At 64.0% G+C, this 56,559-nt stretch carries 61 protein-coding genes, 1 tRNA gene and 2 pseudogenes (2 of these 64 only partly in view); 26 read left to right on the top strand and 38 right to left on the bottom strand.

Annotated elements, in window-relative coordinates; genetic code table 11:
* The 9 genes from G6N42_RS16360 to G6N42_RS16320 all read right to left on the bottom strand — a co-directional run.
* Positions 1–778: the 5' end (the start) of a DUF4118 domain-containing protein gene (locus G6N42_RS16360; protein WP_434059588.1), read on the bottom strand. The gene continues 1,745 nt to the left of window position 1, outside the view; 778 of the gene's 2,523 nt are visible here — the first part of the coding sequence; it begins with the start codon at positions 776–778; its stop codon lies off the left edge, out of view.
* Positions 779–801: 23 nt separating this feature from the next.
* Entirely contained in the window at positions 802–1,701 is a 900-nt protein-coding gene (locus tag G6N42_RS16355) for a potassium-transporting ATPase subunit C (RefSeq protein WP_163730528.1), read from the bottom strand.
* A 1-nt stretch (position 1,702) separates the two neighbouring features.
* Positions 1,703–3,844 carry a potassium-transporting ATPase subunit KdpB gene (gene kdpB, locus G6N42_RS16350; RefSeq protein ID WP_163730527.1) on the bottom strand — a complete coding sequence of 714 codons (2,142 nt, stop codon included), beginning with the start codon at positions 3,842–3,844 and terminating at the stop codon, positions 1,703–1,705.
* Between the two features lies 1 nt (position 3,845).
* Positions 3,846–5,516, bottom strand: a complete 1,671-nt coding sequence (kdpA, locus tag G6N42_RS16345) for a potassium-transporting ATPase subunit KdpA (RefSeq protein WP_163730526.1) — start codon at positions 5,514–5,516, stop codon at positions 3,846–3,848.
* Positions 5,517–5,618 (bottom strand): K(+)-transporting ATPase subunit F, encoded by a 102-nt coding sequence (kdpF, locus tag G6N42_RS31235; protein ID WP_232076172.1) that lies wholly within the window; start codon positions 5,616–5,618, stop codon positions 5,517–5,519.
* 202 nt (positions 5,619–5,820) lie between these two features.
* Positions 5,821–6,450 carry a hypothetical protein gene (locus G6N42_RS16335; protein WP_232076171.1) on the bottom strand — a complete coding sequence of 210 codons (630 nt, stop codon included), beginning with the start codon at positions 6,448–6,450 and terminating at the stop codon, positions 5,821–5,823.
* A 192-nt stretch (positions 6,451–6,642) separates the two neighbouring features.
* Positions 6,643–6,882 (bottom strand): hypothetical protein, encoded by a 240-nt coding sequence (locus G6N42_RS16330; protein ID WP_163730524.1) that lies wholly within the window; start codon positions 6,880–6,882, stop codon positions 6,643–6,645.
* 215 nt (positions 6,883–7,097) lie between these two features.
* A tRNA-Leu gene (locus G6N42_RS16325) sits at positions 7,098–7,173 on the bottom strand.
* A 1-nt stretch (position 7,174) separates the two neighbouring features.
* Positions 7,175–7,753 (bottom strand): HNH endonuclease signature motif containing protein, encoded by a 579-nt coding sequence (locus G6N42_RS16320; RefSeq protein ID WP_163730523.1) that lies wholly within the window; start codon positions 7,751–7,753, stop codon positions 7,175–7,177.
* Between the two features lie 688 nt (positions 7,754–8,441).
* Here G6N42_RS16320 and G6N42_RS16315 point away from each other — a divergent pair.
* Entirely contained in the window at positions 8,442–8,798 is a 357-nt protein-coding gene (locus G6N42_RS16315; RefSeq protein ID WP_163730522.1) for a hypothetical protein, read from the top strand.
* Between the two features lie 121 nt (positions 8,799–8,919).
* Positions 8,920–9,284 (top strand): annotated as a pseudogene (locus G6N42_RS31230) (TetR family transcriptional regulator); the annotation flags it as partial.
* A 57-nt stretch (positions 9,285–9,341) separates the two neighbouring features.
* Here G6N42_RS31230 and G6N42_RS16310 read toward each other — a convergent pair.
* Both G6N42_RS16310 and G6N42_RS16305 read right to left on the bottom strand, forming a co-directional pair.
* Positions 9,342–10,199, bottom strand: coding sequence for a mycofactocin-coupled SDR family oxidoreductase (locus tag G6N42_RS16310; protein WP_163730521.1), 858 nt, complete (start codon positions 10,197–10,199; stop codon positions 9,342–9,344).
* 64 nt (positions 10,200–10,263) lie between these two features.
* The gene (locus G6N42_RS16305) at positions 10,264–11,067 is read right to left on the bottom strand and encodes an SDR family NAD(P)-dependent oxidoreductase (protein ID WP_163730520.1); all 804 of its coding nucleotides are present in this window, start codon (positions 11,065–11,067) and stop codon (positions 10,264–10,266) included.
* Positions 11,068–11,158: 91 nt separating this feature from the next.
* On the opposite strand from G6N42_RS16305, the gene G6N42_RS16300 reads away from it, so the two are divergent.
* Positions 11,159–11,965, top strand: coding sequence for an SDR family NAD(P)-dependent oxidoreductase (locus G6N42_RS16300; RefSeq protein ID WP_163730519.1), 807 nt, complete (start codon positions 11,159–11,161; stop codon positions 11,963–11,965).
* 16 nt (positions 11,966–11,981) lie between these two features.
* On the opposite strand, the gene G6N42_RS16295 is transcribed toward G6N42_RS16300, so the two are convergent.
* From G6N42_RS16295 to G6N42_RS16265, 7 genes are all read right to left on the bottom strand, one after another.
* A complete protein-coding gene (locus G6N42_RS16295; RefSeq protein ID WP_163730518.1) occupies positions 11,982–12,431 on the bottom strand; it encodes a nuclear transport factor 2 family protein in 450 nt (149 codons plus the stop codon).
* Positions 12,432–12,447: 16 nt separating this feature from the next.
* A complete protein-coding gene (locus G6N42_RS16290) occupies positions 12,448–13,737 on the bottom strand; it encodes a DUF427 domain-containing protein (protein WP_163730517.1) in 1,290 nt (429 codons plus the stop codon).
* Positions 13,738–13,821: 84 nt separating this feature from the next.
* Positions 13,822–14,124 (bottom strand): hypothetical protein, encoded by a 303-nt coding sequence (locus G6N42_RS16285; protein ID WP_163730516.1) that lies wholly within the window; start codon positions 14,122–14,124, stop codon positions 13,822–13,824.
* A complete protein-coding gene (locus G6N42_RS16280; RefSeq protein WP_163730515.1) occupies positions 14,121–15,647 on the bottom strand; it encodes a class I adenylate-forming enzyme family protein in 1,527 nt (508 codons plus the stop codon). Before G6N42_RS16280 ends, G6N42_RS16285 begins: the two co-directional genes overlap by 4 nt.
* Positions 15,644–16,402 (bottom strand): SDR family oxidoreductase, encoded by a 759-nt coding sequence (locus tag G6N42_RS16275; protein WP_163730514.1) that lies wholly within the window; start codon positions 16,400–16,402, stop codon positions 15,644–15,646. Before G6N42_RS16275 ends, G6N42_RS16280 begins: the two co-directional genes overlap by 4 nt.
* The gene (locus G6N42_RS16270; protein ID WP_163737664.1) at positions 16,399–17,868 is read right to left on the bottom strand and encodes an aldehyde dehydrogenase; all 1,470 of its coding nucleotides are present in this window, start codon (positions 17,866–17,868) and stop codon (positions 16,399–16,401) included. Before G6N42_RS16270 ends, G6N42_RS16275 begins: the two co-directional genes overlap by 4 nt.
* A gap of 105 nt (positions 17,869–17,973) precedes the next feature.
* Positions 17,974–18,585 carry a TetR/AcrR family transcriptional regulator gene (locus tag G6N42_RS16265; protein WP_163730513.1) on the bottom strand — a complete coding sequence of 204 codons (612 nt, stop codon included), beginning with the start codon at positions 18,583–18,585 and terminating at the stop codon, positions 17,974–17,976.
* Between the two features lie 212 nt (positions 18,586–18,797).
* Here G6N42_RS16265 and G6N42_RS16260 point away from each other — a divergent pair, with 212 nt between their 5' ends.
* On the top strand, positions 18,798–19,607 hold the full coding sequence (locus G6N42_RS16260; RefSeq protein WP_163730512.1) for an SDR family NAD(P)-dependent oxidoreductase: 810 nt from the start codon (positions 18,798–18,800) through the stop codon (positions 19,605–19,607).
* 2 nt (positions 19,608–19,609) lie between these two features.
* Here the strand turns inward: G6N42_RS16260 and G6N42_RS16255 are convergent, their stop codons facing one another.
* The 6 genes from G6N42_RS16255 to G6N42_RS16230 all read right to left on the bottom strand — a co-directional run bounded on the left by G6N42_RS16255 (position 19,610) and on the right by G6N42_RS16230 (position 25,294).
* Positions 19,610–20,743: an acyl-CoA dehydrogenase family protein gene (locus G6N42_RS16255; protein WP_163730511.1), complete on the bottom strand. Its 1,134-nt coding sequence runs from the start codon at positions 20,741–20,743 to the stop codon at positions 19,610–19,612.
* 1 nt (position 20,744) lies between these two features.
* Entirely contained in the window at positions 20,745–21,419 is a 675-nt protein-coding gene (locus G6N42_RS16250) for a nuclear transport factor 2 family protein (RefSeq protein ID WP_163730510.1), read from the bottom strand.
* The gene (locus tag G6N42_RS16245) at positions 21,416–23,041 is read right to left on the bottom strand and encodes a class I adenylate-forming enzyme family protein (RefSeq protein WP_232076170.1); all 1,626 of its coding nucleotides are present in this window, start codon (positions 23,039–23,041) and stop codon (positions 21,416–21,418) included. Before G6N42_RS16245 ends, G6N42_RS16250 begins: the two co-directional genes overlap by 4 nt.
* Positions 23,042–23,104: 63 nt before the next feature.
* Positions 23,105–23,851: an SDR family NAD(P)-dependent oxidoreductase gene (locus G6N42_RS16240; RefSeq protein WP_163730509.1), complete on the bottom strand. Its 747-nt coding sequence runs from the start codon at positions 23,849–23,851 to the stop codon at positions 23,105–23,107.
* Positions 23,841–24,464, bottom strand: coding sequence for a TetR/AcrR family transcriptional regulator (locus G6N42_RS16235; RefSeq protein WP_163730508.1), 624 nt, complete (start codon positions 24,462–24,464; stop codon positions 23,841–23,843). The genes G6N42_RS16240 and G6N42_RS16235 overlap by 11 nt, the downstream gene beginning before the upstream one ends.
* A gap of 5 nt (positions 24,465–24,469) precedes the next feature.
* Entirely contained in the window at positions 24,470–25,294 is an 825-nt protein-coding gene (locus G6N42_RS16230) for a MaoC/PaaZ C-terminal domain-containing protein (RefSeq protein WP_163730507.1), read from the bottom strand.
* Between the two features lie 99 nt (positions 25,295–25,393).
* Here G6N42_RS16230 and G6N42_RS16225 point away from each other — a divergent pair, with 99 nt between their 5' ends.
* From G6N42_RS16225 to G6N42_RS16180, 11 genes and pseudogenes are all read left to right on the top strand, one after another.
* Positions 25,394–26,467 (top strand): LLM class flavin-dependent oxidoreductase, encoded by a 1,074-nt coding sequence (locus G6N42_RS16225; RefSeq protein WP_163730506.1) that lies wholly within the window; start codon positions 25,394–25,396, stop codon positions 26,465–26,467.
* Between the two features lie 4 nt (positions 26,468–26,471).
* Positions 26,472–27,638 carry an acetyl-CoA acetyltransferase gene (locus tag G6N42_RS16220; RefSeq protein WP_163730505.1) on the top strand — a complete coding sequence of 389 codons (1,167 nt, stop codon included), beginning with the start codon at positions 26,472–26,474 and terminating at the stop codon, positions 27,636–27,638.
* Entirely contained in the window at positions 27,635–28,039 is a 405-nt protein-coding gene (locus tag G6N42_RS16215) for a Zn-ribbon domain-containing OB-fold protein (protein ID WP_232076169.1), read from the top strand. Before G6N42_RS16220 ends, G6N42_RS16215 begins: the two co-directional genes overlap by 4 nt.
* Positions 28,040–28,042: 3 nt before the next feature.
* Complete coding sequence (locus G6N42_RS16210; RefSeq protein ID WP_163730503.1) at positions 28,043–28,438, top strand: nuclear transport factor 2 family protein; 396 nt, start codon at positions 28,043–28,045, stop codon at positions 28,436–28,438.
* A 61-nt stretch (positions 28,439–28,499) separates the two neighbouring features.
* Positions 28,500–29,438 (top strand): annotated as a pseudogene (locus G6N42_RS31735) (thiamine pyrophosphate-dependent dehydrogenase E1 component subunit alpha); the annotation flags it as partial.
* A 114-nt stretch (positions 29,439–29,552) separates the two neighbouring features.
* Complete coding sequence (locus G6N42_RS31730) at positions 29,553–30,521, top strand: alpha-ketoacid dehydrogenase subunit beta (protein ID WP_434059619.1); 969 nt, start codon at positions 29,553–29,555, stop codon at positions 30,519–30,521.
* Entirely contained in the window at positions 30,518–30,745 is a 228-nt protein-coding gene (locus G6N42_RS16200; protein ID WP_163730501.1) for a biotin/lipoyl-containing protein, read from the top strand. Before G6N42_RS31730 ends, G6N42_RS16200 begins: the two co-directional genes overlap by 4 nt.
* Positions 30,742–31,605, top strand: coding sequence for an enoyl-CoA hydratase/isomerase family protein (locus G6N42_RS16195; RefSeq protein WP_163730500.1), 864 nt, complete (start codon positions 30,742–30,744; stop codon positions 31,603–31,605). The genes G6N42_RS16200 and G6N42_RS16195 overlap by 4 nt, the downstream gene beginning before the upstream one ends.
* On the top strand, positions 31,602–32,573 hold the full coding sequence (locus tag G6N42_RS16190; RefSeq protein ID WP_163730499.1) for an NAD(P)H-dependent flavin oxidoreductase: 972 nt from the start codon (positions 31,602–31,604) through the stop codon (positions 32,571–32,573). Before G6N42_RS16195 ends, G6N42_RS16190 begins: the two co-directional genes overlap by 4 nt.
* Positions 32,570–33,370 carry an enoyl-CoA hydratase/isomerase family protein gene (locus G6N42_RS16185; RefSeq protein WP_163730498.1) on the top strand — a complete coding sequence of 267 codons (801 nt, stop codon included), beginning with the start codon at positions 32,570–32,572 and terminating at the stop codon, positions 33,368–33,370. The genes G6N42_RS16190 and G6N42_RS16185 overlap by 4 nt, the downstream gene beginning before the upstream one ends.
* Positions 33,367–34,137 (top strand): enoyl-CoA hydratase/isomerase family protein, encoded by a 771-nt coding sequence (locus G6N42_RS16180; RefSeq protein ID WP_163730497.1) that lies wholly within the window; start codon positions 33,367–33,369, stop codon positions 34,135–34,137. Before G6N42_RS16185 ends, G6N42_RS16180 begins: the two co-directional genes overlap by 4 nt.
* On the opposite strand, the gene G6N42_RS16175 is transcribed toward G6N42_RS16180, so the two are convergent.
* Both G6N42_RS16175 and G6N42_RS16170 read right to left on the bottom strand, forming a co-directional pair.
* Positions 34,103–35,305, bottom strand: coding sequence for an acyl-CoA dehydrogenase family protein (locus G6N42_RS16175; RefSeq protein ID WP_163730496.1), 1,203 nt, complete (start codon positions 35,303–35,305; stop codon positions 34,103–34,105). The two genes, G6N42_RS16180 and G6N42_RS16175, sit on opposite strands and share 35 nt — an antisense overlap.
* A gap of 2 nt (positions 35,306–35,307) precedes the next feature.
* Positions 35,308–36,144, bottom strand: coding sequence for an enoyl-CoA hydratase/isomerase family protein (locus tag G6N42_RS16170; protein WP_434059587.1), 837 nt, complete (start codon positions 36,142–36,144; stop codon positions 35,308–35,310).
* Between the two features lie 72 nt (positions 36,145–36,216).
* Between G6N42_RS16170 and G6N42_RS16165 the strand changes: the two genes are divergently transcribed.
* The 7 genes from G6N42_RS16165 to G6N42_RS16135 all read left to right on the top strand — a co-directional run bounded on the left by G6N42_RS16165 (position 36,217) and on the right by G6N42_RS16135 (position 42,802).
* Positions 36,217–37,413 (top strand): cytochrome P450, encoded by a 1,197-nt coding sequence (locus G6N42_RS16165; protein ID WP_163730494.1) that lies wholly within the window; start codon positions 36,217–36,219, stop codon positions 37,411–37,413.
* Positions 37,410–38,210: an enoyl-CoA hydratase/isomerase family protein gene (locus G6N42_RS16160; protein WP_163730493.1), complete on the top strand. Its 801-nt coding sequence runs from the start codon at positions 37,410–37,412 to the stop codon at positions 38,208–38,210. The genes G6N42_RS16165 and G6N42_RS16160 overlap by 4 nt, the downstream gene beginning before the upstream one ends.
* Before the next feature lie 27 nt (positions 38,211–38,237).
* Positions 38,238–39,176: an LLM class F420-dependent oxidoreductase gene (locus tag G6N42_RS16155; protein ID WP_163730492.1), complete on the top strand. Its 939-nt coding sequence runs from the start codon at positions 38,238–38,240 to the stop codon at positions 39,174–39,176.
* Entirely contained in the window at positions 39,173–39,994 is an 822-nt protein-coding gene (locus G6N42_RS16150; RefSeq protein WP_163730491.1) for an SDR family oxidoreductase, read from the top strand. Before G6N42_RS16155 ends, G6N42_RS16150 begins: the two co-directional genes overlap by 4 nt.
* A gap of 2 nt (positions 39,995–39,996) precedes the next feature.
* Positions 39,997–40,773, top strand: a complete 777-nt coding sequence (locus tag G6N42_RS16145; RefSeq protein WP_232076168.1) for an SDR family NAD(P)-dependent oxidoreductase — start codon at positions 39,997–39,999, stop codon at positions 40,771–40,773.
* A 1-nt stretch (position 40,774) separates the two neighbouring features.
* A complete protein-coding gene (locus G6N42_RS16140) occupies positions 40,775–41,311 on the top strand; it encodes a nuclear transport factor 2 family protein (RefSeq protein WP_232076167.1) in 537 nt (178 codons plus the stop codon).
* A gap of 111 nt (positions 41,312–41,422) precedes the next feature.
* Entirely contained in the window at positions 41,423–42,802 is a 1,380-nt protein-coding gene (locus G6N42_RS16135; protein ID WP_163730490.1) for an adenylate/guanylate cyclase domain-containing protein, read from the top strand.
* Here the strand turns inward: G6N42_RS16135 and G6N42_RS16130 are convergent.
* Entirely contained in the window at positions 42,792–44,096 is a 1,305-nt protein-coding gene (locus G6N42_RS16130; RefSeq protein ID WP_163730489.1) for an amidohydrolase family protein, read from the bottom strand. The two genes, G6N42_RS16135 and G6N42_RS16130, sit on opposite strands and share 11 nt — an antisense overlap.
* A gap of 96 nt (positions 44,097–44,192) precedes the next feature.
* Between G6N42_RS16130 and G6N42_RS16125 the strand changes: the two genes are divergently transcribed.
* A complete protein-coding gene (locus G6N42_RS16125) occupies positions 44,193–44,387 on the top strand; it encodes a hypothetical protein (protein ID WP_163730488.1) in 195 nt (64 codons plus the stop codon).
* On the opposite strand, the gene G6N42_RS16120 is transcribed toward G6N42_RS16125, so the two are convergent.
* Genes G6N42_RS16120 through G6N42_RS16105 form a run of 4 tightly spaced genes read right to left on the bottom strand, consistent with a single transcriptional unit; the run spans position 44,372 to position 48,176 of the window.
* Entirely contained in the window at positions 44,372–45,742 is a 1,371-nt protein-coding gene (locus G6N42_RS16120) for a phosphotransferase (RefSeq protein WP_163730487.1), read from the bottom strand. The two genes, G6N42_RS16125 and G6N42_RS16120, sit on opposite strands and share 16 nt — an antisense overlap.
* A gap of 17 nt (positions 45,743–45,759) precedes the next feature.
* Positions 45,760–46,899, bottom strand: a complete 1,140-nt coding sequence (locus G6N42_RS16115; protein ID WP_163730486.1) for an acyl-CoA dehydrogenase family protein — start codon at positions 46,897–46,899, stop codon at positions 45,760–45,762.
* A 22-nt stretch (positions 46,900–46,921) separates the two neighbouring features.
* Positions 46,922–47,968 (bottom strand): acyl-CoA dehydrogenase family protein, encoded by a 1,047-nt coding sequence (locus G6N42_RS16110; RefSeq protein ID WP_163730485.1) that lies wholly within the window; start codon positions 47,966–47,968, stop codon positions 46,922–46,924.
* A gap of 10 nt (positions 47,969–47,978) precedes the next feature.
* Positions 47,979–48,176 carry a ferredoxin gene (locus G6N42_RS16105; RefSeq protein ID WP_163730484.1) on the bottom strand — a complete coding sequence of 66 codons (198 nt, stop codon included), beginning with the start codon at positions 48,174–48,176 and terminating at the stop codon, positions 47,979–47,981.
* 96 nt (positions 48,177–48,272) lie between these two features.
* On the opposite strand from G6N42_RS16105, the gene G6N42_RS16100 reads away from it, so the two are divergent.
* Positions 48,273–49,067 carry an SDR family NAD(P)-dependent oxidoreductase gene (locus G6N42_RS16100; RefSeq protein WP_163730483.1) on the top strand — a complete coding sequence of 265 codons (795 nt, stop codon included), beginning with the start codon at positions 48,273–48,275 and terminating at the stop codon, positions 49,065–49,067.
* Here the strand turns inward: G6N42_RS16100 and G6N42_RS16095 are convergent.
* The 5 genes from G6N42_RS16095 to G6N42_RS16075 are packed head-to-tail and all read right to left on the bottom strand — an operon-like array spanning position 49,060 to position 53,789.
* Complete coding sequence (locus G6N42_RS16095) at positions 49,060–49,494, bottom strand: MaoC/PaaZ C-terminal domain-containing protein (protein WP_163730482.1); 435 nt, start codon at positions 49,492–49,494, stop codon at positions 49,060–49,062. The two genes, G6N42_RS16100 and G6N42_RS16095, sit on opposite strands and share 8 nt — an antisense overlap.
* Positions 49,491–50,918, bottom strand: a complete 1,428-nt coding sequence (locus G6N42_RS16090; protein ID WP_163730481.1) for an NAD-dependent succinate-semialdehyde dehydrogenase — start codon at positions 50,916–50,918, stop codon at positions 49,491–49,493. The genes G6N42_RS16095 and G6N42_RS16090 overlap by 4 nt, the downstream gene beginning before the upstream one ends.
* 11 nt (positions 50,919–50,929) lie before the next feature.
* Positions 50,930–51,415, bottom strand: a complete 486-nt coding sequence (locus G6N42_RS16085; protein WP_163730480.1) for an FAS1-like dehydratase domain-containing protein — start codon at positions 51,413–51,415, stop codon at positions 50,930–50,932.
* Positions 51,412–52,647, bottom strand: coding sequence for an acyl-CoA dehydrogenase family protein (locus tag G6N42_RS16080; RefSeq protein WP_163730479.1), 1,236 nt, complete (start codon positions 52,645–52,647; stop codon positions 51,412–51,414). The genes G6N42_RS16085 and G6N42_RS16080 overlap by 4 nt, the downstream gene beginning before the upstream one ends.
* The gene (locus G6N42_RS16075) at positions 52,644–53,789 is read right to left on the bottom strand and encodes an acyl-CoA dehydrogenase family protein (RefSeq protein ID WP_163730478.1); all 1,146 of its coding nucleotides are present in this window, start codon (positions 53,787–53,789) and stop codon (positions 52,644–52,646) included. The genes G6N42_RS16080 and G6N42_RS16075 overlap by 4 nt, the downstream gene beginning before the upstream one ends.
* Before the next feature lie 70 nt (positions 53,790–53,859).
* Here G6N42_RS16075 and G6N42_RS16070 point away from each other — a divergent pair, with 70 nt between their 5' ends.
* Positions 53,860–54,801, top strand: coding sequence for a VOC family protein (locus G6N42_RS16070; RefSeq protein ID WP_232076166.1), 942 nt, complete (start codon positions 53,860–53,862; stop codon positions 54,799–54,801).
* Between the two features lie 5 nt (positions 54,802–54,806).
* Complete coding sequence (locus G6N42_RS16065) at positions 54,807–55,235, top strand: DUF3237 domain-containing protein (protein ID WP_163730477.1); 429 nt, start codon at positions 54,807–54,809, stop codon at positions 55,233–55,235.
* Between the two features lie 40 nt (positions 55,236–55,275).
* Here the strand turns inward: G6N42_RS16065 and G6N42_RS16060 are convergent, their stop codons facing one another.
* A complete protein-coding gene (locus G6N42_RS16060) occupies positions 55,276–56,211 on the bottom strand; it encodes an SMP-30/gluconolactonase/LRE family protein (RefSeq protein ID WP_163730476.1) in 936 nt (311 codons plus the stop codon).
* Positions 56,208–56,559, bottom strand: partial view of a class I adenylate-forming enzyme family protein gene (locus tag G6N42_RS16055; protein WP_232076165.1) — the 3' end only. Its footprint extends 1,220 nt past the window's final position; the window shows 352 of its 1,572 coding nt (coding positions 1,221–1,572); its start codon lies off the right edge, out of view — the gene reads right to left on this strand; it ends in the stop codon at positions 56,208–56,210. Before G6N42_RS16055 ends, G6N42_RS16060 begins: the two co-directional genes overlap by 4 nt.

The raw sequence follows: 56,559 nt of genomic DNA, 5'->3' as shown, positions 1-56,559 counted from the left end.
ATGCCCTGCGCACCAGCGTTTCCGACTCCGCACCCCCGGTGACTGCGACGACGACGCGTTCGCGGGCCTCCCAGGTCGCGGTGATCTGGTTCTCTTGCCGATACTTCTCCAGCGCGGCGTCGACCTGGTCGGCCAGCCAGAGCAGGGCGAGTTCGCGCAGCGCTGTCAGGTTGCCTCTTCGGAAATAGTTGGACAGCGCCGCGTCCACCCGTTCGGGTGCGTACACGTTGCCGTGAGCGAGCCTGCGCCGCAGGGCTTCCGGTGTGATGTCGACGAGCTCGATCTGGTCGGCGGCGCGCACGATCTCGTCGGGCACCTTCTCCTGTTGCTCGATACCGGTGATCTGGGTGACGACGTCGTTGAGGCTCTCGAGGTGCTGAACGTTGACCGTGGAGATGACGGTGATGCCGGCCTTGAGCAGCTCCTCGACGTCCTGCCACCGCTTGGCGTTCTTACTGCCCGGGGTGTTGGTGTGCGCCAGCTCGTCGACGAGGACGACCTGCGGTGCGCGCCGCAGCACCGCCTCGACGTCGAGTTCGGCGAACTGCCTGCCGCGATAGTCGATGAGCTTCGGCGCGACGGTCTCGATGCCCTCGATCAGGTCGGCGGTCTTCTTGCGGCCATGCGTCTCCACCACCGCGGCGACCACATCGGTGCCGCGCTCCAGCCGTCGGTGCGCCTCACCGAGCATGGCGTACGTCTTCCCGACACCGGGCGCGGCCCCCAGATAAATGCGCAGCTCGCCGCGCTTTTTCTGGGAGCCCGGCCGGTCGGTCACCACCCCATCATCCACCGGTCACGTCAGCTTTTTGCCGGATACTTCTGGTCGAGGTCCAGGTTGAGCTGCAGCACATTGACCGTCGGCTCGCCGACGAACCCGAGGAACCTGCCGTCCGTGTGCGCGGCCAGCACCTCGCGAACCTGCTCTGGACTGACACCGCGCGCCGTGGCGACCCGGCTGACCTGAAGGTCGGCGTACGGGATCGAGATGTGCGGGTCGAGACCGCTTCCGCTTGCGGTGACCGCGTCGGCGGGCACCACGGGATCGGCGGGCGCGCGACCGCGGATCGGAACGAGCTGGCCGATGCTGTAATCCTCGTCCGTCGCGCACTCGACGCGCACACCTTCGTAGGTGTCGAGGAACGGCGTCTGTGTGGTGGCGCACGGCTCGTTGACGCTGACGACCCGAGTCGGCTTCACGACATTGCCCTGCGCATCGCGCGGGCCGATCACCGACAGCACGGCCCCGGCCCCGCCGCCCGTGCAGAACGGCCTTGTGCCGTCCACACCTTCGGTCTTACCGACGGTGGCGCTGCGTTCGCAGACCAAGGTGAGCAGGCTCGGCTTGGCTTCGGTTGGATTGTCGGCACCGCCGACGGGTGTATCGACAATGCTTTCCGGCCCGAGGTTGCTCGCGCTGGTGGCCATCGGGTCGTAGCCGTCACCGGCCGCGGACGCTCGGCTCTGGAAGTACTGCGGCAATGCAGTGCCGTCGGCGTCGGTGAAGGACTGTCCGATCAGGCTGCTGCCCAACAGTTTCCCGTCGACCTCGACGAGCGATCCGTTCGCTTTGTCGTTCAGGCCCGGGAGCTGCGCCACGAGCCAGATGAACACCGGGTAGGCGATGCCGAGGATGGCGGTGAGCGCCAGCAGCGCGCGCAATGCCGCCCAGTGCTGGCGAACAAGATTGGAAAGGTTCATGTCACATTCCTGGGAAGAGTTGGACGACGAGGTCGATAATCTTGATGCCGATGAACGGGGCGATGATGCCGCCCAGCCCGTAGATGTAGAGGTTGCGGCTCAACAGCTTTGACGCGCTGGCCGGTGTGTACCGAACCCCGCGCAGCGACAACGGAATCAGCGCGATGATGACGAGGGCGTTGAAGATCACCGCCGACAGAATCGCCGACTGCGGGCTGTGCAGCCGCATGATGTTCAACAGGTCCAGGCCCGGGAACAGCGCCACGAACAGTGCCGGGATGATCGCGAAGTACTTGGCGATGTCGTTGGAGATCGAGAACGTCGTCAGCGCACCGCGGGTGATGAGCAACTGCTTTCCGATCTCGACGATCTCGATGAGCTTGGTCGGATCGGAGTCCAGGTCGACCATGTTGCCGGCCTCCTTGGCCGCCGATGTGCCGGTGTTCATCGCGACGCCGACGTCGGCCTGCGCAAGTGCGGGTGCGTCGTTGGTGCCGTCACCGGTCATCGCAACGAGCTTGCCGCCGGCCTGCTCCTTCTTGATCAGCGCCATCTTGTCTTCCGGCGTGGCCTCGGCGAGGAAGTCGTCGACGCCGGCCTCGTCGGCAATCGCCCTGGCGGTCAACGGGTTGTCGCCGGTGATCATCACGGTGCGGATGCCCATGCGGCGCATCTCGTCGAAGCGTTCCCGCATGCCCTGCTTGACGACGTCCTTGAGGTGGATGACACCGAGTACCTCGGCCCCACCATCCTGCACTTGTCCGACGACCAAGGGCGTGCCGCCGGCGGCGGAGATTCCGTCGACGATGTCGCCGAGCTGGGTCGGCACGATGCCGCCTTCGGAGCGCACCCACTCGGCCACAGTGCTCGCCGCGCCCTTGCGCAGCTTGTGGCCGTCCAGGTCGACGCCGGACATCCGTGTGGTGGCGCTGAATTCGATCCAATGCGCGGTGTCGAGTTCCCCGGCGGTGCGGGCCCGCAGACCGTACTCCCGTTTGGCAAACACGACGATCGAGCGGCCCTCCGGCGTCTCGTCGGCCAGGCTGGACAGTTGTGCAGCGTCAGCCAACACTTCGGGTGTCACCCCCGCGAGCGGCACGAAGGCCGCGGCCTGTCGGTTGCCCAGCGTGATGGTTCCGGTCTTGTCGAGCAGCAGGGTGTTGACGTCGCCGGCGGCCTCCACCGCGCGGCCCGACATGGCGAGCACGTTGCGTTGCACCAGGCGGTCCATTCCCGCGATGCCGATCGCCGACAACAAAGCGCCGATCGTGGTCGGGATGAGACATACCAGCAGAGCCACCATCACGATGCCACTGACACCGTTGCCGTTGAGCGCCAACGAGTCCGCGACTCCCGGATTGTTGGCCTTCGAGTAGATCGCCAGCGGTTGCAGCGTCGCGACAGCGAACACGAAGATGATCGTCAGCGAGGCCAGCAGGATGTTGAGCGCGATCTCGTTGGGCGTCTTCTGCCGGTTGGCGCCCTCGACGAGCGCGATCATGCGGTCGATGAAGCTCTCGCCCTGCTTCTGGGTGATCTTCACGACGATGCAGTCCGACAGCACGGTGGTGCCGCCCGTGACGGCCGAGCGGTCACCGCCCGATTCGCGAATGACGGGTGCGGATTCACCCGTGATCGCCGATTCATCCACCGAGGCAATGCCTTCCACGACATCGCCGTCGCCCGGGATCGGCTGGCCCGCCTCGACCACCACGATGTCGCCCTGCTGCAACAGCGGCGCGGCGACCGCTTCTTCAAGGCCGGGTGTTCCCGGTGCCCAGCCGACGAGGCGCCGAGCCATCGTCGCCGTCTTGGTCTTACGCAGTGACTCGGCCTGCGCCTTACCGCGTCCTTCGGCGACGGCTTCGGCGAGGTTGGCGAAGATCACGGTGAGCCAGAGCCAGACCACGATCAGCCACGCGAACCAGGACGGTTCCATGACGGCGAGCACTGTGCTCCAGACGGCGCCGATCTCGACGATGAACATGACGGGATTGCGCCACAGGGTGCGGGGGTCGAGCTTGCGCAGCGCCTCGGGCATCGACCTCCACAGCATCTTCGGGTCGAGCAGCCCGCCCTGAACACGCTTGGTTGCGTGCTGTTTCGGCTGTGCGGACACAGTGTCGATGGTGGGTGCAGACATGTCAGTGGATTCCTTCGGCGAGGGGTCCCAGCGCGAGCATGGGAAGGAAGGTCAGGGCGACCAGGATCACCGTGACGCCGGCGACCATGCCGACGAACTGCGGCCGGTAGGTCGGCAGCGTGCCGACGGACTCGGGTGTCTTGCCCTGTTTTACCAGTGAACCGGCGAGCGCCAGCACGAAGATGATCGGCAGGAACCGGCCGAACAGCATGGCCAGCCCGAGTGCGGTGTTGTACCACTCGGTGTTGACCGAGATCCCGGCGAACGCCGACCCGTTGTTGTTGGCGGCGGAGGTGAAGGCGTACAGCACTTCCGAGAGGCCGTGCGGTCCGGTGTTGAGCATGCCTGCCCTTTGACCGGGCATCGCCATCGCCACCGCCGTGCCGGTCAGCACGATCAGCGGTGTGATGAGGAAATACGTTGCTGCGAGCTTGATCTCACGCGGTGTGATCTTCTTGCCGAGGTATTCCGGCGTGCGGCCGACCATCAGGCCCGCGACGAACACCGTGATGATCGCCAGCACGAGCATGCCGTACAGGCCCGAGCCCACGCCGCCGGGTGCGACCTCGCCGAGCTGCATGTTGAACAGCGCCATCATGCCGCCGAGGCTGGTGTAGGAGTCGTGGAACGAGTCGACGGCGCCGGTGGACGTCAACGTCGTCATGCTGGCGAACACCGCCGAATCGGGGACTCCAAACCGTTGTTCGACACCTTCCATCGCCGAGCCCACGGCGGTCGGGACAGTGCCGTGCGCTTGCACCTGGAAGGTCATCATCAGCGTCACGCTGATCAGTGCGATGACCGACATGGTGGCCACGATCGCGTAGCCCTGTTTACGGCTGTCGACCATGCGTCCAAAGGTCCGCGGCAGTGAGAACGCGATGCAGGACAGCAGGAAGATCTCTATCCAGTTCGTCCATGCGGTGGGGTTTTCGTACGGATGCGCGGAGTTGACGTTGAAGAACCCGCCCCCGTTGGTGCCGAGCTCCTTGATGACCTCCTGGCTGGCGACCGGGCCTCCGGGAATGGTCTGCTGACCGCCGGCCAGCGTCGAGGCAATCTGCGTATGCAGGTCGAAGTTCTGGACGACTCCACCGACGATCAGCACGATGGCGCCGATGACGGAGAGCGGCAACAGGATTCGAATGACTCCGCGGATGAGGTCGACCCAGAAGTTGCCGAGTTCTGACGTGTTGCGGCGGGCCAGTGCGCGCACGAACGCCACCGCCACCGCCATACCCACCGCCGCCGAGACGAAGTTCTGCACGGCCAGACCGGCCATCTGCACCAGGTGGCCCTGGGTCGACTCCCCCGAATAGGCCTGCCAGTTGGTGTTGGTGACAAAGCTGACCGCGGTGTTCCACGCCAGCGCGGGGGTTATTTCGGTGCCCGGGTCGTTGAGATGCAAGGGCAGCTTGCCCTGCACCAACTGGAAAATGAACAGGAACAGCAAGCTGATCGCCGAGAACGCGAGCACACTGCGGGCGTAGGAACCCCAGGTCTGTTCCGCCTTGGGGTCGGCGCCGATCAATCGGTAGATGACGCGCTCACCGCGCAGGTGCCGTTCCGAGGAGTAGACCCGGTACATGTAGTCGCCCAGCGGCACGTGGACGACCGCGAGGCCGACGATGAGCGAGATGAGGAACAGGATCCCCGCGGTGGTGGTGCTCACTCAGAACCTCTCGGGGAAGAGCAGGGCGGCGAAGAGGAACACCGCGATGAGAACCGCCAGCACGAGCCCGATGACGTTTTCGATCACAGACCCTCGACCCACTTCTGAATCAGGCCGAAGACGGCGAAGACCGCCACCGTCAACGCGATGTACACCAGGACGGACATGACACTCCGAGATGTTTACGGGTCGCCGTATTTCGGCGGCCCATAGAAGGATCGCCCCAGCTCAGGAGGTCAATACCGGCCTTAACGGATTCTTGACGGCCCCGTCCCGGCCTTTAACGGTTTCCGTCGCCCGGCGCTCAGCGAGAGCGGCCGAACCGCCGCTTCGTCGGTTTCGGTGCCTGGTAAGAGTCCTGAATCCAGGCGTCCCACGTCGCTTCGGATTCTCCTCGGACAGGGCTGTTGCTGACATGCCAACCGAGGGCTTCGACTTCCGTTGTCGACCAACGAATTAGCGTGCCGTCGCCGCCGATCTCTTGCGCCAGGAGAACCCGCTGGTCGCTTTCCAACCCGTCGCTGAACGCTTGCATCGCGTTCTTCAGGCGGAAGTAGGGGACGGCGTCGTCGAACTCCCGGCAGAGTTTCGTGAGTTCTCGTCGCGCATGGTCGAGCAGGGTCGTCGGCTCGGTTTCCTCCGGCTCGGCGGTCGTTGCGTCGACCTGGGACGTGGGTTGCGCAGGCTCGCCGTACTTGGCGCGCAGTGCCTCGACCTCGGCCGTGGCCGCCAGTGCCCTCTCCCGCCACCATGCGAGGTGGTACTGAATCAGCTTCTCTTCGCATTCCGGACAGACCGCGTCCGCTTGCGTCAGGGTCGTCGCAACCACGATCGCCGCTCCGCAGAGCGCGTGGTCGTCGCGCCGGTCGAGGTAATCCGCGTGGTGTGCCACCGAAGCGGATGCCTCCCGCATGTAGGTGTGGGGTGGCTCCACATAGGCGAACATAGTTGACAACGCGCGGAGATGGTCCCGATCGGGCCCGGCTCTCAGGCACCTCGGATGAGAACGTTCTCATCTCGCGATCTCCCTGGCGAAATGCGGCTACCGATTGCTCTGGTCATGCGAACACCCGGCTGACGCGAGAACGCCCGCTGTCCGAGGGCAGCGGGCGTCATGGCGCGGCGTTCAGTCGAAAGCCGCGAACTGGCGTTCTACGTTGTTGCCGAAGTTCTCGAACTGGCGCTCGGTTCGATCGCCGAAGTTCTCGAACGGCTGCTCGACGACGTCCTCGAATTCGACGAAGGGGAAGAAGGCGGGTGCGGTGTCGACGCGCGGGGCCTCGGCCAGCGCGGTGCCGGCACCGGCAACGGCCATGGCGCCAAAGGCGGCGGTGACGAGAGCGAGCTTGACGATGTTGCGGTCCATGGTTGATCTCTCCCTGTTTGGTTGGTGGTGTTGATAGCGAGAGTGGGCTGAACTACTTGGGGTGTTCTTGGAGACTGAACGCCCGCCGCCCGGTAATAGGCGGGCACCCGACCTTCGGCCGACCCTCGGGGTTCATGAGAGTAATAGCCATGGCGGCGGGTTCAGCACCACGCTGCGGTCGGCATCCGTCGGTCAAACAGGACCCGCCGAGACGGTGGGGACGGTGGGACTCGAACCCACAAATGTCAGGCGTTTTAAGCGCCCCGCCGATGCCAATTAGGCTACGTCCCCTCTAGGCGGTCGAGTCTAGTGCGGAGGCACAGCTCTTGTTCTTGCCTCTGAAGTTCGGCGTAAGCGCATGACAGTTGGGGCACAGCAGTCGAAGGTTCTGCAGCGCGTTGTTCTGATGGTTGCCGTCTATATGGTCCAACTCCAGAGGAATCGGCTGGCTCATCCAGCTATCGAGCTCGCAGCCGGAGCACCTACGCTCGAAAACGCCTTCGTTGATGAGGCGCCGGCGCAACCGATCAGACTGAATCGGATACGTGTTCGATAGGAAGTCCTCGATCGGTCGCAGGCGATGCGAGACCCTCTTGCCTTTCGCCCAGGACTGCCCGGCGAAGTGGGATGTATCGAGACCGAGGCGGTCGATGGCTCGGCGGAGGACACGGTAGTTGCCGCCTTCCGGCACGACACCCGGCAGCTTGAGCGCGCCGGCAATGGAAACGGACTGCCTCACCGCCTCCCGATACTGCTCATCGCGGATCTTGTAGCGTCTGATGCGATTTGGTTCGGACGTTTGGGCCAAGAATGCCTCGGCCTCAACGGTGGTCTTGAAGCGTCGTCTCAACCGTTTCCTCTTACCGTTCATCTAAACCGCAGCTCGAACTTCATATCGGATCTCGCCATTCGAGAGTTCAACACGAATAGGTCTGCGTTCGAGCCGGTCAATCACCTTGTCTCCCGCTTTTCGCTCACCACGCCAAACACATCATGACGGTCGGGTCTGACTACGGGGGAGGTTAGTTCAGCGCACCGACAGGAGGGGTGACGTCCAAGGAGTGGCAGCTTCTCGGTCACGCGAAGGTGCGACATTCACCGACCGCGACGGGATGCAGCGATCGCATCGGCTGGGCAGTTCGTAGGTGATAGCCCGCTACGCGTGCGGCCCCGCCCATGGCGAGCAGGGTAGTTCGGCTTTCGGGGCGACTGCGTCAGTGTCACGACGCTGTCACATCTCACGCGTGATAGCCGCGAATGCTGACGAACGCGGTGAACGGTATCTGCTGTTAGAAGCAGGTAATTGAAACATCCACGAATACCGGCGCACGTGCTTCGGCCGACTTGAAATCCGCCAAGTGTGAGTTCGAGTCTCACTGGGGGCACACCATAGGTGCGCATCGCCTCGGGCCGCACTTGCTTACCGGTCGGACAGGAAATCCTCCCCGTCGAGGGGCTAATTCTGGCCCAACGGCGATTACACGGTCCCCGTGATCTCAGAAGAATTCCTCCCGTGAAGCGGCGCGACCGCGCCGCCAACTAACCACGAGGAGTAGAGAATGACAACTAACAAGCACGCCGCGACCCGCCGAATCGCGCGCGTCGCCCGAGCCATCGGCGCCGTTTGCATTGGCCTTTGTATTGCGCTCGCATCAGCCGTCGGCGCCAGCGCCGAGGAAAAGCAGACTGAGGCGGAAATCAAGGCTGGGTGCAAGGAAGCCGCTGGCCGGTACGAAACCAGTTCGGGCCCGAAGGGTCGGGTCTCGACGTGTTCGTACAAAACGATCGACGGTACGACCTGGATCGACGTGTACGTCGACGGCACTTACACAAACACCCTGAACGAAGCCAAGCCGGAAATTCCCACGCCGCCGCAAGTATCCAATTCGGATCTTGCACCGCCGCGGTTTGGTTAGCGCTGACCGGTGTTACTGCTGTGGCGAAAGCTCATCGCGCTGCCCGTGCTCGGCCAGTGTCGCCGTCCAGTGTCGGTTCGAGTCCGACCTGGAGCGCCGATCGAACCTGCAGCGGTGGCGCGATCTAGTCACACAACACGTCGGCGGACTCAAAAATCCGGTTTCTGAAGTCGTCGAATGCGTTTCGTTCGCGATCGAGAATCTCGCCGGGGATCCGCAACTCGAGAGCCTGTTGACTCGCTGAGCCGAGGACGAAGAGGTCATTTCGCTAACCGCTGACACGCCAATACATTCTGCCTGTCGGTCTTTCACCGCCCTGATGTCGATTGGAAGCTTCATGGCTTGGATGTCACCGAACTTGGCGAGCTGGCCGAAATGACCTTGCGCACTGTGCAATCTCTCCTCACCGATCCCAGACCTCAAACGCGCGGCGGAGTCGCACTCCGCCGCTTCGTTGCGCGGTGGCTGGGTCCAGCGATCCTCTAACTGCGGATGACATCGCTGCTATTTGCTCGCACAAAATCCATGCGCGTGCAGAAACGCTTACATGCCCATTTTCAAGCCAGCGCCGGCATCGATGAACAGTTGTTGCCCGGTAACGTAACGAGACTCGTCCGACGCGAGGTACACCACCGCGTGCGACACATCCTCGGTCTCTACGTAGGGGACCGGCATTGCCTGCAGGACCGGAAAGACCAACTCTGCGTCTTCTCGCGAAGGTTCGGGCAGGTCCGGCCGGAAGGTGCGATACATCGGCAGGTTGTGCAGCATGTCCGTGTTGACGTTCGTGGGATGGACCGCGTTGATCCGGATGTTGTGCGGCGCCATCGTCAAGGCCAGCGCCTTCGTATAGTCGCGGACCATCCTCTTGGCCATTCCGTAGCCCGCCCCGCCAGGGCCTTGCGGCCCTCCGCCAGTCGCGAGATCCTTCTGGTCGACGAGTCCAGCGATGGAACCCGTCACAATTACCGACCCGCCGGCAGTCAGGTGGCCGAGGCCGACGTGGATGGTGTTGACGACGCCGACGAAGTCAACGTCGAATGCGTCGATGAAGCCCTGATACGGAATATGGTTGCCCTGCGGGCAGATCCCCGCGTTCGCCACGACGACGTGCAGACCACCCAGTTGCGCAACGGCGTCATCCAGCGCTCCCTTGAGACCTGCGCGGTCACGCACATCGACGACAGCCGTCACCACCCGCTGCCCTGACTTCTCGATGAGCTTCGCTGTCTCGTCGAGGTCCTCGGGAGTGGCAAGCGGGTACTCGTTCGACTCGATGTCGGCGCAGATGTCGACGGCGATGATGTCGGCGCCCTCGTCCGCGAGGTGGACGGCGTGGCTGCGCCCCTGGCCGCGGGCCGCTCCAGTGACGAGGGCGACCTTGCCCTTGAGACGGTTCATGTGTGCCTCCGTTGAGTCAGTTCATCGATAGAATTCGTGCAGCAGGACCGCTTGGCCTCGGCGTCTAGCCGAAGTTCGCCTGCATGTGCTCGCCCAAAGCGGCTACTACTTCAGCACGCGGCAGACTGGCGTTTGCGGCAAAGCTCGCCTCGATGTGGTCACTTGCGTATCCCCTTGGGCCACTGCCGAACACTTCGTAGAAGCGCGCGGCGCATTCCTCAGGGCTCTGCGCGCCCGCAGCGCGCAAGCTCGATTCGACGTCAGGCGTGACGTCCATGTTGCGACGGAACTCAGGGGTCAAGGTCGTGCCGATGATGTAACCCATGACGTCAACGCCGGAGCCGCGCAGCTCGTCCCACAGACCTTCCGCAAGAAGCAACTCATAGGCCTTGGCGGCTCCATAGGCGGCGAAAATGCGTAGGCCCTGGAGTGCACCGCCGGAGGAACACAGCGCAATACCACCGCGCCGGCGTTCGACCATCTTGGCAGCGAGCGATTTGGTGAGCAGCGTGGGGACCGTACAGTTCATGTACACATTGCGTACGAGTTCGTCGTCTGGGGTATCGAGGAACAACCCACGGGGCTCGGCGGCGGCGTTATAGATGAAGAGTCCGATCTCGAGATCGTCGACACCCTCGATCACGTGCTGAACCGCATCGGGGCCGCTGAGATCCACCGACAGCGTGCGCGTCTGAACACCGTAGGTTCGCTCGATGTGGGCGGCGACGTCGGCCAGCTTCGATTCGGTGCGCGCGATCAGCACGACGTTGCACCCCCGCTCGCCGGCACCGTTGGCGAGCGCGGCGCCGAGACCTTCCGATGCGCCCGCGACCAGCGCCCAGGGACCGTATTTGTCGTTGAACAGCATCCACTTCTCCCGGTTCTCCGAATGAAACAATAGAGCATTCAGTGTCTAGTCGTATAGTGCCTATGCAGACATTCGTCGTCGAGGAGGCCCGATGGTTCTACGCCGTGATGCGGTGTCGCTTGCCGGTCACGTTGCCGTCGTGACCGGCGGTGGAGCGGGCATCGGCAGGGCAGTGGCATCAGCGTTCGCCGAGTTCGGGGCTCGCGTGGCGATATGGGAGAAGGACGCCGCCCAGGCGACCGAGGCCGCCGCGGAGGTGGACGGACTGGCCTGCGTGGCCGACGTCCGCGATCCTGAGCAGGTCGACGCTGCGCTGGCCGAAACGGTGGGCGAATTCGGCACGCCGACAATTCTGGTGAACAACGCTGGTGGCGTTTTCTGGTCCGGTCTCCTCGAGACGACCCCCAACGGCTGGGATTCGTTGATCCGCATGAACCTGACGCAGGTGATGCTGTGCACTCAGCGGGTGGCTCGCGCCATGGTCGGTGCCCAACTGGGCGGCAGCATCATCAATGTCAGCACCATCGAAGGCGTGCGCGCAGCACCCGGCTTCGCCGCATATGCGGCAGCGAAGGCGGGGGTACTCAATTTCACCAAGACGTCTGCGCTCGAGCTCGCATCACACGGTATTCGGGTCAACGGTTTGGCACCCGACTTCACCCTCACCGAGAGTCTTCGCCGAATGGCGCCGAACGGCGAAGAGAATGCCAAGCTGATGGTGCCGCTCGGCCGTGCCGGCCATGTCGACGAGATGGCTGGAGCCGCAGTGTTTCTCGCGAGCGATCTCAGTTCTTACGTCACCGGTCAGACGCTGCACGTAGACGGCGGGACCAGCGCGGCGGGTGGGTGGTATCACCATCCGGACAGCGGGCATTACGTGCTCGGCCACGTCACGTGAGCATCGTCCCATTCGACTACCAGTCCCCGAGCACCTGTCGGTCCTCGGTGGCGTCGACGCACACCCTTCGGTGGACGATGCGCCAGCCGCGGTCCTCGCTGACCGCGTAGCGGTCGATGTATCTGATGTGCATCACCAGATCGTGGCAGGAGCCCTGTTCGTCAGAACTGAAGTGATGTGCAGTGCAATAGACTTCACCGTTTGCACGTTCACCGTCCACTTGGAAAAGGCCCTGTCCAAGCACGTGCGCGGTGCGGGGAAAGCGATTCACGATCTCGATGATGCGTTCGAGCTCGCGATGACCGTTCAGGTTGCCCGGCCGCTTTCCAGGCTGCTCTACGCGCATGGTGGCGTCTACTGCGAAGACACTGAGCAGGCCGCCGATGTCGCGATGGTCTATCGCCGCTGCATAACGGCGGCAGAGGGTTTCCAGCTCGAGGTTTGGCGCGGCGTATCGAAGATCCATAACTGCTGAAAGCCAACTACATCGCGGTCCGGCTGTCGTGTCCCATGTCTGCGGGACTGCGGCCGAACGCTCGGACCATGGCCTGAATGGTGTAGGAGGCGGCGAGGCGGCCGTCACGGGTGTGCACCCGCCCGTCGCCCTGCACGAGTCCTCGTCCTGACCAGAATGCGCAATTCCTGTACAGCAGCCATTCACTGACATCCGCGTCGTCGTGGAAGGCAATGGTGGCCTTCATGATTCCGGTGGACAACGTGTCGTGCGCGCGAGCCTCACCGAAGCCGCGGTGGGGCAGCATGCCTGCAGCGATGGTCCAGTGCGTCGTCGACTGCGCCAGTAGCGCCTGATGTAGATATTGCTCATCAGGTGCGTCCCTAAATCGGACCCAGGCGTCGATCACGGGTGGTCCGACCCGCTCCGGGTCGGGATCGTATGCGGCGTCGACGACCCTGATCTCCCGGCCGGGCATCCCGAAGCCGGCGAACTGCACAGCGGCTTCCGGGCCGGGGGTGTCAGGCATTGGTGCGCTGTCGCGCATGACGTCATCGGCGCCGGAGTCGGCGAGAAGCAACCCAACACTTCGCAACGCCCCGTGCTGGCTGATCCGCACCTCGGCGGTCGAGAACGTTCGACCTTGGCGCAGAACATCGACATCGACATCGACAGGCGCGGTGAACGAAGCAGCCTTGGTGAATATCATCGATATCGATGTGACCCGTTGTCCAGGAAGGGCTTTACTGGCAGCAACAATGGCTTCTCCGGCGAACTGACCGCCTTCGACGACGTCGCGGCGAGTCGGGCCATGAGCCGGACCGATGAATTTGCAGTCCGACGCGGGTTGAACATCGATGAGCCGCACTAGCTCGGCAGCATCGCCCCAAAGTGGAAACGTCGCAGGTACCTCGGTACCGTCGGGCCATCGATCGACCACGATGATTCGCATATCGAGGTCGTAGAAAGACACATAACCTTTCAGCCCGGCAACTTCTGGCAGCGGCGCACGATAGGTCCACACGGCATTCGCGCTCGGTTGGTGCGGGCCGATGAGGTTCCAATAATCGGCCCGTCCCTTGAAAGGGCACACCGTGGTGTGCTCCGACTTTTCGAAGTGCTGCCACTGAACCGACGATTCCGGAAAGTACAGCCTGTCAGTGTGATCGGTTTCCGTCACGATAAGACAGGCATCGCTTTCGGCCAGCAGTGTGTCGCCGGCCCAGACCTGTCCCGTCAGCCGGCAGGGCGTCAGGTCGATTCGGTAGTCTGGGTACTCGGGCCAAAGCGATTCGACGTCATCGATCATGTCGGCCATGTGATGCCCTTTCCGCGTTCATTTGTCAGGTTGCATCCGATCGAACCGTTTGCTTCGGCGGCAATGACAAGAGCCATGATCCGTCTAATCGCTGGCGGGCAATGGTTTGGCTTCCTTGATCGCCAGAGGCGTCGATCCGATCGACAGTGAGCCCGCGCCGGCGTTGGTCACCAGCACCTCGGCCCCCGCGCCGTCGACATATCGTTTGCCCATCTGCGTGCCCCCGGCGAGACCGTCGTCAAGCGCCAGGCTCGTATCGATCTCATCGCCGACGGGAATCATCGGCGAACCACCTGCGCGTAGGTCGTCGAGCGCCTCGGAACTGCGCACGATGATGACCTGGGTTTCGCACACCTGACTTTTCAGTCGAGTGCCGTTCTTGATCATGTCGACTCCTTGGCGTCGGCGTTCAGTTCATCAACGATCTGGCGTCGCAGGACCTTGCCGGTGGCGTTGGTGGGCAGTTGACCGCGAAAGACGACGCGGTCCGGAGTTCTCGATCCCCGCAGTCGTTCGCGCACGAAACTCCGTAGCTCCTCGGGTTCGGGTGCGAATTCGCCGTCAGGCACGACGACGGCGACGATGATCTGACCCCACTCGTCGTCATCGGCGCCAACCACGACACACTCCCGTACGCCAGCATGTTCAACCAAGACGTCTTCGATCTCGGCCGGAGCGATGTTTTCGCCGCCGCGGATGATGGTGTCGTCGGATCTGCCCCCGATGAACAGATAGCCGTCTTCGTCAAGGAATGCGACGTCCCTGGTGGGGAACCAGCCGTCCGCGTCGAGCACCGACCCGATGCCGGTGTAGCGGCCCGACACCTGCTCGCCGCGGACGAACAACTCGCCGGGCTCGTCCGGCCCCAGCACGGTGCCATCCTCGGCTCGGACCTGCACCTCGACCGTGGGGACGGGCCGGCCAACCGACCCCAACCGACGTGACGTTGCGGGGTCGCTTGACGCCAGCGCGTTGCGATGGTCCTCGGGGGTGAGCACGGCGATGGTGGAACTGGTCTCGGTGAGACCGTAGGCGTTGACGAATCCGACATGCGGCAACAGTTCCAAGGCCTTGCGCACCAGCGGCGCAGCGACTTTCGATCCGCCATAGGCAAGCGTGCGCAGCGAGGGCAGTAGGGGAGACCCATCGAGCCCTTCGAGTACGGTCACGATCCTGTCCAGCATCGTGGGAACCACTGTTGCCGAGGTGACCTTTTCGCGATTGACCAGTCGGACCCATTCGATGGGGTCGAAGTTGTTGAGGTAGACCATCTTACGCCCGGCATACAGATTCGAGAGGGCGGCTCCGACGCCTGCGATGTGGTAAGGCGGTACGCAGATCGCGGCGGCGTCACCGGGTTCTGCCGACGCGAACTCGACGGTGCCCATGACGTAGCTGGTGAGGTTGTTATGCGTCAACTCAACGGCTTTGGGTGCTGATGTCGTGCCCGAAGTGAACAACACCACAGCCACCGAATCCGGGTCGGCGAACTCGGCCGCTGGTGCCGATGTCCGCGCCACGGTGATGAAGTCAGCAGCGGAAAAGATCTGCGCGGCGTGGCCCGCCAAGTCTCCGACCACAGCGCGGTACTCGTCGTCGACGATCACGACGGGCTTCGGGAGCCGCCCGATCAGCGTACGGACACCGTCCGCGGACAGCCGATAGTTCAACGGGGTGACGGGGACGGCAGCCCGTGCCGAAGCGAACACCAGCAGCGGGAGCATCACCCCACCGGCGCCGACGTACGCGACATGTTCGGCCCCCGAAGCGCTGATCACGCCGGCAGCGCCGTCGGCGAGGTCGCTCAGTTCGGCGATGGTCAAGCGCAAGTCACCGGACACCAACGCGGTGCGATCAGGCTCGGCGAGCGCCGCTTCCTGAGCCATCTCGAGCAGGAGTGAAACGCTCACGGGCGCAACGGTCCCGATGGCGACTTGACGACGAGTGATTCCAGGCCGACCTCCGGGAAGTCCACTACACTGCCGAAGACGCCCGCCAACACTTCGGCGACGTCTTCCGGTGTCATCCTGCTCGCCTGGACAAGACCGCGGGACATCCACTCGCTCGCAACTTCGCCGAGCACGTCCGGATCGAATGCAGACGTGAAATCCGTCGGGACAGTGCCGCTTACCTCGACGCAGCAGAACCTGTAGCCGGGATTCTCCAGGCGCCACGAGACCAGACACCGCTCCAGCGCCGCTTTGCTCGACGAGTATGCCCCCAGCGCGGAGTGAGGGTTGCGTACCGAATCGGAGGACATGGCGGCGACGATCGCCGCGGGCGTGAGAATGGGCAGATGGGCGCGGATAGTCTCGTGTACACCAACCACGTTTGTTTCGAAAACGTCGCGCCAGTCGTGAGTGTCGGTGTCGCCGAGTTTCTTCAGCGGTGCGTATCCGGTACTGATCATCAGCAGGTCGACTTCGCCCAATTGCTCGCGGGCGACTGCGGCGACGCGGGCACAATCCTCGGGTCTGCGCACATCGGTGACCACCGGCGTACCCGAGCCGACCTCGGCGATGACTTCGGAGAGCTTGTCGGTGCGTCGAGCAGCGACGACGAGGCGCGCTCCTTCCTTACCCGCCCGGATCGCGAACGCCTTGCCGATGCCGGCTGAAGCGCCGACGACGACGACCCGTTGGCCTGACAGCGACCGCGCGGTCACGATGCCCGTTGCGCAATCGACTTGATCTCCAGATACTCCTCGAAACCGGCCACGCCCATCTCCCGTCCGATGCCGCTCTGCTTGTAGCCACCGAACGGAACGTCTACCCCGTAGAACACCCCGCCGTTGACATTGACCGTGCCCGTTCGAATGCGGTTGGCCACCGAGCGCGCTCGGTCGTCAGACGCGCTCACCACCGATCCGGACAGGCCATAGCGCGAGTTGTTGGCGATCTCTACGGCATGGTCGTCACCGTCGTGCGGGATGGCAACCAGGACCGGCCCGAAGATCTCCTCCTGGGCGACTGTGGCATGCGGATCGACATCGGTGAGCAAAGTTGGCTCGACGTAATAGCCGACCGGCAGATGCGCGGGTATGCCGCCGCCGACCGCCACCGTGGCGCCTTCGTCGATCCCCTTGCGGACGTAACCGAGCACCCGCTGCCGCTGTTGCTCGCTTATCAGCGGACCCATGAGGACAGATGAATCAGTGGGATCACCATACGACCAGCCTTTGAGCATTTCGGCCAACGCGTCGACACCCTCGCGATACTTGGCTCTGGGCAATAGAAGTCGTGTGGTGTTGGCGCAGCCCTGTCCGGCGTGAGTGGTTGCGGCGAACGCCGCCGAGGTGACAGCCGATCCGATATCGGCGTCGTCGAGTGCCACGAGCGCCGATTTGCCGCCGAGCTCGAGGAACACCTTCTTGATGGTGGCCGCCGCCGCCATCATGATGCGGGTGCCCGTTGCCGTCGAGCCGGTGAACGAGATCATGTCCACGCGCGGATCTTCGCACAGCTGCTGACCCACGTCATGGCCCGCTGAGGTGACCACGTTGACAACGCCAGACGGAATATCGGTGTGCTCGGCAATGAGATGCCCGAGAAGCGTTGCACCGTAGGGTGTGTCGGGCGCCGGTTTGAGTATCACGGTGCTGCCCGCGGCCAGTGCGGGCACCATCTTTGCGAGGTTGATCTGCACCGGGTAATTCCAGGGAGTGATCGCTGCGACGACGCCCACCGGTTCCCGGCGTACGGTGCGGCGGGTTTTGATGCCGAACGGCTCGGCGATACCGAGGTCGGTCTCCCACGCGTAATTCTCGGCAAGATCGGCAACCCAGGGCAGCCCGGCCAGGGGCGCGTCGATCTGCGGGCCGTAAGTCAGCGCCAGCGGGCAGCCGACCTCGGCGACGGTTGTGCTGCGAAACTCGTCGGCATGCTTGACCAGAGCCTCGTGCAGTTGCCGAATGCACCGCACGCGCAGATCGTGATTTGTCGACCAGTCGGTGGTGTCGAATGCCCGCCGCGCGGCCGAGATGGCCGCGTCCATATCCGCGGCCGTGCCGTCGGCCGCGGAGCCGATCACCTTCTCCGTCGCCGGGTTGACGTTGTCGTATGCGCCACCCTCCCGTGCCCCGACGAGTTGGCCGTCAATCAGCATCCGCTCTTCGCGCCAGATCTCCGTCATGGTCTCCTGTCCTCTGACCTGCGCGTGCGAGGTTTGCACCACACGATCATACAGAACAGTAATACAAGAGTTGTTCAGTTGAACAGACAGAATCGCGCCGTGGGGTCAGCGCAATCCGTTGACGGCGAACTTCTCGACGTACTTGCGTACGGTCTCGGGCTTGGACATGTCGAAAGTCTGCGCTTCGTTGACCGTCGAGAAGGAGTAAATGATTCTCGCCAGCCACTCGCTGGCGGCCGTGACGTCGATGCCCGAGCCGACCTCGCCGCGCTTCTGCGCCTCGCGAACATAGGGCACCAGGAACGCCGTGGTTCGCCGGACCGCGGAATCACCATCGGAAATCATGTGGCGCATCAGCTCTGAGTCGTCGGCCATCAGGCGGTTGCGGGTGCGATGGTCCAACAAGATGACCGCGTGAGTCTCGGCCATTGCTCCAAGCTTCTCCGCAAGGGTCGACTTCTTGGCCATGGCCGCAGCGACCTGCTGGTAGAACTTCTGGGCGCCGAATTCAATCGCCGCATCGATCAGCACGTTGCGGTCCTCGAAGTACCGGTAGACCGTGCCCCGCGATACGTTCGCCATCCTGGCGACGTCCTGCACGCTGGTGCGATGGATGCCCAACTGGGTGAAGCACTGGTTGGCCGCCTCAAGGATCTGATCCTGACGGTCGTACTCTTCTTGCGCCTCGATGTCGGCCGTGGCCCGTTGGGTCGCCATCCCGCTCCTGTCCGGTAGGGCCTGCTAGACGGCTCAGATCGACCCTGCCAAGTATTCGATCCTACGCGACATGGTGTGTTCCTGTGCGCTGCCGCGGTGCGGCTGTGTCGTCCTTAGCTGCGGTGGCGATGCCCGACACCGCTAAACATCATGACATAGTTCGTCATAGTGTTCAGTGCTCGATTTCGCCACCATACCGGGAGGTTGACTGCGTGGAACTCGGAGTAGAAGGCCGCAACTACGTGCTCGTCGGCGGGACCACCGGCATGGGATACGGCGCGGCCCGGGCGTTGGCCGCCGACGGCGCGAACGTCGCGCTGCTCGCACGCGACGGTCAACGCGCCGAGGAGCGTGCACAAGGACTGGCGACAGAGTTCGGAGTCCGGGCCGTGGGGATCGCCGTCGACGCAACCGAGAGCGGAGGAGCAGTCGATCGCGCCGTCGACCGCGCGGCAGAGGATCTGGGCCCTCTACGAGGACTTGCCGTCACCGCAGGACCGATGAACCAGCAGGGCCCATTCCTCGAACACGGCGACGACTCCTGGGATTGGTACTACCAGCTCATTCTGATGGCGACCGTGCGGTCGTGTCGTGCGGTCATCCCGCATCTACAGCGCAACGGCGGCGGCACCATCGTGACCACCGCCGCATATTCGGTACGAGCCCCCAAGATTCTCATCCCGCCCTACAACGCGCTGAAGGCGTCTGTGCTGACGCTGTCCAAGATCATGGCGAAAACACACGGCCCCGACGGTATCCGTGTGAACGTGGTGTGCCCCGGTCTGTTCGATACCGAAACGAACGACCACATTCGAGAGCATCGTGCACAGCAATACGGTGTGCCGCTCGAAGATGCGATTTACACCCATCTGTCGAGCAATCCCGACTGGAATATGAGAGTGGCGCTGGGACGCGGCGGAAGACCCCACGAGGCAGGCGAACTCATCGCGTTTCTGCTCGGCGACCGAGCGGCATACATGACCGGTGCGGTCATCAACATCGACGGCGGCACCGACTTCTGAACTCAGATGTCGATGCTGTCGGCCAGCAGTCCACGGTGAAAGCTCGGGTCGCCGAGCAACATCGCCGACGATCTCGCTCGCTTGTAATACATGTGCGCGGGATGTTCCCAGGTGAATCCGATACCGCCGTGCAACTGGATGTTGGCCGCTGCGGCGCGCGCGTACACGTCCGAGCAGTACGCCTTGGCCAGCGCTGCCGCCGATTCGGACTCAGTGGGAAAGTGATCAATGGCGTGGACGGCGTATTGCGCTACGCCTCTGGCGCATTCGATGTCGAGCATGAGATCGGCGCAGCGGTGTCGAATCGCTTGGAATGAGCCGACAGGTCTACCGAACTGGCTACGGACCTTGACGTAGGCGACCGCCTGATCAAGGCACCGTTGGGCGCCGCCGACTTGTTCGTTGGCCAGCGCTGCCGCCGCCTGACTCAACGCGTGGCTCAGCCCGGGCCACGCATCCTCACCGCCGATGCGTATCGCAGCGGTGTCCACGAACTCGATGACGGCTTGACGGCGCGTCGGGTCGAGGGTGGACTGCTCTCTGCGTACCAGGTCATCGGTGTTCTCGACAGCGAAGAGGCCCACGGCGCCGGACGCGGCGCGGGCCACCACAAGCACGAGATCGGCGATACCGCCGTCGGGCACATAGTGTTTGGTTCCCCGAAGCATCCAGTCGCCGCCATCTTGGCCGGCTGTTGTCTCGATGCCATCGCGATCCCATCGTCCGGACCGCTCGGTAAGTGCCAGGGTCGCGATGGTCTCACCGGACGCGATGCCGGGTAGGTACCGTTCGCACGCTTCCTCGTCACCGGAACACATGAGCGCACCCGCGGTGAGCACCGCCGATGTGAAGTAGGGACCGGGCACTAGCGCCCCGCCCATCTCTTCGAGCACCAGACCGAGTTCGGCGAAGCCGAACCCCTCGCCGCCGTACGCCTCGGGAATGATCAATCCCTGCAGGCTCATCTGATCGGCCATGGCGCGCCATATCGTCGGATCGAAGCCCTTTTCCGACGCCATGAGGCGACGAACCTCGGATTCTGGTACGTGGTGTTCGAGGAATGCGCGCACGGTCGATCGGAACTCGCGCTGGTCGTCTGTAAGAGTGAAGACGGTGAAATCGGAGTCGATTGTCATGTCATCCGCTTCTCGGATCGTCGGCGCTTCGCCCCGTCGGACTGACGTGGGGGACAGAGTCGCTTCGCCGCAATGTCTGCAACCATTCGCCGACCGGCGGCGGCGCGGGGACTGCAGCTTCCAGCCGCCCCGGATCGGCCGACCAGAATTCCGCCCAGCTGGGGAACGCGTCATGGAACGTCCCTTTGTGCGCAGATGTGTTGGGCCAGCGCATCTTCTCGGGACCGAGCGGAGGATCGGTGATATCGCTCTGATACCAGAACAGCGGAGTTCGTCGGGCGAAGTACCAACGGCCGTGCCGCCGTTCATATGCATCGAGGTAGGCGAGCAGTTCGATCACCCACGTCGTCTCGGTCTCGAGATCGTTGCGTGAGTAGACCAAGCCGGTCGCATGGTCGGCGTCGTGGACGTCGATCACGTGTGCGAGCGGCCCGTGCGCGCTGCCCAGCAGGTCATGTCGCATCTCGGTGTCGTACCACTGACGCAACGCTTCTCGTCCACGACGTTTACCCGGGACTCCGACGTCCTCGACGAAGAGGTTGACAACAGCATTGAGGTCACGCATGTCCAGAGCCACAGCGTATTTGGCCGCGAGTTGGCGGATCTCGTCGAGCGCTTCGAGACGTTCGACACGAGCGGCGAGCGCCGCGATGGTGTCGCCGGACTTGGCGGTCATGAGAGTGCGCCCGATTCCAAAAGCGTGCTGAGCGCGATCTTGTCGATCTTGTTCGTGGTGGTGTACGGCAGACTGTCCGCGTCCGGCAGCATGACCCACTTCTTGGGCACTTTGTAGGCCGCGAGTTCCGTGCGGCACTGTGCGGCCAGGGCGTCAGCCGACAGGTCGACGCCGTCGTCGAGCACTACCACGGCACTGACCACCGCGCCCTTCGCCGGATCGGGCAGCCCGACGACATAGGCGATGCGCACGCCGTCGATTCTGCTCAGCGTTGACTCCACTTCAATGGGAGCGACGTTGGCCCCCGAGGTCTTGATCATGTCGTCGGTGCGGCCCGCGAAGTAAAGGTGGCCGTCGTCATCGCGATATCCGGCGTCGCCGGTGTGATACCAACCGTCGGCATCGAATACGTCCCGATTACTGCGTCCGACGATGCCGCGCATCATGGCCCAGCCGCGCACACAGATCTCGCCGGCCACCCCGTTGGGCACTTCCTGACCGGTCTCGTCGACGACCTTGTGTTCATAACCCGGTGCCGAAACCCCGAGCGACCCGCGCTTGGATTCCGGCACCTGCTCGTGGGGTGGCCACCAGGTGTGTGAGCTGCACGTCTCGGTCATCCCGAGTTGTCGAACTCGTAGCGACGGGTCGGCAGCACGCCGTTCTGGCGGTAGCAGCACCTGCTGGTAGCCCTCTCGTAGGGCGGACAGATCGGTGGTCGCAAAGTCGGGATGGTTCGTCAACGCGGGACCGACGTGGGGAAAGCCCGTCGTATACGTTGCGCGTTCGGCCGCCAGCAGCCTGAGCACGTCGGCGGGCTCGAACCGATGCTCGGTCAGGATCGTCACTCCGATTTGCATCGGTCCCAGCAGCCCGAAGATCAGGCCGCCGACCCAGAAGAAGGCCATCGGGATATAGACGCGGTCGGTGGGATCCCACTCGTGTTGGCTTGCGATGAAACGCGAATGCGCGATAGCAGTGTTCTGAGAGTGGATGATGCCCTTGGGATTCGACGTACTGCCGGAGGTGTAGATGATGACCATGTCATCCGTCTCGCGCACCGTCGACTCGCAGGCGTCGAGGAACGTTTGCGCGACCGGTTCCGGCCAGTCCTGGGCATCCGGTGCCAGCGAGAAGACATTGCGCAGGTGCGGTAGCCGGTCGGTGAGTACGGGGTTCGCGGCGCCGGGAGCGACTCCGGTGGCCTGCTCGAGTCGGGCCTCGACGTCCTTGCCCAGCAGGGTGGGCACCGACACCACCGTGTGAATATCGGCGTCGCGAAGTAGCCATTCGAGTTCGGGCGGCTGGAAGAACGTATTGATGGGTACCGCCACGGCCCCGATCCGGGTGGTTGCGAGGAACGCGACCGCGAAGTCGGGGCCGTTGGGCGCGAGGATGCCGACCCTGGCCCCCTTGGTCACGCCGGCGGCGAGCAGTCGGCGCGCCATCTCCGCTGACTGTTCGTCCGCTTCGGAGTACGTGATTCGCTCGTCGGTACCGGCTCCGTCCGACGACACGACAAAGTCACTGCGACCGAATCGCTCGACGAGTTCGGCGAGCATCGCTGGCACGACAGCCGGATAGGGAAGAGGGTCGTAAGCGAATGTGCGGGTTGAACTCACCCTGGCCACCTCGATGTGACTGAACAGATTGGCAATGGATGTTTCATCGTACAGCGGTCCCGATCATGGCATCCATTGCCCGCCGGATACTGAGATCATCTGACCGGTGATGTGTTTGGCCGACGGTGAGCAAAGGAATCCGACGGTCTTGGCGATGTCGGCGGGTTCACCGATGGATCCGGTCAGTGTCGTGGCACGCATGGTTTCGAGCTCGGCATCGCTCTTTCGAGAGAGCAACCATGGTGTCGCGGTGGTCCCGACCACCACGGTGTTGACGCGCACGCCGAGCGGACCGAGTTGCACGGCCATCAGCCTGGACAGGCCTTCCACACCAGCCTTCGCTGCGGCGTACGCGGCCGGCCCGGTACGGACACCGTGCGCAGACACCGAACTGATGTTCACGATCGCGCCGGTTTTCTGCTCGACCATCTGGCGTGCGGCAACCTGCGCCATGATGAAGGTGCCGGTGAGGTTGACCGCGACGATCCGATTCCAGTCCTCGTCCGTTTGGTCGAGAAACGTGGCGGGCAACGTCATGCCCGCGTTGTTCACCAGCGCCTGGATCGCGCCGTGAGAGGCCGCAAGCGCGCCGAGTTCGTGTTCGACCGCCGCGCGGTCGGTGATAGACAACTCGACCGGAATGATCAGACCCGAACGGACGGCATCACTCTCGGCGGTCTTGGCCAACGCTTTGGCGTTCACATCGACGACGGCCACCCGGTAGCCGGCGTCGACGAGCTCATCGACGATCGCCTCGCCTATGCCTCGGGCGCCGCCGGTCACCACGGCCAATGCGCGCTTATCCGACACGGCGACGCCGATCTTCCTTGACCAGCCGCTCAATACGATTGATGGACGGCTGAAGCAAGACGACCGCCTGGCTCATGATGGCCACCAGATCGCCGCGTCCGTCGCCAGCCACCCACGTGTCGATCGCGGCGCGGTTGGCCCCGTTGACGACGGTGGCCGCCAAGCGGGGACGCAGATCCGAGTCGGGGTCGGCATCGAGCCACCGCGCGACCTCACGGGTCATCTGGTCGATCCAGTCATCGTTAATGCGCAGCCGCGTCGCGCGAAGCGCGGGGTAGCTTGCGTACATTCGCGCTCGGACCACGAAGATCTCCGGTTGTGCGGCGATCGCTTCGGCGACGGCGGCAGATGCCTCGGACAGGGCTCCCCACAACGTGATCGAGCGCGAAGCGCGAAATCGGCGGGTGGCCTCGTCGAGTCTTTCGGCGTAGCCGTCGAAGAGGATGTCCTCTTTGGTCGCAAAATGGTGGAAATACGTCCGCGGCGCAACGCCTGCGGCAGCGGCGATCTGATCGACGGTGGTGGCGTCGTAACCATGTGTCTCGAAGAGTGCGACCGCTGCGGCGATGAGCGCCTCTCGGTTGCGCTGGCCGCGCATCCGTCGTTGATCCATAGTCCTCATCCTCGCAAGGTCGCGGTGCCTGCCGACAGGGCGACGACCGATCCCTGACTGGTGCGGAAATGCACGGTCGTGTCACGTCGCCACACTTCGGTGCGCAATGGCGCGCCTAGCATCACGGGTTTGGCGAATCGGCAGCTGATTGACTGAAGCGTTGTGGGATCGCCGCCGCCGAGACTGTTGATCACAGCGCGCGCAGCGAATCCGAAGGTGCATAGACCGTGCAGGAACACATCGTCGAAGCCGGCCTTCTTGGCGGCATCGGGATCGATGTGTAGCGGGTTGCGGTCACCGCTGAGTCGGTAGATGGCGGCCTGTTCCGGCCGCACCTCGTCGATGATGGTGGCGTCGGAAGGTCCGGTGGGCTCATCTGCGGACGCGGGGCCGCGGTCTCCGCCGAACCCGCCGCCGCCGAGCACCATGGTCTGTCCCACTGCGACGAATAGTTCGCCGTCGCCGTCGGTGCCGCGGGTCGTGACCTCGATCGCTGCGTGTTTGCCCTTGTCCCACACCGCGGTGACCTCCCCGTTCACGGTGACCTCACCGCAAGGTTGCACCGGCCGAGACACCGACAGCGACTGTCCGCCGTGCACGATGGGAAACGAGCCGAGATCGAGGACGCTGCGCAGATCCTTGACCGCCCACCAGTTCGCCAGCAGCGCGAAGGTCGGCAGTACCCCGGGACCGCGCCGTTCGTCGAGGAGGTCCAGCTCGTGGGGTGGCCGGGCGCCCACTCCGAGTGCGTAGAGGATGGTGTCGGCTTCCGTCCACTCGAACGTCGTCGGATCGAGCTTGGTGCCCACTGCATTCGCGTCAAGGCTCAACGCAACCTCCCGGGTGATCGGACTGAACGTATTGACGATATATGTTCAATCGTGCAATATAGTGGCAGTAACTGCAACTAGTTTCTAGGAGCGATCGCAATGAAGTTCGGCGTATTCATCCTCGGCGACAAGCCCAACCACCTGTCCGATCAGGAGGTGTTCGCCAATGTGTTGGAAGAAGCACGCTGGGCCGAGGAACTCGGCTACGACGAGGTCTGGCTGGCTGAGCACCATTTCTCGCCCTACGGCATGCTCGCCGACCTTCCCTTGGTAGCCGCCGCCATCGCCGCGCAGACTGAGCGCATCCGTATCGGTACCGCGTGCATGGTCAGCCCGTTTCACAATCCGATCCAGCTCGCAGAGCGCATCGCGATGGTCGATGTGTTGTCCGGCGGACGGTTCGATGCCGGCTTCGGCCGCGGTTACCAAGCCCACGAGTTCCAGGGCTTCGGCATTTCGATGGACGAGGCGACAGGTCGCTATCAGGAATGTGTTGACATCGTGAACCTGCTGCTCACGCAGGAGAATGTGAGCTACGAGGGCAAGTATTTCCAGCTTGAGGATGTGACCATCTATCCGCGTCCGGTACAGCGGCCCGTTCCGGTGTGGGGCACAGTGATGAAAACACCGTCGAGCTTTGAATGGTTGGCGGACAAGGGTTTTGGCGCGATCATCGGCAATCCCTACACGGTCGACCCGGACCTGCAGGGTGCACTCGACATCTACCTGGAAACCCAGGCCAAGAAGGGGCTTGAGGCCGCCACCGAGAACGTCTGGGCACTCCTTAATGCGTTCTGCCACACCGACGACGGCTTCGCCCGCACCTACCCGCGGGAGAGTGTCGAGCTGTCCATCAAGACGCATCTCAAATACTCGAATCCGTTCGAGCGTGGCGGTGAGATTCCAGCCGATTACAAGGCCTACTCGGACTGGTTCGAGAAGCACGACAAGCAGAGCTACGAGCAGGTGCTCAACTCGCATTTGACCTTGATGGGTGATCCCGAGCGCATCATCACCAAGATGCAGACCGTCATCGACATGGGTTGGCGCAACATCATGCTGCGGATGTCGCGGGGCGGTGCGATGGACCGCGCCAAGGTTTACGAGTCGATGAAACTGTTCTCCCAAGAGGTGATTCCGGCCGCAACCGAGCTCGCAGCGGCCCCGGCCTGACGCTGTGACGAGTATCCGTGGCGCAGCGGCCATAGTCGGTGCCGCAGACGAGGTTTCGCCCGAAGGCGTCATCGACGTGCCACTGCGAGAGCTCGAGGCGCGAGTCATCCGGGCGGCGCTGGCCGATGCGGGACTGACTCTCAAGGACGTCGACGGCCTGTGTTCCTGTACGGGGGGCACGTTGATGCACTCCGTGGAACTAGCCGAATACTTGGGCATCACACCGCGTTTCACCGATGCGACACAGACCGGCGGCGCCAGTTACGGGCTCTATGTCGAGCACGCGGCGGCGGCGATCGCGGCGGGCCTTGCCGAAACAGTGGTGATCGTCTATGCATCGACGCCGCGCGCCGCGCGTAGACGAGGCGAAAAGGGGATGGGTGTCTTCGCCACACCCGAGCGCCTCGAATGGGAGACGCCCTTCGGGGTGATGTTGCCCATCAGCGCCTACGCGCTGGCCGCGAATCGGCACATGGCCGAATTCGGCACCACTGCAGAACAACTCGCGCAGATCGCAGTCGACACTCGCAAGTGGGCCGCGCGCAATCCGCGCGCGCACCTCCAGAATGAGATCACGGTCGACGACGTGCTGAACTCCGGCTACCTTGCCGAGCCGGTGCACAAGTTGGAGTGCTGTCTGGTCACCGACGGCGCGGGTGCAATCGTGGTGACCTCGGCGGCGCGGGCTCGCGATCTTGAAAAGGCGCCCGTTTACGTGTTGGGGGCGGCCTCGGCCGCATCGCACACGATGATTTCACAGATGCCTGACTTGACGGTCACCCCTGGCGCGGTGTCGGGACCGGCGGCGTTCGCCCAAGCGGGGCTGACCCCAGGCGAGGTCGACGTCGTGCAGCTCTACGACTCGTTCACCATCACGGTGCTGCTGGCCCTCGAGGCTCTCGGCTTCTGCGCCAAGGGGGAGGGCGGCGCCTTCGTCGGTGATGGCGCGCTGGCCCCCGGCGGTACGCTCCCCGGCCAGACCACCGGCGGCGGACTCGCGTATACGCATCCCGGCGCGTTCGGCGCGTTTCTGCTCGTCGAGGCGACCCGCCAGCTGCGCGGCGAATGCGGCGACCGGCAGGTGGATGCCGACGTCGCATTGGCGCACGGGACCGGTGGCGTGCTGTCGGCGACGTCCACAGTGATTCTCGGAACGGAGGCGACGCTGTGAATGACGACGTTCCCGCCATTCCGGTGCCCGAGCCGAGCGCGGTCTCGGCACCCTATTGGGATGCGACCAAGAGCAAGACTCTGACGATGCAGCGGTGTGCGAATTGCCGCCGGCTGGTGTGGTATCCGCGATTCGTTTGCCCGCACTGCGGGGGCGACCAACTTGTCTGGGAAACGTTGTCCGGTCGCGGTGTCGTCTATGCGGTCAGCGTGCACCATCGTCCCGCGCTGCCTGCCCTCGCCGACAAAGTGCCCTATTCGGTCGTGCTCGTCGACCTGGACGAGGGTGCACGCATCATGTCGAATGTGTTTGGCGTCCCGCCGCAGGTGGGGGACGAGGTCGACGTCGCATGGGTGCCGCTGCCGGATGGGCGCAACCTGCCGACCTTCGAGTGCAGGTGAGTCGTGTCCGCGCCAGACGTCGAACTCCAGCGACGGCGTGAGGAACTGGTCTTGCGACACGTCGCAGGCGAGAATGACCGTGATCTCGAGGCGATCATGGCGACATTCACCCATCCGCGTTACGAGATCGTCCCGACCGGCATGGTGTTCGACGGGGATGAGCAAGTCCGTCAGATGATTCTGCGTCAGTGGGACGAATTGCCCCGGCTGCATTATTCGGCCGAAGCCATATTCCACTCCGCCGACGGTTTGGTGGTGGAGACCAGGACGACGCGTCCTGGTGCTGCGGTGGACATGCTCAGCATCAACCTGTTCATCTTCCGCGGCGACGGGCTGATCCTGGAGCGCTGCTATTTCGATCGGATGCTGTTTGCCGCGCAGATGCAGGCCGCCACCTGACTGCACGATTGAACACATATCGTCATATTGTAGAATTCTCGCCGACCCGGCAAGGAGTGTGATGTCCGCTCAAACAGGCACTGAGGCCTCGGCGCCGAGCACAGACCTCGCGGTCGAGTTCTACCGACTGATGAGCAAGGTGCAACACGGCGACAAACGAGTGCGCAAGGCGTTGTCCTCGGGAGAGGCGGCGATGAGCTACTGGCCGGTCGACGGTCAGGAGGCGATGTCGGCAGGCGCGATGCTTGCGTTGGCCGATGGGGACCAGTTGGTCACCACCTACCGCGGACTCGGCGATGTCTTGGCCAAGGGCATCGATCTGGAGGGCTACTTCGCCGAGATTCTCGGACGCCGCGACGGATTGTCGAAGGGCAAAGCAGGCGCGATGGGTATCTGCGACCCCGCACACGGCATCGCATGGACCACCGGCATCGTCGGTGCAGGCCCCTTGATCGCCAACGGCATCGCGTTGGCCGCTGCGCGCCGCGAGACCGGGCAGGTTGTCCTGGTGAGCTTTGGCGACGGAGCCACCAGCATCGGCTATGTCCACGAGGCGATGAACATGGCCGCGGTCTGGTCACTGCCGGTGATCTTCTTCTGCCAGAACAACGCGTGGGCCGAGGGCACCGCTTACGACCGATACACGCGCGCCGCCCAGCTGTCCGACCGCGCCGTGGGTTACGGAATGCCCGGAGTCACCGTCGACGGCACTGATCCACAAGCCGTCTACGACGCGGTGTCGGCGGCGGCTGAACGAGCGCGAGCCGGAGCGGGCCCGACATTCGTCGAGGCAAAGGCCTACCGGCTACAGGGTCACTATTTCGGCGACGCGATGGGATACGCGGACCAGGAGGAACTGGCCGCAAAACGGTCCGACCCCCCGTTCGCCCGATACCGGGCACGGTTGATCGCCGATGGAACCGCTACCGAAGCGGAACTCGATGCCATCGACAACGAAGTGACTGCTGAACTCGATGCAGCCTTCACTGCCGCTGCTGCGTCAGAACCCCCGGCCGTCGACGAACTCACCCGAGATGTGTTCTCCTGCAATGGGTCAGAGCTTGCTGAACCCGGCCAGGTGCATGCCGTCCTGCCAGGGGGGGACACCGAGGAAATGGGTTTGGTGCAGGCGATCAACAGGACACTTGACCGAGCGATGGCCGCCGACGATTCTATTGTTCTGCTCGGCGAGGACATCGGCGATCCGTCGGGCGGTGGCATGTTCAAAGTCACCGCCGGTCTCTCAGGCAAGTATGGGGAAGGTCGCGTGCTCGACACTCCCATCGCCGAATCCGCAATCGTGGGCGCGGCGATAGGAGCCTCGTTGGGCGGCCTGCGTCCCGTGGCCGAACTGATGTTCATGGACTTCCTCGGCGTCGCGATGGACCAGATCGCCAATCACGCGGCCAAGGTGCGATATATGTCCGGTGGTCGCAAAGGTGCGCCGCTGGTGATCAGGACGATGGTGGGAATGGCTGCGGGGCCCCAACATTCGCAGGCATTCGAGGCCTGGGCGATGCACACACCCGGGCTGAAGGTCGTCTGGCCGAGTACCGCTGCTGATGCCGCCGGTCTGCTGAAAGCCTGTCTTTCCGACAACGATCCCTGCCTGTTCGTGGAATCCATGAAGCTCTATTACGGGGGCGGCAAGGGTCCCGTACCGGTGGCCGACTACGTGATCCCGCTCGGCCAGGCCGATGTCAAGCGCCAGGGATCCGATGTCTCAGTCGTCACCTACGGCGTCATGGTGCATGCGGCGCTGGAGGCGGCTGAAAGACTTGCCAGCGAGGGAGTTTCGGTCGAGGTGGTGGATTTGCGCACGCTGGTACCGCTGGACTTGGCGACCGTTTTGAAGTCGGTCCGTAAGACCACTCGGTTGGTGGTCGCCCATGAATCGGTCGGGTTCTGTGGACCGGGCGCGGAGATCGCCGCCGCGGTCGGCACGGAACTCTTCGGTGTGCTCGCTGCACCCATCCAGCGTGTTGCGGGGACGTACACGCCGATCCCACGGGCGGCGACGCTGGAAGCCGCCTGCCGACCGGGCGCAGACCAGGTGGTCGAGGCGATCAGGAGGATTTCGTGACAGAAGTGCGGATGCCCAAGCCTGGTGACGCCATCACCGAAGCCGAGATCACCGAGTTCTTCCATGAAGATGGCGGCTCGGTCACTGAAGGTGAGCCGCTGTACTCCATCGCCACCGACAAGGTGGAGATGGACATCGAGTCTCCCGCGACCGGCACGGTGTCATGGAAGGTCTCCGAAGGTGGCACCTATGAGGTCGGTGAGCTGATCGCCGTCATCTCGTGACCGAACTCCCAAGCCGCGTTGACCTGGGCGCCGAAGAGCTGTCCGGGATCATCGCCGGTGACACGCTCACGGTCACCATCAATCGGCCGGAGAAGCGCAATGCGCTGACTGCCGACGGGTATCACGGAATCAAGCGAGCGGCGATGATCGTCGCCGACGAACCCACACTGAATTTCCTCGTCATCACCGGTACCGGCGATACATTCTGCGCGGGCGGCGACATGAACGCTGTCGGCAACCCTGAGCGGCGATGGGATTCGTTCACCGATGCCTACGACTCCACTCCTTTCGAGACGCTGGGAAAGATCCCGAAGATCGTGGTGTGCGCTGTCAACGGACTCGCTCTTGGCGGCGGGCTGGTGATGACGCTCTATGCGGATCTGGTGATCGCCTCCGACAGAGCCCGACTCCGCGTGCCTGACCTCACCCGCGGCGTCTACGAGGCCTTCGTTGCCGCGCGACTCCCACAACGAGTCGGCACGCTGCGGGCCAATCACCTGATCTACGGCAACGATTGGGTAGAGGCCGACGAGGCGATGCGACTCGGTCTCATCGGCAAGGTCGTGCCGCACGAGTCGCTCGTAGCCGAGACCGCCGCGCTGCTCGACAGGGTGCGCAACACCGGCCCGGCGGCGCGCGCCGCGATGAAGCGTGAGATGGCTCGTGCGCTACCGCCTGTCGACGTGTCGGGCTACTGGGCGTCGATGGGCACCCCAGAACAGATCGAAGCGTTCACCGCATTCCTGCAGAAGCGGCCTCCGAAATGGCCGGTCGGCGTCGACCGTGAGGCTTTCGTCGCTACTCGACGACCGGCGTGGATGCCAGCACCAACTCATCCTGAAGGGACTGAAATCCGTTGATCTCCACCAGGTTCACCGAAGCTTTCGGCATCGAACACCCGATCGTGCAAGGCGGCATGCAGTGGGTCGGCCGCGCGGAACTGGCCGCTGCAGTATCGGATGCCGGCGGTCTGGGACTGATCACCGCGCTGACTCAGCCGACGCCTGCTGACCTCGCGAACGAGATTGCCCGCGCACGGGATCTCACCGACAAGCCGTTCGGCGTCAACCTCACGATCCTGCCGACCATCGATCCGCCGCCCTACGATGAGTACCGGCAGGTGATCGTGGATGCCGGGATCAAAATCGTGGAGACAGCCGGTTCGAACCCGGGCCCGCATCTGCCGATGTTCCACGACAACGGAATCAAGGTGTTGCACAAGTGCACCTCCGTGCGGCACGCGGTCAAGGCTCAGAGCCTGGGTGTGGACGGCATCAGCATCGACGGTTTCGAATGTGCGGGGCATCCTGGTGAAGACGACATTCCGGGACTGGTCCTGATACCCGCGGCGGCGAAGGAAATCGAGATTCCCATGATCGCCTCCGGCGGGTTCGCCGACGGTAGGGGGCTGGTTGCTGCGCTGGCGCTTGGCGCCGACGGGATCAACATGGGGTCGCGGTTCATGTGCACTGTGGAGTCGCCGATCCACCAGAAGGTCAAGGAGGCGATCGTCGCGGGCAGTGAACTCGACACCGAGTTGATTTTCCGGACCTTGCGCAACACCGGTCGGGTGGCCAGCAATTCGGTGTCACGCGAGGTCGTCGAAATCCTGAACCAGGGAGGCCAATTCGAAGACATCGCGCATCTGGTGTCGGGTAAGCGCGGGGTCAAGGTGTACGAGACCGGGGATCTGGACGCCGGCATCTGGTGGGTCGGGACGGCGATGGGGTTGATCGACGACATACCGACGGCCGGGGAACTCGTTTCGCGCATCGTGGCTGACGCGGAGCAGATCATCAGCAAGCGGCTCGCGGATGCGATTCGATGAGCGAACTCCCTACTGGCACCTCAAAACTCACCGGATGCGAAGAGATCCTCGTCGCCAACGACGGCGCCGTCCGCATCGTCACGCTGAACAACCCCGGCAACGCCAATGCCGTGAACAACCGGATGCACGGTGCCTTTGCGAGGCTGTGGACCACCCTCGGTGAAGACCCCGACGCCCGCGCGGTGCTGCTGACGGGAACCGGTGACTTCTTCTCTGCGGGCGGGGATCTCGTGGAGTGGTTGCACACGCATGTGGAGAACCCGGTAACTCGTCGCGAAGGGATGCGTGATGCCCGCCGGATCGTGCGCGACATGATCGACTTTCCGCTGCCGATCGTCGCCGCCGTCAACGGGCCGGCGGTCGGATTCGGCTGCAGCATCGCGGTGTTGTGCGACATCGTGCTGATGTCGGACCGCTCGTTCTTCGCCGACACCCATGTCGCAAGCGGCCTCGTGGCCGGCGACGGCGGCTCGGTGTTGTGGCCGCTACTGATGAGCCTGTTGAAAGCCAAGGAGTATTTGCTCCTCGGCGAGCGCATCAAGGCCGACAAAGCCGTCGAACTGGGGTTGGCGAACCGCGTAGTTCCCCACGGCGACATCAAGACCGAGGGCCTGGCGCTCGCTCATCGGCTTGCCGCGTTGCCCGCGCGCGCGGTTCAGGACACCAAGCGCACCTTGAACCTTCATGCGGAGCGTGCGGTCACCGCCATTCTCGAATACGGAATCTCCGCTGAGACCGAGTGTTTCACCACACCGGAGCACCGCGCTGCGATAGACAAGTTCCTCGACAAGTCATGACCGGCATACACGGGGTGAATCCGGATTCGCTGATCCTGACCGAGGACCGCGACGGCGTCGCGGTGATTTGGTTGAACCGCCCCGAGCAGCGCAATTCGCTGCGCTATGAGTCCTGGTCGGAGCTGGCGGCGGCGCTGGAGTCCGTGTCAGCCGCTCGCGGTGTCGTCATTGCCGGTGCGCAGGGATTCTTCAGCGCCGGAGGGGATTTGAAGACGGGGCCTGCGCATGGCGCAGGTCCGCTGGGGCCTGCGGGCAGGGTCGAACACGCGCAGCGGGTCATGGAACAACTTCGATCGGTCGGCGTTCCCACGGTTGCCGCGGTCGAGGGGGCCGCAATCGGCCTCGGCTGGAGCCTGGCTCTGTCCTGTGATCTCGTGGTCGCCGCGCGCGATGCGTTCTTCTCGGCGCCGTTCGTCACCCGCGCGGTGGTCCCCGACGGCGGCCTCGCGTGGCGACTCACCCAGCAACTCGGCAGGCATCGCGCTTCGTCGCTGTTGTTGCGCGGCAACCGCTTGCCTGCCGAAGATGCGCATCGGCTGGGACTGGTCACCGACCTCGCCGAACCCGCCGCCGCAGTCGACGACGCCATCGCGATCGCGCGCTCGCTTGCCGAATACGATCAGGGCGCGGTCGAGTTGACGAAGCGACTCATCGCAGCGGCGGAGGCCGCCCAGCTGGCGGCGTTCCACCCGCTGGAGTTGGCTGTGGCCACGGTCGCGCAACAGCGCTCGGCTAGCGAGGCAGCCCGAGGCCAGTGGTCGAGATGAGATCCCGCTGAATCTCGCTTGTCCCGCCACCGATGGTGTGCAGCAGGGAGAGCAGCAGCCCCTCCGAGAAGTGGCCGTGCAGAACTGCGTCGGGGTCATCGGGCATCAGCGCACCCGCTGGGCCGAGCAGAGTCGCTCCCAGCTGCCGTAGTTCCGCGGTGAGTTCGGAGTGATAAAGCTTCGATAGTGAGGGAAGCGCGGGATCAAGGGCACCCGCGGCCTGCTGATGGGCCACCCGATAGGACAGTGCGCGGCCGACCTCGACCCGCTCCACCGCACGCGCCAGCGCGAGCCTGTTGGCCGGATCGGCCAGCGGATCGTGCGAGGAGCCTCGCTGAGCGAGGCACCAGTCCACCAGTTCGTCCAGATAACGCTGCGCCTGGGCGGCGCGGGTCACGTTCGACCGCTCCGCGACCAGCAGAGCCTTCGCGACTTTCCAGCCGTCACCTTCATCGCCGACCAGATTGGTCGCCGGCACGCGAACCCCGTCGAAGAACTCCTCGGCGAACGTCGGATAGCCGGTCATCGAGCGAATGGGCCGACGCGTGATACCCGGTGTGTCGAGATCGACGAGAAAGAATGAGATGCCTTCCTGCCGCTTTTCACCGAGCGGCGTGGTGCGGGCGAGGACGAAGATCCAGTCGGCGAGCACACCGTTACTGGTCCAGGTCTTCTGCCCGTCGAGCACGTAGTCGTCGCCGTCGCGGCGCGCAGTCATGCGCAGCGCGGCGAGATCGGAACCCGCTTCGGGCTCGGAGTAACCCTGCGCCCACATCCGTTCGGACCGCGCGATTTTGGGTAGGTGCTCGGCTTGCTGCTCAGGCGTGCCGAACCGGAACAGCACGGGCGCCAACATGTTCACGCCGTTGGTGTTGACCATCGGGGCGCCGGCGTAGGCCAATTCCTCCCGGATCACCACCTGCTCGACGATGCCGAGTCCGCCACCTTCGAACTCTGCAGGCCAGTGCGGAACGAACCAACCTCGTTCGTGCAGTGCCTGGCAGAACTGGACGGCACGTTCGTGGTCTTCCCTCGGCCAGTAGTCGGGATTGGCTGCGGTGCGCCGGAATTCGTCGGGGAGATTGGCGGCCAACCACTCCCGCAGCTCGCCACGTAGCGCGTCGATCTGCGGTCCGCCTCCGAACCGGACGATCGGACTCAGCGGCACGGTCAGACCCGGTCCGACGGCTTGGCGGCCTTTTTCATCAGCTCCACCATGTAGTCCTGGAACTCCTTGGACCCCGTGACAACAGCCTGCAGGTCGTTACTCGCCTGCTGGTGTGTCCGGAAACCCATGTTTTCCCACGCTCGGAGGATTCCGGCTTTGGTGGCTTGCAGCGTGATCAGGGGCGCCTTGGCGATCTTGGCAGCGAGTTCCTCGACCTCGGCCTCCAGTCGGTCACGCGGTACAACACGGTTGACCAACCCGAACTCGAGAGCCTGCTCGGCCGAGATCTTTTGCGCGGTGTACAGGTACTCGGCGGCACGCTTGTAATTCATGAACACCCATGGCTCGAACATCGTCTCCGATCCCGGCAGACCGAATCCGGGCACCAACGGCATCTGGAACCAGGCGTCATCGCTGCACACCGTGATTTCAGGGATGAGCGCCCAGGTCGTTCCGCCGCCGATCGCATAGCCATGAACCTGCGATATCACGGGCTTGGGAAACTCCCACAGCTTGAGCACCGGCCATAGGAAAAGCTGGGCAGCCGAACGCCAGACCTTGCCCGACGCCTCGAGTTCGGCCTTGAACTCCGGATAGCTGCCGTCGGGTACGTGGCCCGAGCAGAACCCTTTGCCGTTGGCCTTGATGATGACGACCTTGATGTCGTAGTCATATTGCGCATCATCGAGCGCTTCGTTGACGCTGTGCACCATCTCAGAGGTCTGGGCGTTGGCGCGCTCTGGGTTGTTGAGGATGATGCGCGCGATCGCCCCGTCCTTTTGATATACGACGTGATCTAGCTCCCGCGTTTCCACCTTTAAGTCCTCCTCAAACGGCATTGCTCCAGGCGCAATGATGGTAGTGCAATTAAACAGAATATGTAATAGTGTTCTACTGAGAGGATGGTGCCGATGACGACGACGGAGCTGCGCTGGGACCCTTTCGACCGCAGCCTGCACGCCGAACCGTACTCGGTGTGGAAGCGGATGCGCGACGAAGCGCCGGTCTACTACAACCCGGAGTACGACTTCTACGCGCTCAGCCGGTTCGACGATGTCATGACAGCCTCGCTCGACACCGAGACGTTCTCGTCCGAGCACGGGATCACTCTCGACATGATCACCGAGGACCCGTGGGGATCGCCGAAGGCGATGATCATGATGGATCCGCCCGATCACACTTCGCTGCGCAAGATGGTCAATCGCACGTTCTTTCGGAGCAGGATCGCCAAGCTCGAGGATTACGTCCGCGAGCTGTGCCGCGGGTACCTGGATCAGTACGTGGGCGCCGACGGATTCGACTATGTGCGTGACTTCTCGGCCAAACTGCCGGTGATGGTGATCAGTTCGCTGCTCGGATTTCCCGAGGAGGATCACGACAACCTCCGCGTGTGGTCCGACGCGCAGGTCCATCGCGACGAGGGCGTGGTGGAACGCAGTGCCGCCGGCGACGAGGCCTCGGCGAAGCTGTTTGAGTACTACCGCCAGCAGATCGAACTGCGACGCCAGCATCGCACTGCGGACATCGTCAGCGATCTCATGGATTCCGATCTCGTCATGCCCGACGTCGACCCGCGCCGACTCGACGATGGCGAGCTGCTGGTGTTCATCGCGATGGTCAATGTGGCGGGCAACGAGACCGTCGCACGCTTGCTCGGTTGGGCGGCGCTGACGTTGGCGCGCAATCCGGAGCAGCGCGCGAAATTGGTGGAGGATCCCGGACTCATCGGCGGCGCGGTCGAGGAATTGCTGCGCTATGACGCACCGTCACCGGTTCAGGGCCGATATTCACTGCGCGACACCAGCTATCACGACGCCGTCATACCGGCAGGTTCCAAGGTCGCGCTGCTGACCGGATCGGCCGGACGCGACGAGCGTCAGTATGTCGACCCCGATAAGTTCGACGTCACGCGCACCGGAATCCGACATATCAGCTTCGGGCACGGATCGCACTTCTGCCTCGGCGCTGCGCTCGCGCGGCTGGAAGCGCGCGTCGCCATCGAGGAGACGCTGAAACGATTTCCGACCTGGGAGGTCGACGAGGCTGAGGTCGCATATGTCCACACGAACTCGGTGCGTGGCCCCGCCAGCGTTCCAGTAAAACTGTGACAACGGGACTCACGGTCCGTTCGGAAGCCGGTGTGCGGTGGCTGGTGCTCGACCGCCCCGATGTCGGCAATTCCGTCACCCGTGCGATGCAACGCGATTTGATCGACAATCTGGCCTCAGCGTCCGCGGATCCCGAAATTCGGGCCGTCGTTTTCACCGCAGCCGGTGAACGGCATTTCTGCACGGGTCCAAATCTGCGCGACCCGAACATGCGGCCCAGCCAAGACCGGATCGCCGGCGACGCGGCCCGGATTCTGCGTACCGGATCCCAGGCGGTGGTCGCCGCGCTGCTGGACTGCGACAAGCCGGTGATCTGTGCGCTCAACGGTGTCGCGGCAGGGGTCGGCGCCAGCATGGTGCTCGCCTGTGACCTCGTCGTGGCGGTGGAATCCGCGCGGATCATCGAACTGTTCGTCCGCAGAGGTCTCGCGCCCGACGGCGGCGCCGCATATCTCTTGACCCGGAAGGTGCCGTTCAACGTCGCCAAGAGGCTGGTCTTGTTCGGTGACGAGTTGTCGGCGACCGAAGCGCATCGGATCGGCCTCGTCAACGAGGTTGTCACCGACCACAACGAACTACGCAGGGTCGTGTCCGAATGGGCGCAACGACTCGCAAGCGGGCCGACTCGGGCGTTGGCGGCGGCGAAAATGATGCTCAATCAGGCCCTCGATGTAGACCGGGCATCGGCGTTCGTCAGTGAAGCGCTGTTGGTCGAGCAGGTCGCGGGCACCGCCGATGTTGCCGAGGGTGTCGCGGCATTCACCGAAAAGCGCGACCCGCGGTTCCAAGGTCGGTAGCTGGCGCTTCACACAGCGAGGTAGACGATGCGATTCATCTTGACTCATCCGATGCACAGCCATCCCTACAACCCGGACCTGGTCACTGGTTCGGGCGTGGCGGCCGTCGCCACGGCCGCCGAACGGGCAGGTTTCACGGGGTTCGGGTTCACCGATCACCCAGCGCCCCCACAGCGGTGGCTCGACACTGGTGGGCACGACGCACTCGATCCGTTCGTCGCGATGGGGTACGCGGCCGCCGTCACGTCAACATTGCGGTTGATCCCCAATCTGGTGGTGCTGCCATACCGCAATCCCTTCCTGGTCGCCAAGTCCGGTGCGACGTTGGACGCATTGTCTGGTGGAAGGTTTACGCTCGCGGTCGGCGTCGGCTACCTGAGGGGCGAGTTCGGTGCGCTGGGAATCGATTTCGAGCAACGCGCCGGATTGGTCGATGAGGCTCTCGAACTCATCGGCCGAGCGTGGACCCAGGACGACGTGACGTTCGCCGGTAAGCACTTTCAGGCCGCCGGGATCACTGCCCACCCGCGGCCGGTAAAGCGCCCCCCGATCTGGGTCGGTGGGAATACTGTCGCCGCGCGCCGCCGTGTCGTCGAGTACGCCGACGGCTGGTGTCCATTCGCCGCAGCCGACGCCTTGGCCAGGTACACCAAGACCGCGGTGATGGACGCCGAAGCCGGCCTAGCCGCCGGCCTCGATGATCTTCGACGCCGATGCGACGCAGCGGGAAGAGATTTCACGGCGATTGACATCACCTTCAACGGACTGCCGGGAACGCCGGGAACATCGTCGTTCGTCGCCGATGCGTATCTGGGCGAGGTGGATCGGCTGAGTCGGTTAGGAGTCACCGCAGTCACGCTTTCGGTGCCCGGCGATAGCGTGAACCACGCTGTGGAGGCGATCGAAGAGTTCGGAGCGTCGGTCATCGCAGCCCAGTCCCTCACTACTGTTCTGGAGACCTCATGAGTTTGTTCGATGCATTCGCGTATCGCGGTAAGCGTGTGTTGGTGGTGGGCGGCGCCACCGGCATGGGCAATGCGACCGCACGATTGGCGCTCGATGCCGGTGCAGAGGTCGTCGTGATGGACTACGCGTCGTCGGATCTGCCTGGGACGACGGCGATCCGCGTCAATCTGGCCGACGCGAAAAGCATCGATGCAGCGGTGACCGAGTGTGGCGGCACTGTGGACGCGTTGTTCGCGTGCGCGGGTGTCGCCGACGGTGACGGTATCGAGCGCATCAACTTCATCGGTCACCGGTATCTGATCGAGCGACTTCGCGCCAACGACATGCTGCCCCATGGCAGTGCGATCGCCTTCATCTCGTCGGCCGCGGGCCTGGCTTGGCGGTCGAATATGGCACAGCTCAACGAGTTTCTCGACATCGTTGACTTCGATACGGCTACGGCGTGGGCAATCGACAACAAGTGCGCGCACTACATGTTCACCAAGCAGGCGGTGTGTGCCTATGTCGCGAGAGAAGCCATGGACTTCATGGCCGACGGCATCCGGATCAACGCGATCTGTCCGGGACCGACGGACACTCCACTGGCTCAGGCGAATGCTGATCTGTGGTTGGACTTCGGCGCTGACTACCGCGCGAAGGTCGGAGTTGGGGCGGCCACGCCTATGGAACAGGCTTACCCGCTTCTGTTCTTGTGCAGCGATGCCGCGAGCGTGGTCAACGGAATCACCATGGTCACCGACTCCGGATATCTCAGTGCCGGCATCACGGAGGCCTTCCCGGCCGGTACACCCATGGCCAAGATGCTGTTGGACGGCTAGCGGTGAGTGCCGACTTTTCCGGACAGGTGGTCGTCGTCACCGGTGCCAGTGGCGGCATCGGCCGGGTACTCGCGCGACGATATGCGCGCCGCGGCGCCATGGTTGCACTGGTCGCGCGACGCTCGGACGAGCTTGCGATCACCGCGGAGAACATCGCCGAGGAGGGCGGTGGCGCGTCGGTTCATGTAGCGGACATCCGTGAGGAGGACTCGTGCAGCCGCCTGGTCGCCGACATCATCGCCCGCTGGGGGCGTCTTGACGTGCTGATCAACAATGCGGCTACTCCGGGCACCGATGAGGCCGTGCATGAGGCGTCGATCGCCAACTGGAACGATGTACTGGCGACCAATCTGGTCGCTCCCATGGTGCTGTCTCGCGAGGCGCTGACCCAGGCGATGCTGCCCGCAGGTCGGGGCAATATTCAGTTCATGTCCTCCGCAGCCGCGACAAATGTGCAACCGAAGAAGGCGCACTACGCGGCCGCCAAGCTGGGCTTGTCCGCGCTGTCACAGACGATGGCAATGGAAGTGGGCTCCAACGGTATCCGGGTCAACTGCCTGATAATCGGGAGCGTCGCGGGTCAGCTGTTCGACACCTACGTCGGACGCCGGGCAGCTGCCGAGGGAGTGGATCCCGGCGTGGTGCGCCAACGGTTGGCCGGAATGAACAAGCTCAACCGGTTGGTGCAGCCTGATGAGGTCGCCGAGGTGTCGATGTGGCTGGCGTCCGACGCTGCCTCCGCGATCACCGGCCAAGACATCAACGTCACCGGAGGCTGATATGTCCGTGCCCGATGTCGATCGGCGGGTAGCGAAACTTCTTTCTCTCAACGAGATTCGAGAGCTACCGTACAAATACGCGGCGGCAGTCGAATCGCGAGATGTTGACGCTATGGCCGAACTCTTCTCACCGAGTGCACGTTTCGGCTCCTATGGCGACGGTCCGGCCGGGTTGCGTCGGCTGATGGTCGACAGCATGACCGGTAGTCTGTTCGCGGTGATTCTGGTGGCCAACCATCTGGTGGAGTTCGACGACGACGTCCGCGCGCGGGGTCAGGTGTGGGCGCATTGCTATGCCCAAGAACGGGCCGACGGTTTTCTGGATCAGTTGATCAAGTATGAGGACACCTATGAGCAGGTGGCTGGGCGGTGGCTGTTCGTCCAACGCCGCCACCGACTGTGGTACGGAGCCGCTCATGCGCGGTCGCCTCTCGAGCAGAATGCCGCGGACTGGCCCCGAAGCCAAATCGGCGTCGGGGACCTCCCCCTAGCGGATCCTGAATTCGCCGCCTGGTGGCGAACCAGGAGCAGGGACTGAGTCGTGAAGTTCCTGCGCGGGCGGGACTCCACCGTCAACCGGTCCGCCCGAGCGATGCTGACGGTGGGAACTCTCGTCCCCAGTATGCTTGGGGCGTCCATCATCGGTGTGATGACCTCGCGCGGACTTCCCACGGGTGCGGCGCTGGGCGACCCAACGGTATTGCGCACCAACGTCATCGCCGCTGCAGTCTATTGCGCAGTCGTCGTGCCGATAGCAGCGTTCTGGGGTCTGTGGTGGACGACTGCGCGGTCGGATGCGTCACAGGCGGAGCGGCACGCCGTGCTCATGCGCATCCCCGCGCGCCTGACAATCTGTGGCGCCGCCGTGTGGACGGGTGCAGTCGTACTGCTGATCATCGTGAATTCGGCGAGGCCCTGGCTGGCAACGACGCTTGGTGTTTCGACGTTGTCGGGCGCGACGGTGACAGCCACGCTGACGTATTGGTGGTGCACCCGGGTGTTGCGTCCCTATGTTGCGCCGGTACTGACCGAAGACCCGCCGGCCCGCCAGCAACCCCTGGGCCTTCGAATGCGGGCACTCGCGGCGTGGGTGGTCGGAACTGGTGTGCCCCTGTTGATGGTGTTGCTTGCCGCGGCCAGCGCATTGGTCGTGGACTACCCGGGTGACCGATTGGCCGTGGTGGTGCTCGGATTGGGCAGCGCGGCTGTGCTGAGTGGGCTTGCTGTGACGCTCTTTACAGGCGCGACGATGGCCGATCCCATCGATGAGGTGCGTGCCGGCATGGCACGTGTCGGCCGCGGTGATTATGACGTCAAAATCCCAGTATTCGACGCGTCCGAACTGGGCCTGCTGCAGGCGGGGTTCAACTCGATGGCAGAAGGGCTGCGGGAGCGCGAACGATTGCGCGATCTGTTCGGCAGGCATGTTGGCCGAGATGTGGCCCGCCTCGCCGAAGCGGAGGGCGGCGCACCCGCGATGGGCGGCGCGACCTACGATGTGGCAGTCCTGTTCGTGGACCTCGTCGGTTCGACGCATATGGCGACGAAGATGACTCCGCCGGACCTCGTCGCGTTGCTGAACGACTTCTTTGCGGTGGTGGTAGACATCGTGGAGCGACATCGCGGATGGGTCAACAAGTTTCAGGGTGATGCAGTTCTGGCGGTCTTCGGTGCTCCGCAGGCCGTCCCGGACCACGCCGGCGCGGCCCTGTCGGCCGCGCGGGAGCTTTTGGCTGCTCTCTCCGGCGATGTACACCTCGCCGCCGGCATCGGCGTGTCCGCGGGAACCGCCGTCGCAGGCAATATCGGTGACCCTCGCCGCTACGAGTACACCGTTATCGGCGATCCGGTCAACGAGGCGGCACGATTATCCGAATTCGCGAAATCCGAAGGTGGCGTGGCCGCCTCAGGCGCGGCGCTACGGGCCGCCGCTGCTACCGAAAGGGCCCGTTGGCGCGTCGTCACGAGCCAAGTGCTGCGCGGTCGCGATGTCCCAACGGACATCGCGATCCCCGCCGCTAGTTCTTGATCTCCTTGTTGGCCATCTGATTCGCGAGGTTTTCGATGAACGCTCCGTAACCGACGCCGCCGTGATCCGACATGACCGCGTCATAGTCGTACTCGGGCGGTTCGCCGTTGTTCGGGCGCCATCCGCTGTCGGCGGTGGACGACTTGAAGCCCTCCTCCGGGAACGCATACCAGCGCCGCGCATTGAGTTCGACGATCTTGGCGGCATCCTCGTCGGGCACACTCGCCAACATCTCTTCCGCACGCGCTCGGCTCTTGGGCCAGAACGAGTCCGAATGCGGGTAGTCGCACTCCCAGGTGATGTTGTCGATGCCGATCTGGTGGCGCATCGCCACACCGACTTCATCTTCGATGAAGCAACCGGTGATATTGCGGCGGAACAGCTCGGACGGTGCGATCGTCGGATGGATGTTCTGGTAGTACTTGTGCTTACGCCAGACATAGTCCGCGCGCTCGACCAGGTACGGCATCCAACCGATCCCGCCCTCGGAGAACGCGACTTTCAAGTTCGGGTGCTTGTGAAAGACGGGGGAGAAGACCAACTCGATGGCTGCTGCCATCGAGGTCGTCCCCATCAGGGTGACCATCACCGCGAACGGCGCCTCTGGTGCTGTCGACGGGGGCATGCCTCCGGAGCCGAAATGCATGACCGCCGTCATGTTCGTCTCCTCCAGGGCCGACCAGACAGGCTCCCAGTGGTCGGTATGGAAGCTGGGTAGGCCGAGGTTCATCGGGTTGTCGGGCAGACCGACCGCGCGGCACCCCTTGGCGGCATTGCGTTCGATCTCGGCCACCATCAGCTGCGTGTCCCACAGCGGACTGATCATCATCGGAATGAAGCGCGCCGGATCGCTTGCGCACCATTCGTCGAGTGAGAAGTCATTCCAAGCTTGGACGGACAGCAGCGCCAAGTCCTTGTCCTGACCTTCCAGGAACACGGTCCCGCAGAACCGCGGAAACGACGGGAAGCACAGCATCGCGTGCACTCCGTCGATGTCCATGTCGGCCAGCCGGGCCTTCGGGTCGTAGCACCCGGGGATCATGTCGTCGTAGCGCACCGGGTCGACACCGAATTCTTCCGGTGATTTACCCGCGACCGCGTTCAGCCCGATGTTGGGATAACTGCGGCCCTCATACACCCACTGGTGCATCGGCGACTTGCCCTCGCGCGGGAACTCCACGATGCGGGGCCCGTCCTCGACGTACTTCTTCGGCAGCCGATCGGTCCACACGTGCGGGGGCTCGATGAGGTGGTCATCGACGGACAGAAGTTTCATCGACGGCTGGAGCGGCATCGCGGGTTCCTCCCATGCACGGCTGCTAGGCTTATGGAACAACTGAACATAATCTGCTTAGTTGAACTATAGCGCGTACGACGAGGAAGAGCGAATATGGACCCGAGCGAGCGTATCCCCAAAGACGACTGGGTCGATCAGGACCTTCTCACGCGTGATGAGGCGGCCGGCCGACTGGTCGAGGAGATCGCAGAGGTGTCCAAGAAGATTGAGGCGGGGGAGGGCGACGAGGTGATGGAGCGCCGACTGGCGGGCATGAAGGAAGCGCTCAAGCACTACCGCGAGCGCTGAGCGGTCACGGGGGCCTCGCTCGCCAGTAGTTCAGCAAGCGGCGCGACATGACCAATTCGACCGCCGGACAACAGCGGCTCGAGTAGTAGCAGTTGCCGCATGACCCGACGGTGGAGAAGCTGGACCAGCGCCGCGTCGTGTTCTGGGCCGGCATCCAAGATGAATGCTTCGAGCGCTTGGTCAGCGGCGCGGCGGTCTGTTGATCCCAGCCTGGTGGTCGCCTCGATGTCCGCGAGGTCTGCACGGTCGATCGCATCGCCGAACTCGCTCACCCGATGGCAGAAGCGTGCCACCGACGCTACCGAACCGCGTTGGTACTCGGTAATCCCGGCAGAGACGTCGAGAGATTCCACCATGGTCGACAGTCCACCGATCACACCGTCGTAACGCGACCGGACAGGATCGGGTAGCGACACCGGGGCGAGTTCGACATCTGACAATCGAGCGATGGACTCGATCGCGTGCAGCGAAAGCTGGTGGAACCACTCGATGTACTGGACGATGTCGAGCAGCGGGAGGTCCAGGTGGAGCACCAGAGCGACGCCCAGGGGTGTGCAGAGTGCGAACTTCGCGGTGTGAAACTCGATGGATGCCACGTCCAGCGGCTCGCCGGAAACCTCTGCGTAGCGCCGCAGTACTCGGCCCAAGTCGCCCATTGGCTCGGTCACGTTCCGTAAACGCAAGCCGGCCAGGTCGTGTGAGATGTCACCGATGTGCGCCAACTCGACGTCGAGGAGGCCGGTTATCCGCCCTTCGGCAAACATGAATTGACCCGTGTCACCGAGGACGAATCGAGGCGTTGACCGGTGTGTGGGGGGGTTTCTCCTGAGCCACCCGATCGCGAACTCCAACAACGGTTCTGGTCGCTGCTTGAAGGATCGATAGCGCTCCACGAAGGTCTCGAAATAGTCAAGAGCGACGCCATGTGCGCCGGTGGGGACGCGCAAGCCGATGTCGGCGAAGGCGGCTGGGTCGATGCGGTGCGCTCGCACGAGCGCATCGACGTAGTCATCCATGACGGCATCGATTTCGACAGCATCGGCAGCGCTGCTGAGGTCAGCTTCGCCCGACAGCCAATCCATCACCACCGCAGCACCGTCGGCAATGACGCCATGGACGTGCGGCACCGGTATCCCATGGTTTTCCATCTCCCGTAGGATCGCCGCCTCCGCTTCGACACCGGCGAACCCGAATCCCTCCCGGTTCCCGCGGACATACAGCCGAACGGGTCGGCCTTTGCTTTCAGCGGTGACGAACCATGCGGGCCGCCAACGCTGTTGGCGGTCGATAGAGCGGATCGGGCCAACCGTCGTGGAGATCCATTCCACGACCGCATCGCCTATGTCGTCTGCCACGAGCCGTGCCACCTAGCTCATTTGCGGGGTAGGCCCAGCACGCGTTGCGCGACGATGTTGCGCTGAATCTGGGCAGTTCCGCCGTAGATGCCCGCGGCGCGTGACCAGACGTAGACGTCCCACTCCAGGCCCTCGCGGAGGACGGGCCCACTGGCACGCAGGTCCATCATCGTGTGCCCGAACGTTTGGTCTGCCCTGGCCATCAACAACTTGTCCACCGAACCTTCTGCTCCGGGCAGTGCACCTTTGACCCGGTCGGTGAGGGACCGTTGCACCTTGACCTGAAGGGCCCGCAGTTCGGTGTACGCCTCGCCCAAGCGGGCGCGGGCCGCGGGGGTATCGGCGAGCCGACCCGATCGCACGTCGTCCTCGAGTGCGCGCAGTTGCAGTGCGAGCCTGCTGATCCAGTTGATATCACTCGGGCCCCGCTCGTAGGCCAGCAGCTGGTTTGCGATCGACCAACCTTGCCCGCGTTCGCCCAGCAGGTTCTCGACAGGTACGTCGACGTCGGTGAACGTGACTTCGGCGAACTCCCGGTTGCGTGCGGCATTGACGATCGGCTCCACGTTGATGCCCGGGGTGGACATGGGCACCAGCAGTACCGATATACCCGCGTGCTTGGCGGCGTCCGGTTCGGTGCGGCACAGCAGAAAGCACCAGTCGGCCACCGCGGCGAAGCTGGTCCAAATTTTCCGGCCGTTGACGCGGAAGACCGGTCGGCCGTCGACTTCGATCGCCTCCGCCTTTGTCTTGAGACTGGCCAGGTCCGACCCTGCCTCGGGCTCACTGAAGCCTTGACACCAGCGCACCGCGCCCGACAACAGCCCTTGCAGCAGTTCGGCGCGCTGCTGCTCGGATCCGAAGAGTCGCAATGCATTCGACAGATGTCCGACACCCTCTATCGGCGGTGCGCCTGCGCGTCCCAGCTCGTCGTTGAGGATCGCCTCGTAGATGGGTGACAGCCCGTGACCGCCGTACTCGGTCGGGAACGACAGGCCGATGTAGCCGGCTTCGTAGAGGGTCTGATGCCAGGCATTCGCGGCGTCAGCCCGCGCGCTGGGGTCCTCTGGGATGACGGCGGCTGCGGCGTTGTCGTCGAGCCAGGTGCGCAGACGGGCGCGGAATTCGGCTTCGTCCTGGGTGTCGTTGAAATCCATGGTTCTCCGGGTGTTCGCTTGTCTAGCCCAGGTCCGGATCATTCAGCCGCATGTCGGCGATGGCCTGGTATTGATCGCTTTCGTCACCGAACAGCCTGCGGTTCAACAGTGTTCGGCGAAGGCGCACATGCGCGACATGCTCCCAGGTGATGGAGATGCCACCCAGGACTTGCATGGCCGCCTCGACGACGTCGCGACCGGCGGCCGACGCGTAGGCCTTGGCCGTGCGCGCCGCCAGCAAGGCCTCGGCGGGGGAGAGGTGGTCGACCGCCCACGCCGCGTGCCACAGACAACTACGAGCTCCCTCGAGGCGGACAAGCGAATCGGCCAGTATGTGCTGGACGGCCTGAAAGGTTCCGATCTTGACGCCGAACTGCACGCGTTCGCCTGCGTAGCCGGCGGCGTCCTCGAGCGCCCCCGTCATCACCCCGATCAGGTCGGCGGCGACGGCGGTCAGCGCCATCGCCATGACGGAGTCCCATCGGCGTGCGTCGATAGGATCTCCCACCGACGTGGTGGCGCCGAGACCGGAGGCGGATATGGGACTGATCGACCGCGTCAAATCCAGGCCTTCACGCCCCGATGCAGTATCGATGGCGGCGTAGACCAAGCGCCGGCGCTTTCCATCGGAAAGAGCCAACAGCGCATGGGTGGCGCCTGCGGAGTCAAGGACGACACCGCGGTCTTCGGAATCGGCGAATCCGGACAGGTCGTCCCTCAACACCGGCGCCATGCGCAGAGCGCCCTCGGCGATCAGGTCGACCTCCTTTTCTGCACCGGCGGCGTAGAGCAGCTCGGTGGTGAGGACTGCTTGTCCGAGCACGGGTAGTGCGCTCAGCCTGCGCCCCAATTCCTCGATGGCGAGCGCGGTTTCGACACCGCTGGCCTCCAGCCCGCATGTCGCGGGCGCGCGAAACGCGGGTACGCCGACCTCCACGAGGCGCTGCCACTGTGTGTCGAGGCGGTCATCGGACGCGATGTCGTCGGGACCTGATGTGGCGGTGGTGTCAGCCAATCGCCTCATCGTCTCGCGCAGCAGCTCTTGCTCCTCTGTCAGCCCGATGAACATCGTTCGACGCCTATCCGTCCTCGCGCAGTGTCAGCGCGATCTTCGGGCAGAGCTGTACGGCCTGCCGAACGTCCGCCTCCCGGTCGGCGGGTATCTCGTCGACGGTCACCACGGCAAGGTCCTCGTCGTCGAGTTCGAAGATGTCGGCGGCGATGCCGACGCAGACGGCGTTGGACTCACAGAGGTCGCGATCTACGTCTACTCGCATCCTCTACCCCTTCTCGACGGCAGGCACCAACGGTCTGCCATGATAATGGATGATAGAACGAATATTGTTCAACTGTTACACACCGGAGGATTGCCCATGGCCCGCCTTGACGAGCGAAACGTGTTGGTCACCGGCGGTGCCCAGGGGCTCGGGCGAGCGATCTCGAGGCGGCTGGCTGCCGAGGGCGCGCACGTGACGATTGTCGACCTCAACGCCGACAAGGCGGCCGAGTGCGTCGAACTGATTGGGAAAGACGGCGCCACGGCGAAGTTCGTCCAGGCCAACGTCGCCAAACGCGAGGAGATCGCCGCCGCGGTGGAGGCCGCCGCCGTCGACGGTGTGTTGCACGTGTTGGTCAACGCCGCGCAGTACTTCGCCATGCCGAGGGCGCTCGAACTCGTCAGCGACAAAGATTGGGAGCTATCGGAGGCGACAGGCCCACGCGCCACCTTCCGGTTCATGCAATTGGCGCACCCGTTCCTCAAGGCCGCACAGAAGTCGTCGGTGATCAACTTCGTGTCCGGTTCGGCGCTGGGCGGCATCGCCTACACGGCACCGTATTCGGCGGCGAAGGGAGCCATCGGCGCGCTGACCAAAGTGGCCGCCAACGAGTGGGCCCGCCACGGTATCCGTGTCAACGCCGTGTGCCCGTTCGCGTTGACCGATGTGCAGCGCGACATGATCGGCACCGAATGGGACAACTACACGCGTACGGCCGAAGCGTCGCCGATGAAACGCGGCGCTGACCCCGATATCGAGATCGCACCTGCGGTGGCCTTCCTGGCCAGCGATGACGCGGCGTTCGTCACCGGAACCGTGCTGCACATCGATGGCGGCATGACCGAGTTGTCCACCGTCGACTACTCGAAGTCGCCGGGCGTATTCAAGTAGCCAAGGCCACCGTGGCTTCACCTGGTGTTGTGCTCGTGCCGTTCTGGTCGATGACGTCGACCTTCAGATGCACCAACGCGAGACCGTCGACGATTTCCTTGCCGACCACCTCGCCGACAGCGCGCAACTCGTCACCCTTCTGGTTCATGCTCCGGTACTTAGCCGTCAGTGAACGGATTGCGCCGTCATCACCGATCCACCGCCGCAGCATGTTGACCAGATAGGCCAGCCGTAGGTTGCCCATCCCAAACGCGCCCTTCTCGTTACCCGCGGCTCTGCCGGCCTCGTCGTCCATATGGATCGGGATGAACTCGTCGTTGACGGCGGCATAGCGGTTCCATTCGGCGAAGCCGGTGGTTCGGACGAATTCGGGGATTCGGTCGCCGATGTTGATCGACTCGAAGGTGGGCGAACTCGATTCGGTCACAATGCGATTCCCAACACTTTGGTATCAAGGTACTCGGTGATACCCGCGCGAGCACCCTCACGGCCCAGTCCGCTTTCCTTGATGCCGCCGAACGGGACCGCGGCCGAGGTCGGGTTGATGTCGTTGATGCCGATCATGCCGAAGTCCAGTGCTTCGGCGACTCGAATCGCACGGCTGATGTCGCGTGTGTAGATGTACCCGGCGAGGCCGTAGCTGGTGGAGTTGGCCATCTCGATGGCCTCGGCCTCGTCGTCGAACACCAGGACCGGAGCGATCGGGCCGAACGTCTCTTCCGAGCAGATCACCATATCCGGGGTGACCTCGGACAAGATGGTCGGCGCGAAGAAGTTACCGCCGTCGAAGGTGTCGCCGGTCAGTTGCTTACCTCCGAGCATCAGTGTTGCGCCCCTACCGACCGCATCGTCGACCTGTCGGGTCATCTTGTGCAGCGCCGCCTCGTCGATGAGGGGGCCAACTGTCGTTCCCTTGGCCAATCCGTCTCCGGGAACAAGCTTTTCCACTCGCTGCCGCAACGTCTCGAGAAACGGTGCGACGATCGAGCGATGCACGATGAACCTGTTGGGACAGATACATGCCTGGCCCGTGTTGAGGAATTTCACGAGTGCGGCACCTTTGGCCGCGTGTTCGGGGTCGGCGTCGTCGAACACGAGAAACGGTGCGTGTCCACCGAGTTCCATCGACACCCGCTTCATCGTGGCGCCAGCGCGCGCAGCGATCATCTTCCCGATCTCGGTCGAACCGGTGAAACTGATCTTTCGAACCTGTGGGTCCGACAGGATCTCCTCGGCCACCGGTTCGGGATCCGAACAGGTCACCAGGTTGACCACACCGGCAGGCACACCGGCGTCCTCGAAAACCCGGAACGTCTCGATCGCGCACAGCGGCGTCTGCTCGGCCGGTTTCAAAACCGACGTGCAGCCCGCGGCCAGTGCGGGAGCGATCTTCCGGGTGATCATCGAAATCGGGTAGTTCCACGGTGTGATAGCGGCGCACACCCCGACCGGCTGTTGTAACACCAGGAAGCGCTGACCCGCGCGCGATGACGGAATCACCTCGCCGTAAACACGTTTGGCCTCCTCGGCGAACCACAGCAGGAAGCCGGCGGCGTAGCCGACCTCCGTGCGCGCCATCCGCAGCGGCTTGCCCTGCTCCCTCGTCATGAGGACGGCCAGATCATCCAGGCGTTCCAGCATGATGCGGTGCGCCAAAGCGAGGATGTCTGCTCGCTCGTAGGCAGTCCTTGCCCGCCAGGCTGGCAACGCGGACACCGCCGCGTCGATGGCGAGGCGGGCTTCGGCGCGGCCGCCGTCGGCGACGGTGTCCAGCACCGCCCCGGTCGCGGGGTTGATACTCGAGAAAGTCTTGCCTGACGAGGCGGATTGCCATTTCCCGTCGATGAACACAGCTGCCTCTCTCAGTATCTGATCAGGGTGTCGATACGGGTGCGGACCACCTCGCCGCGCTGATTGCGCAGTTCGCGCTCCAGCTGTACATAGAGCATCTGACCGAGTCGACCCTCGCGTTCGGTGGCGTCCTTGATCCGCCACCTGCCGGTGATCACATCACCCGGTCGCATCGGCTCACCGAACGCGAACTCCACTCCGCCGTTGAGGACATGTTGCCCTGGCTCGCCGGGTTGGGGGAGCGCGAATTGCGCGGGTCCGGCATCGGGAGGCTGGATGGGCCACGCGAACGGATTGAAGTCATCGGGAGCGATGACGCCACCCCAGCGAGTGGTGCGGGCGTAGTCCTCGTCCCAGAACAACCGCGGCGGCTGCTGTGGCCAATAAGTGGCGATCGCCCACCGGCGGATATCCGAGGAATCGATGGGGAATACGGGTCCGTCCTGTTCGTGCCAGACGCCGATCGCGGCGCGCAAGCGGTCGGTGATCAACGTCATCGTCGTGTGCCACCTCGCTGCACATCCTTGAACGGAACGCCGCGGTCGGCGGCGTACTCACGCGGAAAGTCGAGCACGCGTTCGGCAATGATGTTTCGTGCGATCTCCGTCGTGCCGCCACCGATGCACACGGTCTGCCGCGACAAATACTTCTGCCCAATCGCCAGGAGGTCCTGGTTCGCCGCACCCACCACTGCCCCCGGTCCGGCCAGCGCCACAGCTGCATCGAGATTCAGGTTCTCGCAGAGTGCGTAGTAGAGGCGGGTGATTGAGCCAGAGGCAGGCGGCATCACTCCGGTGGAGACCCCGTGAAAGACGCTCTCGCCCAACGCTTTCTCGACGATACGGTGAGCCAGCGCGCGTCCCGCCAGGCGGAGCGCCCACCGATCGTCGGACTGACCGGTGGCGTGCACCAGCGCCACGAGATCGAAAGCGCCGTCACGCCTTTCCTCGGAAGCCCCACAATTTGCGTACTCAGATCCTTTCGCCACCGCGCGACGCTCGTGGAACAACTGTCTCGAGGCGACGGCCCAGCCTCCGCCGACCTCGCCGACCACGTGCTCGTCGGATAGTTCGACGTCGTCGAAGAACTCCTCGCAGAACTCCGCGGACCCGTTCACCTGACGGATCCGTCGCAGCGTCAACCCCGGGGACCGCAGCGGCACCAGGAACATCGTGAGCCCCTCGTGCTTGGGCGCATCCCAGTTTGTGCGCACCAGGCATAGGCCGAAATCTGCGGCGAACGCGCTGCTACTCCAGGTCTTGGCGCCGTTGAGAATCCATTTGTCGCCCGATCGGTCTGCGCGGGTTGTGACTCCCGCCAGATCGGATCCGCCACCCGGCTCGGACAGCAATTGGCACAGCACCTCGTCACCCCGCAATGCAGCAGCGATCCGCGTGCGCTTCTGCTTCTCGCTGCCGGCGTCGAGCAGGGTCGCGCAACAGATCGTCAAACTCGGGATGTTGAGCGCAAGCGGCATCTCGTAGGGTTCGGCGACCGCGTTGAACGCGGCTTGGTACGCGTACTCCAGGCCCAAGCCGCCGTACTCCGCGGGGAAGCAGATGCCCGCGAATCCGCCGTCATAGAGCCGACGTTGGAGCTCGCGCGCACGTTGCCACGTATTGTCCTCGGCGCGATCCAACACCGGCGGGGCGGCGCGGTCCAGCGGGGGCATGTTGTCCGCGAGCCAGTTGCGTGCTCTGTCCGCGAATTCATCGACGGTCTCGGTCATCGCGTCTTTCCCGATTTCTCGGAGAGCGCGAACACGTTCTCCTGGTGTTCTTCCGTCGTGCCGAACATGGCGCGGTTGACCTCGATTCTGCGGAGGAACAGATGAAGATCGTGTTCCCAGGTGACGCCGATACCGCCGTGCAACTGAATGCAGTCCTGCACTATTGCGACCGAGTGCTCGCCGATGTACGCCTTGGCGGCGCTGACCGTGAGTGCGGCGTCGACTGCCCTCGCGCTGACGTGGCGAGTCGCGAGCGCCGCGATTGCCCGGCAGGCTTCCAACTGGGTTTTGAGGTCGGCGAAGCGGTGTTTGAGAGCTTGATAGGAGGCCAGCGGCCGCCCGAAGCTGTGACGATCACGCGCCCACGCCACGGTCATCGTGAACACGCTGTCCAATGCGCCGACCATTTCTGCGCACTGTAGGACCTGAGCGACCAGCGTCTGGCGCGCTATCAGTTGCGCTGTCTCGTCCGGTCCGCCGACGACGGACTCCGCCACCACTTCGACATTGTCGAATCGCACACGGCCGTAGTTCTTGACGAAGTCGACAGTCGGTATGGGCTCGATGGAGACACCCGGCGCACCGGACGCCACGACGAATTGGCGCAAGTTTCCATCGCACTCGGCGGTGACGAGGAACACGTCGCTGTGCCGGGCGGCCTCGACACGGTCCTTGATGCCGTTGATGCAGTATCCGGAAGTTGACCGGGTGGCAGTGGTCGCCGGTGGCGCGCCGAACGGCTGCCCGGGTTCGTCGGTCGCCCATGCCGCGATCGCCGAGCCTTCGACCAACGGAGCGAGTAGCTGTCGGTGATCGGCCGAATTGGACGCCTCCGTGAGGGCGGTGGCGACGGCGCTGGTCGGAATCAACGGTCCGGGCGCCACACTTCGACCGAACTGGTCGGCGATGCGCGCCGCATCGGCGACCTGATCGCCAGTCACACATCCGCCCCCGAGTTCCTCGGGTACCAGCAGACTCGTCCAACCGAGTTCGGCGCCGCGCTGCCACCAGGCCTTGTCCAACCCGCGGTCGTTGGTATGCAGGTCACGGATGTGGTCAATCGACATCTCGCGGTCGAGGAATGCGCGGGTGGTGGAAACGAACAGCTGGATTTCGGCATCGCCGGCCGTGGCTGTCGACACGCTGCGTCCTCCCTGTCGGCCTGTGCCTCGGGCAGGCACAGGTTCCAACAGCTATACAGTATCTGTCATAGTGTTCTCCTGGCACGCCAGGGAAGAATCGATCGGTGAGGTGACCGAATTGATCGACATCGGGAAGCAGTGGCACGTGAACCACGTCGTCGATGACTACCGCAGCGTCACCGCTTGGTATCGCGACGTATTCGGTGCCGTGGACGTCTTCACCGACGAGTGGCTTGATCCCGAAAAGCGTTGGGCTTCAATGGTTGCTGTTACCGATCTCGCTATCGACGTGATGGAACCGACCGCAGAGGGTGCACACCTTCCGTTGGGGAAGTTCTTGACCCGGTTCGGACCACATCTGCACGCATCGGCGTACTTCGTGAACAGCCCGCCCGCCGACATCTACGACGCGCTCACCGGTGAAGGGGTCCGGTGCTTCGGGCTGGCTGGCTCCGGGCGCGATGCGATGGTCGCCCAGCCGATGAGTCCGGTCTTCACGCATCCGAAGGACACCGCGGGCCAACTCGAGTTCATGCCCTACGTCGAGGACAAACCCGGCCCCCTCGGTGTGCCCGGTAAGTGGGAGGACCCGCGCTTCCTGCCCGGCTGGTCGGCTCGGCAGTGGCGAGACCATCCTCTGTCGATCGGCGGCTGGCGAGTCGGCGTCGTGGTCCGCGAACTCGAGCGCGCGACCGCCGTTTACGCCGCGCTAGGCGCCACGGTGCTGGCGGAGGAGACGGTGGGGGGTTCTCAACGGCGTCGCGTGCAATTGGGCACCAACACGACGGTCGAGCTCATCGCGCCGACGTCGGCCGACACCATCGCCGCGCGTGACCTCGAGGCCAACGGCGAGATCATCCATTGCTGTGTCTTCGAAACCGCCGACATGGCCAAGGCCGAGTCCCATCTCGCCGACCATGCGGTGGTGATTGCCGAACGCGACGAGAAGCGGCTCGTCGCCGACCCGGCCACCTGCCACGGTGCCGTCATCGAGATCGTCGCCATCAGCTGATCAGCATGGGTGGCGAGAGTGGTCCAGATGCGGCACTGCGGCCGCTGTGTCACGTCCGCTATGACCTCGCCGACCCAATCACCGTGTCCTCAGGCCCGACCGGCAGCCGGACGATCGGCGAGATCACCGGCGCCCGGTTCGAGGGCGACCGACTGAAGGCCTCGCTGAAGGGTCGCGCGGCAGCCGACTGGGCCTTCGTGGAACCGTCGGGGCGCGTCCTCGTGGATGCTCGACTCACCCTCGAGACCGACGACGATGCAACGATATTGGTCAGTTACACGGGTCGGATGGATACTGCGACCGGTGTCGTCTACTCGTCGATGTACTTCGAGACGGGTGACGAACGATACGAGTGGCTTACCCGGATTCTTGGCGTGGCCAAGGGGCGCTTCGTCGGAGACACGCTGCGCTACGACGTGTACGAAGTGGTCTGATGTCCACATCCGCTCTGCTGCGCGCGACCTGGGCGCGGCGTCATGGGATGGGCGTAAGCGCGGTCCTCCAATCGTCGACGACCACCAGGCGTCCCGACGATGCCAGCGTGATGAACAGCGAACAGCCGTCGTGGCTGAGCGCGACGTTGGTGGTCATCGGGTCATCAGCGGCAATCGCGCCGAGCAGTTGCCCATCGGGCGAAAACGCTGTCACACCACCGGTTCCCACGGTGGCAACGATGATCGTGCCGTCGGGCGCAACGCAAAGTCCGTCGGCGCCTCCAAAATTCATCGGTCCGCCGCTCGGCACCGTGGCGAGGCCGCGCGCAGCGCCGAGGCGGCCGGGGCCGAGCACCTCGAACTGCCAGATCCGCCGGGTCCTGGTTTCCGCGACGTACAGCTTCGATCCGTCCGGGGACAACGCCACGCCGTTGGGGAGTTCCAGTGGATAGACGATCTCACTGAGTTGTCCGTCGGGCGTCCCGTACAGGACACCGGTGATGCTCCGGCTTCGTCCCTGCACCGAGAAGCCGTCGGTGACATAGAAGCCGCCCTGCGCATCCACGCAGATGTCGCTGGGACGCGCCAACGGGAGTTCATCATCGCTGATACTCGTGAATGTCGTCGTGAGAGTAGTTGCCTCACCCTCGCTCGAGACAACCTGCAGTTGCGGGGTGATGGGTTGGTCGGGAGCACCCGCCGGCAGGAACAGTGGCACGGAGCCGTCGATGTCGAACGGCCACGGTCTGATGGCGAACCGGGAACCGCCGTTCTGGCACACGAGGATCCGGCCGTCGGGCAGGCGCGCCAGACCGTTGGGCCCGCCCCCGGTCTCGGCGAACGTCTCGACCGCGCCGTCGGGGCGCACCCGGCTGATCCGCCCGTTGGCGATCTCGGACACCAGAACCGAACCGTCGTCGTCGACGATCGGACCTTCGGGAAAGCCCAATCCCGATGCGACGCAACGTAATGTCACACGGCCGCCTCGTCGGGTCTTTCGAACAGCGCGCGAATTGCCGGCTGGCTGACTTTCATCGACGGTGTTCGGGGGAGTTCGTCGACGATCTTCAAACCGGCGGGCACCTGATATCGGCTCAGCCGCCCACGGAGGTAGGTGAGCAGATCGTCGGCGGTGACGCCTTGGCCCTCGACGCACTCGACGGCGGCCACCGGAACCGCTCCGAGTCGCTCATCGGCCAGGCCGGTCACTCCCGCATCGCGCACGGCCGGATGCGATCGCAGAGCGGCGACGATATCGGAAGGGGTGACCTTGAATCCTCCCCGGTTGATGACATCGTCGGTGCGTCCGTCGATGAAAAGGAAT

Source organism: Mycobacterium gallinarum (assembly GCF_010726765.1).
Taxonomy (GTDB): Bacteria; Actinomycetota; Actinomycetes; order Mycobacteriales; family Mycobacteriaceae; genus Mycobacterium; species Mycobacterium gallinarum.
This window is presented reverse-complemented; position numbering and strand designations above follow the sequence as displayed.

Coding starts and splice junctions, on each gene's coding strand:
- G6N42_RS16355 (WP_163730528.1), bottom strand. CDS start 1,701: ATGAACCTTTCCAATCTTGTTCGCCAGCACTGGGCGGCATTGCGCGCG.
- kdpB (WP_163730527.1), bottom strand. CDS start 3,844: ATGTCTGCACCCACCATCGACACTGTGTCCGCACAGCCGAAACAGCAC.
- G6N42_RS16330 (WP_163730524.1), bottom strand. CDS start 6,882: ATGGACCGCAACATCGTCAAGCTCGCTCTCGTCACCGCCGCCTTTGGC.
- G6N42_RS16320 (WP_163730523.1), bottom strand. CDS start 7,753: ATGAACGGTAAGAGGAAACGGTTGAGACGACGCTTCAAGACCACCGTT.
- G6N42_RS16315 (WP_163730522.1), top strand. CDS start 8,442: ATGACAACTAACAAGCACGCCGCGACCCGCCGAATCGCGCGCGTCGCC.
- G6N42_RS16310 (WP_163730521.1), bottom strand. CDS start 10,199: ATGAACCGTCTCAAGGGCAAGGTCGCCCTCGTCACTGGAGCGGCCCGC.
- G6N42_RS16305 (WP_163730520.1), bottom strand. CDS start 11,067: ATGCTGTTCAACGACAAATACGGTCCCTGGGCGCTGGTCGCGGGCGCA.
- G6N42_RS16300 (WP_163730519.1), top strand. CDS start 11,159: ATGGTTCTACGCCGTGATGCGGTGTCGCTTGCCGGTCACGTTGCCGTC.
- G6N42_RS16295 (WP_163730518.1), bottom strand. CDS start 12,431: ATGGATCTTCGATACGCCGCGCCAAACCTCGAGCTGGAAACCCTCTGC.
- G6N42_RS16290 (WP_163730517.1), bottom strand. CDS start 13,737: ATGGCCGACATGATCGATGACGTCGAATCGCTTTGGCCCGAGTACCCA.
- G6N42_RS16285 (WP_163730516.1), bottom strand. CDS start 14,124: ATGATCAAGAACGGCACTCGACTGAAAAGTCAGGTGTGCGAAACCCAG.
- G6N42_RS16270 (WP_163737664.1), bottom strand. CDS start 17,868: ATGACGGAGATCTGGCGCGAAGAGCGGATGCTGATTGACGGCCAACTC.
- G6N42_RS16265 (WP_163730513.1), bottom strand. CDS start 18,585: ATGGCGACCCAACGGGCCACGGCCGACATCGAGGCGCAAGAAGAGTAC.
- G6N42_RS16255 (WP_163730511.1), bottom strand. CDS start 20,743: ATGACAATCGACTCCGATTTCACCGTCTTCACTCTTACAGACGACCAG.
- G6N42_RS16250 (WP_163730510.1), bottom strand. CDS start 21,419: ATGACCGCCAAGTCCGGCGACACCATCGCGGCGCTCGCCGCTCGTGTC.
- G6N42_RS16235 (WP_163730508.1), bottom strand. CDS start 24,464: ATGGATCAACGACGGATGCGCGGCCAGCGCAACCGAGAGGCGCTCATC.
- G6N42_RS16225 (WP_163730506.1), top strand. CDS start 25,394: ATGAAGTTCGGCGTATTCATCCTCGGCGACAAGCCCAACCACCTGTCC.
- G6N42_RS31730 (WP_434059619.1), top strand. CDS start 29,553: ATGGGTTTGGTGCAGGCGATCAACAGGACACTTGACCGAGCGATGGCC.
- G6N42_RS16185 (WP_163730498.1), top strand. CDS start 32,570: ATGAGCGAACTCCCTACTGGCACCTCAAAACTCACCGGATGCGAAGAG.
- G6N42_RS16180 (WP_163730497.1), top strand. CDS start 33,367: ATGACCGGCATACACGGGGTGAATCCGGATTCGCTGATCCTGACCGAG.
- G6N42_RS16170 (WP_434059587.1), bottom strand. CDS start 36,144: ATGCCGTTTGAGGAGGACTTAAAGGTGGAAACGCGGGAGCTAGATCAC.
- G6N42_RS16165 (WP_163730494.1), top strand. CDS start 36,217: ATGACGACGACGGAGCTGCGCTGGGACCCTTTCGACCGCAGCCTGCAC.
- G6N42_RS16155 (WP_163730492.1), top strand. CDS start 38,238: ATGCGATTCATCTTGACTCATCCGATGCACAGCCATCCCTACAACCCG.
- G6N42_RS16150 (WP_163730491.1), top strand. CDS start 39,173: ATGAGTTTGTTCGATGCATTCGCGTATCGCGGTAAGCGTGTGTTGGTG.
- G6N42_RS16140 (WP_232076167.1), top strand. CDS start 40,775: ATGTCCGTGCCCGATGTCGATCGGCGGGTAGCGAAACTTCTTTCTCTC.
- G6N42_RS16135 (WP_163730490.1), top strand. CDS start 41,423: ATGACCTCGCGCGGACTTCCCACGGGTGCGGCGCTGGGCGACCCAACG.
- G6N42_RS16130 (WP_163730489.1), bottom strand. CDS start 44,096: ATGCCGCTCCAGCCGTCGATGAAACTTCTGTCCGTCGATGACCACCTC.
- G6N42_RS16125 (WP_163730488.1), top strand. CDS start 44,193: ATGGACCCGAGCGAGCGTATCCCCAAAGACGACTGGGTCGATCAGGAC.
- G6N42_RS16115 (WP_163730486.1), bottom strand. CDS start 46,899: ATGGATTTCAACGACACCCAGGACGAAGCCGAATTCCGCGCCCGTCTG.
- G6N42_RS16110 (WP_163730485.1), bottom strand. CDS start 47,968: ATGTTCATCGGGCTGACAGAGGAGCAAGAGCTGCTGCGCGAGACGATG.
- G6N42_RS16105 (WP_163730484.1), bottom strand. CDS start 48,176: ATGCGAGTAGACGTAGATCGCGACCTCTGTGAGTCCAACGCCGTCTGC.
- G6N42_RS16100 (WP_163730483.1), top strand. CDS start 48,273: ATGGCCCGCCTTGACGAGCGAAACGTGTTGGTCACCGGCGGTGCCCAG.
- G6N42_RS16085 (WP_163730480.1), bottom strand. CDS start 51,415: ATGACGTTGATCACCGACCGCTTGCGCGCCGCGATCGGCGTCTGGCAC.
- G6N42_RS16080 (WP_163730479.1), bottom strand. CDS start 52,647: ATGACCGAGACCGTCGATGAATTCGCGGACAGAGCACGCAACTGGCTC.
- G6N42_RS16065 (WP_163730477.1), top strand. CDS start 54,807: ATGGGTGGCGAGAGTGGTCCAGATGCGGCACTGCGGCCGCTGTGTCAC.